A 57671-nucleotide genomic window follows, 5' to 3' on the forward strand; every position below is an offset into this window, starting at 1 on the left:
CGAACAGGAAGCGGATATGAGGCGACGCGTCGGGGTGAGGTAGCCCAAATTGCCAAAGCCCGGTACTTGCACGGACGGCGCGGCGTAAATCCGACAGGCATAAGCGGGAAGGCAGGTGCGTCATACCCGGGGAGATCTCGCTTTATGGGTGAAAGCCCGACGGTGTGAACCGGAGCGAGAAGTCAGCCGAGGCCATAGTAGGTGCGGTACGACCGAAGGGCCGAACACGAGAGACCGCGATTAGGACGGCTACACCTCGATGAGCGATAGCGATGCAGAAGCCCGGGCAACCGGGGCCGGTGATCCGGAGGCGGGACAGTATCCCGAAGGCGGATCGCGAGGTGCGGAGTCGATCACGGCGGAAGCCGGGCAAACGAAAGCGGAGATGCCACGGCTGATGGAAGCCGTGGTCGAGCGCGGTAACCTGTGGCTGGCGTATCAGAAAGTGGTCCGTAACGGTGGCGCACCGGGGGTCGATGGCCTGACGGTGGGATCGTTGAAGGACTGGCTGAAGATGCACTGGCCCAGCGTAAAGGCCGCCTTGCGGGAAGGACGGTATATGCCCTCGGCGGTGCGTGGTGTGGACATCCCCAAGCCTTCGGGCGGGATGCGAACGCTAGGTATCCCCACGGTACTGGACCGACTGATCCAGCAGGCGCTGCTGCAAGTCCTTCAACCGATCGTCGAACCGACGTTCTCCGCATCGAGCTACGGCTTCCGACCGGGGCGAAGCGCTCATCAAGCGGTCCGTGCTGCCAGGAAGTACGTGCAGGACGGTCGCCGATGGGTGGTGGACATCGATCTGGAAGCGTTCTTCGATCAGGTCAACCACGACATCCTGATGTCGCGGATGGCCCGACATATCGAGGATGAGCGCGTGCTCAAGCTGATTCGTCGCTATCTGGAAGCGGGCCTGATGCGTGAGGGGGTGGAAACGGCACGGGAAAGGGGTACGCCGCAAGGCGGACCGCTGTCGCCGTTGCTGTCGAACCTCCTGCTCACCGATTGGGACCGGGAACTGGAAAAGCGCGGGCATGCGTTCTGCCGTTACGCCGACGACTGCAACATTTATGTCCGCAGCGAAGCGGCAGGGCGGCGTGTGATGGCGCGCATGAAGGCGTTCCTTCAAGAGCGTCTTCAACTGCGCGTCAACGAAGCGAAGAGCGCCTGTGCCCGGCCCTGGAAGCGAACGTTCCTGGGTTACACGCTGACTCGCGTGGGCGGCCGGATCAGACTCAAGGTGGCGCCAAAAAGCGTGGCCCGTCTGACTGGCCGAGTGCGTGCGTTACTGCGTCAGGGCCGCGGACGTAGCCTGGTCCGCACCATCGAGACACTCAATCCGGTGCTTCGGGGGTGGATGGGTTACTTCCAGCTCAGCGAGAGCAAAACGGTATGGAAGGAACTTGACGGATGGCTGCGGCGTCGGCTGCGCTGCCTGATATGGCGGCAAGCCAGGACGCGTCAGCGGCGTACTGTGTTACTGCGCCGAAGTGGTTTGGCGGAGGCAAGGGCCTGGCACTCGGCCCGCAACGGGCAGGGCCCGTGGTGGAACAGCGGTGCCAGCCACATGAACCATGCCTTCCCGAAACGCTTCTTCGACCGGCAGCGGCTGGTCTCATTGGTGGACAGCAGCCGGCATCTCTAGCGTCACTCGTGAACCGCCGTATGCGGAACCGCACGTACGGTGGTGTAGGAGGGGGCCGGAATATTCCGGCTCCCTACCCGATTCTTCACGCACTACCGAGGGGCTTCTGCGGCTCGGCTTCGCCATCGCATCGGCGCTTGTGCGTGGCGGGTGGGCCAGCAGCCGTCGCCCTCGCCGCGAAGGCTTACGTCGTTCCTTGGAAAAGGAGGCCGCTGCGCGGCAGTGTCTGATGGCTGGCGCCCCGGCGGACCCGGGCGTCCGGGCGGGGGTCTTCGACTCGCCATCCATGGCTCGACGAAGACGGCCGGCCATCCAGGCCGGCCCCCTGACGGGCCTTGTCCGCCCGAACGCCCTCGACTCCAGACATCGCGGCGAGGGCGACGGCTGCTGGCCCCGACCGGTGAGGCGTCGTGCAAGATGAGCTTGGACGTATCGCACGCCGATGCGTTGCGTGCTTTGTGTGGAAGCCGCCTCAGCGGCGAAAACCCTCGCGACAGCCACGCCTTCGCTCGGTAGGAGCCGACCCTGTCGGCGACGCCTTTCGCGATCCCCGCTTCGGCCCTGGGCTCAGTCATTTTGATCCCTGCGAGCGCCAGCGCTCCGGCCACATCCAGCCAGGCAAACCAGTTTCCCCAGCGCGCATAGATCGTTCGCGTCTCGCGCAGCGGAACGTTCCCGACCAGTTCCGCGGCTGTGCAGCCAGCCGTCCTCTAGGAAGTCCCATGCGGGGACAAGCAGCAGTTGGACAGCGTGCCCGTCCCGGTTCAGTAAAGGACGCGTGCCTTGAGCGTGCCGTCGATGGCCGCGAGTTCGTTGCGCAGGGCCACGGCGTGCTCCTCGGTGGTGGTCACGTCGATCACTACGTAGCCGACCTGCGGCGAGGTTTGCAGGTACTGGCCGTCGATGTTCACCGCTTCGCGGGAGAACACCTCGTTCACGCGTGACAGCACGCCGGGGATGTTGCGGTGGATATGCAGCAGACGGCGGCTGGTGGGGTGGCCGGGCAGGGACACCTCGGGAAAGTTCACCGCCGACAGCGTGCCGCCGTTGTCGCTGTAGCGCACCAGTTTCGACGCTACCTCGATGCCGATATTTTCCTGTGCTTCGGCGGTGCTGCCGCCCACGTGCGGGGTGAGGATGACATTGTCCATGCCCACCAGCGGCGAGACGAAGGGATCGTCATTGCCCTTGGGCTCTACCGGAAACACGTCGATCGCTGCGCCCGCAAGGTGTTTCGTATGCAGTGCGGCGGCGAGTGCGTCGATGTCGACCACGGTACCCCGGGAAGCGTTCACCAACATCGAGCCAGGTCGCATCCGCGCGATTTCGGTCGCACCGATGAGGTTCTTCGTCTGCACCGTTTCAGGTACGTGGAGGGTCACCACGTCGGCGCGCTCGAGCAGGTCGTCGAGGCTGGCGGCCGCGCGCGCATTACCCAGCGACAGCTTCGGCTCGATGTCATGGAAGATGACGCGCATGCCGAGCGATTCGGCCAGCACGCCCACCTGGGTGCCGATGTGCCCGTAGCCGACGATGCCCAGCACCTTGTCGCGAACCTCGAAACTGCCCGCGGCGGACTTCGACCAGCCGCCGCGATGGCATTGCGCGTTCTTCTCCGGGATGCGCCGAACCAGCAGGATGGTTTCAGCGATCACCAGCTCGGCCACGCTGCGGGTGTTCGAGTAGGGTGCATTGAAGACGGGGACGCCCAGCCGTTCTGCCTCGGCGGTATCGACCTGGTTCGTACCGATGCAGAAGCAACCCACGGCGATGAGCCGGCGGGCCTCGGTTAGCACCTCGGCCGTGAGCTGGGTGCGCGAACGGATGCCGACGATGTGCGCATCCGCGATCCGCTCCAGCAGGTCGTCGCCCGACAGCGACTTCTCGTGGAACTCGATCTGCGAGTAGCCGGCCTGGCTGAAGATGTCGAGCGCGCTGCGGCTGACGCCCTCGAGCAGGAGCACCTTGATGTCTTCCTTCGGGTACGAGGTACGCTTCATGGCCGGCGCTTCTGTTCCGAGTTGGGGGGCCTCACTATGCCAGATCGTGACGGTCATGTTGCAGTGCACCCAAGGGACTGGCACCCTCGACGGAACACAGAGCGAGACTCCCATGACCGACCCGCGCCTGGCCGAGCTGACCCGCCTGCTACCTGCCCTGAAACTGTCGGTGGACCCGGGCGACATGGAGCATCACGGTCGCGACTGGACCCGGCGCTGGACGCCGGCGCCGCTGGCCATCGCATGGCCAGCCTCCGTCGAGGAAGTACAGGCCATCGTCCGCTGGGCGAACGGGCATGGGGTGGCGATCGTCCCGTCGGGCGGGCGCACCGGTCTCTCCGGCGGTGCCGTGGCGGCACAAGGCGAACTGGTGGTCAGCCTGGACCGGATGAACCGCGTGCTCGGCTTCGATCCCATCGACCGCACGCTTACCGTCGAACCGGGCATGGCCCTCGAGGCGGTGCAGAACGCGGCGCGCGAGCGCGGGTTGCTGTATCCGGTGAACTTCGCCGCGCGCGGCTCCTGCCAGATCGGTGGGAACATCGCGACCAACGCGGGAGGCATCCGGGTCATCCGCTTCGGCAATACACGACAGTGGGTTGCCGGCCTGAAAGTGGTGACGGGCACGAGCGAAGTGCTCGACCTCAACCGCGGCCTGGTGAAGAACGCGTCGGGCTACGATCTGCGCCACCTGGTGATCGGCTCCGAAGGCACCCTCGGCATCGTCGTCGAGGCCACGCTGTCGCTTACTTCGCTGCCACCCCCGTCGCAGGTGATGTTGCTGGCCGTGCCGGCGATGGATGCCTTGATGAAGGTATTCACCGAGGCGCGGCACCGCCTGAGACTGGAAGCGTTCGAATTTTTCACTGATGAGGCCTTGCGGCACGTCCTCGCGCATGGCGCACAGAAGCCGTTCGAGGAAGAACATCCCTTCTACGTCGTCACCGAGTTCGACGCCGTGGATGGGCAAGCCGAAGCCGATGCGCTGGCGTTCTTCGAGTTCTGTACCGGCGAGGGTTGGGTCGTGGACGGTGTGATCGCCTCGAGCGACGCGCAGGCCGCTTCCTTGTGGCGATTGCGGGAAGGCATCACCGAGAGTCTCGCGCCGCACAAGCCGTACAAGAACGATGTCTCGGTACGGATTTCCGCGGTACCGGCATTCATGGAAGAGATGCAGGCCTTGCTCGCCGCGGAGTATCCGCACTTCGACGTGGTCTGGTTCGGCCACATCGGCGACGGCAACCTGCACATCAACGTGCTGAAGCCCACAGAACTCGACAACGCCGTGTTCGTCGAACAGTGCGAACACGTGACCACGCTGCTGGTGGAAACCCTGATTCGTCACGGCGGCAGCATCTCGGCCGAGCACGGCATCGGCCTGGTCAAGAAACCCTGGCTGAGCAGCGTGCGCAGCGAAGCGGAAATCGCGCTGATGCGCGGCATCAAGGCGGCCTGGGACCCGAACAACATCATGAATCCCGGCAAGCTGTTGTAGCCTAGGCCTTTTCTCCACGCCAGAGGAACGTCTGCATGCCCCAGGAATCCCCCGACCTCTACCCCGCGATCGAACCCTACAACAGAGGCATGCTGCAGGTTTCGTCGCTGCATACGCTGTATTTCGAGGAAAGCGGGAATCCGGACGGCAAACCCGTCGTTTTCCTCCATGGCGGACCCGGCGCGGGCACGAATCCGCGCTGCCGGCGCTTCTTCGACCCGAAGAAGTACCGCATCGTCCTGTTCGACCAGCGCGGCTGCGGCAAGTCCACGCCCCACGCGGAGTTGACCGACAACACCACCTGGGATCTCGTGGCCGACATCGAGCGCGTGCGCGAGCACCTCGGCATCGACCGCTGGCAGGTCTTCGGCGGTTCCTGGGGTTCGACCCTGGCGCTGGCGTATGCCGAAACCCATCCGGACCGGGTCACGGAACTGGTGCTGCGCGGCATCTTCACGCTACGTCGCTCGGAACTGGAGTGGTTCTACCAGGCAGGCTGCGACGCGCTGTACCCGGACGCCTGGGAACACTACCTTGCCGCGATCCCGCAGGCCGAGCATGGCGACCTCATCAGCGCCTACCACCGCCGCCTGACCAGCACCGATCCGGCGGTACGTGTCGCCGCGGCGCGTGCATGGTCGGTATGGGAGGCGGCGACGAGTTATCTCTACCAGGATGAAGGCCATATGGCGTCCAGCGGCGAGGACGAGTTCGCGCTGGCCTTCGCGCGCATCGAATGCCACTACTTCGTCAACGCCGGCTTCTTCGTGGTCGACGGCCAACTGCTTCGCGATGTGCACAAGATCCGACACATCCCGACCGTGATCGTGCAGGGCCGTTACGACGTGGTGTGTCCGGCACGTAGCGCGTGGGACCTTCACCGCGCCTTCCCGGAAGCGGACCTGCGCATCGTGCAGGATGCCGGGCATTCGGCGTTCGAGCCGGGCATCACGCGCGAACTGGTGAAAGCGACGAATCGCTTCGCCGGCTAAAAACTATTTGCCGAGGCCATAGCAGTCGAGATCGTGGGCGACGACCAACACACCCTTGTAATGGGTGCGGATGGCGGCGATGCCCTCGTCGAGCCTGTCCAGCGAACGCTTCATGTTGTGCGCGAGCACGAGCCGGTGGGGCGCCACCCCGCCGGCGAGTTCGCCCAGCGACGTGGGCGAGCGATGCAACCCGATGGGCTGGCCAGGACCTTCGGGGATCACGTGGTGCACGATCATGAGATCGGGCTTCCTTCCCGCGAGGCGTGATGCGAAAGCTTCGCTCTCGTCGTTCTGGTCGCCGGCGAACAGGGCCGTCTTGCCCTTCGCCTCCACGAGGAAGCCCAGGGCAGGGACGTCTCCGTGGTGGACCGGCATCGCGGTGAGGAACATGTCGGGGCCGATGGCGAAACGCTTTGGCGGATCGTCCTGCTGGTCCGCCTTTACCTCGCGGATGTCCAGTTGCGGGCTTCCTTCGGCGCCATCGAGGTAACCGCCCAGGTAGCGCCACGCGCCGTTGTCGCGGGATATGAGGCTGCGCACGAAATCGATCGTGCCCGGAAAGCGTCCTGCACCGTTGGGGCCAATCAGGAGCAGGCGTGGACCGAGCTCTTCGAAGGCACCCATGTTGAGAATGCCTGGAAGGTCCACCGTATGGTCGGCATGCAGGTGACTGAGCGCGATGCCCTGCAGCGTGGCGACGGTGGCGCCGGCTTCGCCAAAGCGCAGGAAGGAGCCCGGACCGGCGTCGATCAGCAGGCGCGGAACGCCATCGATGCGAACGAGATAGCTGGCGGCGGCACCGATGCCTTCGGCGATGGGGCCGCTGGAGCCCAATACCTGCACGGTGACAGTATCGGCGGGACAACGGAGCGGCGTCGCCGGTTTCTGCGCGGCGAGCGCGAGGATAGGCAGGGTGGAAAAAAGGGCCAGGCCCAGAGATTGCTTCCAGCGCGACGGCATCGCGGTGCCTCCTTGTTCCGATGGTTCAGGAAGCGAGGTGCCCGGGGTACCGGGCACCTCGCTTGTATCAGAACAAGCTTAGCGGAAGCGTCACCATGTCCACCACGAAGCCGTCGTGGTCGGAGGAGCCGATCGCCTTCTGCACGCCGGTGGCCGACGCCGAATCGTCGATCGTCTGCACCGGCGCGTCGAGGTTGCCGCGACCGTACTGCATCTTCAGGAACAGGCCGCGCGCGACGGTGTTCAGCAGCGCGTTGTCCAGTACCTGGTGCGTGGGTACCTGGCGCGGGGCCTGGCCCTGGATGTTGCCGAAGTTCTCGGTGAACAGGAACGAGTAGCGATCCTGTTCGGGCACCGAATCCACGGCATTCCAGAGCGTCGGCTTCACCAGGTTCTTGCCCAGCTTCAGAAGATTCTGGCTATCGTCGTACTTTCCGGCGATGAGGCCGACCACGTCCGTGAAGCCATCGCTGAACTGGTACGAGTTGAAGTCGCCCACCACCAGCAGCGGAGCCAGCAGGTTTTTCCGGTCCGTCTGGATCGCCTGTACCTGCACCGCCAGCGACTTAGCCTGCAGGAAGCGCTTCTCGCGGTCGCGATCGGCGGTGGTGCCGGTCTTGTCCACGTTCTGGCGTGCCTTCGGATGCACCGAGATCACGTTGATGCGCATGCGACCGACGATCGACGGGACTTCGGCGGTCAGCAGCAGCGGCGGGTGGTCGTGCACGAAGGCCGTTTCGCCACCGTCCTGCCAGGTCTCGTCGGCGCCGAGCTGGCGCACGTCGAGCACGCGCACGCGGTCGGTACGGACCAGGAAACCCACGTTGATACCGCTCGGGTCATGGCCCGGCTGCAGGATCGCCTCGTACTGCGCCGGGTAATCGTCACCCAGTTGCCTGGCCAGGCCCTGGAGCACCTGCAGGCTCTTCACTTCCTCCACGGAGAGGATGTCCGGCAGCTTCAGCACGCTGCCGATATAGGCGGACAGGCGCTGCGTCTTCAGCTTCACCTCGTCGGCCGTGGGTTCCTTGTCGCCGCCACTGCAGGTGAAGACGGTGTTGAAGTCCGTATCGCAGAAGCGCTCGGTGTTCAGCGCGCCTACGCGCACAGCGTAGAACGGACGCGAATCCACCGCCCGCGGCAGCGTGGCCGCCTTCTTGATGTCGATCGTCGTCGGGATGAACGTGTACATGCCGAACGCATAGGACATGACGCCTTCCGCGCGGAAGGTGGTGCCTGCGTTGAACGGCGTGTTCGCGGCGACCGCGCCGAAGTCGGCCGTGTTCATCTTGAACACCTGCGGATTGCCCGACCAGTTCGGCAGGTTCACGCCATCCGGCACCGGCACGGTGTAACGCACGCCCGGCTCGCGCAGCGAACGCTTGCCGTTGGCGGCGATGTACACCTCGGCAAAGGACTCGTTGCTGAAGCGCAGGTTGCCGGTGGTGATCATGCCGTTGTCGATCGAAACACGCATGCCCACGTAGCACTGGAAGTTCGTGTCGCCGCACGACAGCGCGTTCGGATCCGACGACGGAGCCTTGTCACCGAACATCACGGCCTTCGGCAGGCGCACGCCATGCTTCGTGCTGGTGATGTCGGCGTTCTTCAGTTCCGGCAGGTTGAAGTAGTTGTCGACCGTGGCTTCCACGTCCACCATGTCGCCGATCTTTACCGTCGGCGACGTGCTGATGAACACGTAGATGCCGTTGGAGGTGAGGCGATCGTCGTCGGCGCGGTCGTCCGGCGTCTGCATCGTGAAGCCCGCGGGGCCCACGGCGGTAACGATGTTGCCGTGCGTCGAGACGCGCTTGCCGAGCAGCGGCGAGACCTGGCCGCGGCCGGTGACCTGCCAGATTTCGGCGGCGACCGGAATTTCGTTGAGGATGGCGCCGACCGCCGAACCCTTGGCGATCGTGACGTCGCCGCCCGCGGCATCGGTGAGGTTGACGCGGAAGACCTTGTCGGGACCCGCGGCCTTCCCGCCGTGCACGGTCACGTTAAGCTTCGTGCTCGTGGTGCCGGCCGGAATGCTCAGCGAGGTATCGACGGCGTTGTAATCGCCCGCGGCCATGGTGGCGGTGTCGTCGGCCGTGGCGGCGTGGACGGTGACGTCGGCCGAAGCGGGCTCGCTCAGCGTGATCGTGAACGGCATCTGCTGGTCGTCGCCGTTGCGCACGCTGACGGTCGCATCGGCGATCGACATGCTCAGGCCTTGTACGGTGCAGGGCGAGGTGCTGGCGCGCGGTACGGTCGGGGCGACCTTGACCCAGTCGGCCGAGTTGTCGCCGCTGTTCTGCGGCAGGCCGGCGCCATTCACCTTGCGGCCGTAGCCCTGGTCGCTGTTCGCGCTGCCGAGGCTGGCGAGGGGGGTACCCTGCTTATAAGCGGAGTCGGTGCTCAGGCCCACCTGGTCGACGATGGTGCCCGAGGTGTTCATCAGCGCGAGGCCGCCGTCGTCCGTGACGCCGGTGGTGTACTTCAGGTCAGGCGTGACGCTGCCGGAGTAACCGGAGGCGCCGGTATTCGCCAGCAGCAGGAAGCAGCCCGGTGCCACCGAGGTGCCGGCCGGAAAGGTGAGGCGCGTGCTGGTCGTACCGCTTGCGTTGGAGCCGTTCAACTTGTAACCGGAGACGTCCAGGACGGCCGTGCCGGTGTTCTGTACTTCCACGAATTCGTCATTGCCGCCGCTGGGGCCGCGAACGCGGAACTGCGTGATGGAGAGATCCGCCGCTTGCAGCGACGATACGGCCATGAGGCCTGCCAGCGCCGCCCATGAGGCGCGCCGTGACGTGGTCAAACGCATTCGAAGTCCCTCGAGTCGTTAGGGTTGTGTGCGACCCGAAGCACCGCGCATCCCCTGCGTGGCGTTTCCCCCTGTCGAGCCCACCGCGCGAGTGTGCCCCCGTTGTGTGACAGCGGGATGTGACGGAATCACCGACTTGTAGGAGCGCGCCCTGCGCGCGACAGGTTTTCGCGAGGAGCAGCAGGCCCTGTGGCTCGCGGCCCCAAAAGCTGTCGCGCGCATGGCGCGCTCCTACGTCAGCTTGTCTTTTGCTTGGTCCCGAAAATCTTGTCGCCCGCATCGCCAAGCCCCGGCAGGATGTAGCCCAGCTCGTTCAACCGTTCGTCGATCGACGCCACGTAAATCTCGATATCCGGATGCGCCGCCTCGATGCGCTTCAGCCCCTCCGGCGCCGCCACGAGGAACAGGCCCTTGATCCGCTTCGCACCCGCGGCCTTGAGCATGTCGACGGTGGCGACAAGCGTGCCGGCGGTGGCAAGCATCGGGTCGACGATGAGCGCCGTGCGCTCGGCCATCCCGCCGCTGAGCTTCTCGTAATACGCCACCGGTTCCAGCGTTTCCTCATCACGCTGGATTCCCACCACGCTGACCTTCGCCGAAGGGATCAGCTCCAGCACGCCGCCGAGCATGCCCAGGCCGGCGCGCAGGATCGGTACGATGGTTACCTTCTTGCCCTTGATATGGGTGACCTCGACCGGACCGGCCCAACCGTCGATCGTCTTGCACTCCGTTTCCATATCCGCCGTGGCCTCATAGGTCAGCAGGGCGGCAACCTCGGAAGCCAGCTCGCGGAATTCCTTCGTGCTGATGCCGGCCCGGCGCATGAGGCCGAGCTTGTGCTGGATGAGGGGATGACGGACTTCGACGATCTTCATGGGCGCAGGCTTTCGGTTGGGGGTCAGTTCTTCAGGCAACTGCTCATGAAGCTCTTCCGCTCGTCGCCCTTCAGGCTCTTCGCGGAAGCGTCCTTGTTACAGGACTTCATCTTGTCCTGCTGCGAGGTCTTGGCCGGCTGCTCGCCCTTGAGGCAGCTGCTCATGAAGGCCTTCCGCTCGTCGCCGGCCTTGCCGGAGGCCTGCGAATTGCAGGTGCTCATCCGCTGTTGCTGCGGAGTGAGGTCTTTCTTGGCGGGCATCTGCTGCGCGGCGACAGTGCCGGCGGCGAACAGGAACAGGGAAACGACGGCAAGGACACGAAGCTGCGTACGCATGGCGAACCCCACGTGAGGCCGGGCGAATCCGGCTGGAGGAGCTTACCGCCGATGTTGTAGGAGCGCACCCTGTGCGCGACAGCCTTTCGCGCCAGCCTTCAAGGCTTCCGCGAAAAGCTGTCGCGCACAGGGTGCGCTCCTACCGTCAGGCAGCCTTGGTCGAAGCGCTGCGGCGCGGGCCTTCCTTCAACGCATGGCGGATCTCTTCCACGATCAGGTCCACCTCTGCGCTGGTAACACGGAAGTGCGGCGTGAAACGCAGCGAGTTCGCGCCGCCGTGGATCACGCCGATGCCGCGCTCGCGCATGTACTCCTCGGTGGAGCCTTCGCCGTAGCATTTGAATTCGGCTGCCAACTCGCAGGAGAACAGCAGGCCGGTGCCCTGTACCTTGGTGATGAGGCCGCCGAGCTCGCTCTTCAGCGCCTCCATCTTCTTCAGGAATTCCTGGCCCTTCTCGCGGATGTTGGCGCGGACGTCATCGGTCAGTTCGTCCAGCGTGGCGACGGCCACATCGAGCGCGCGCGGGTTCGCGGTCATCGTGTTGCCGTAGATGCCCTTGCGGTACAGCCCGGCCACGCGATCGGTCACCGCCAGCACGGACAGCGGATACTGGCCGGCGTTGAGCGCCTTGGAGAAGGTTTCCATGTCCGGCGCTTCCATCGACTCGAAGCCCGGGTAGTCCACGATCGACAGCACGCCATGCGCACGCAGGCCGGCCTGGATCGAATCGACGAGCAACAGCGTGCCGTGCTCGCGGGTGAGCGCGCGTGCGGCGGCGTAGAACTCCGGCGTGAGTGCACGGCCCGGATCGCCTTCGCCCATCACCGGCTCGAGGAACATCGCCTCGATGAACCAGCCCTGGCGGTCGGCTTCCGCGAACGCGGCCTTCAATTGGGCCACGTTGTAGGGTTCCACCGTGATCAGGCTGTCCTCGTTGCGGAAGCTGGCGAGGTGCTGCTGATAGTTGCGGCGCGACGAATCGGAATAGATGGCGGGACGCTCGGTGCGGCCGTGGAAAGCCCCCTTCACTGCGAGACGCTTGATGGTGCGGCCGGCGTGGCGTGCGCCCGGATCGGTCATCAGGCGCGCGTTGACGTCGGCGATACGGCCGGCCAGCGTCACCGATTCCGAGCCGGAATTCAGGCACAGGAAGTGGGAGTAGGGGCTGCCACCACGGTTGCGGCCAAGCTCCCTGCGCAGCGCATCCGACAGGCGCAGCTGCGACACGTTGGCCGTCATGACGTTGGCCATCACCTGAGGCCGGGACATCGCCTCGAGCACGCGGTCCGGATTGTGACCGAAGCCGAGCATGCCGTAGCCGCCGTCGTCGTGCAGCACGGCACCCTTGAGCGTGACGATCCACGGGCCGCGCGCAGCAGCCGGCATGTACGGATTCACGCAGTCATCGGGGTAGAAGTTGACCAGGCCGGACTGCGCGCTATGGATCTGCCCGGCTTCGTCCAAGCGCAGGAAATCGGCCATGTCGTCGCGCAGGGCGCGGTGATAGGCCACGGCATCCTCGATGGCCTTGACCAGGGTGGCATCCGTCGCCGCGAAGCGGGCAATGGTGGCGTCCGGAAGGCCGCGAGTACGCGGCGCACCGCCAAAGTCGCGCAGTTCGCGCAGAAGACCGATGACGTCCATAAACCACTCCTCGTGCCGCTAAGTATCTATATGTAAAGGGATTATCAATTCAGCATATCACGCGTATTTAGACGGCGTAACCCCCGGGTGACGCTTGTCACATACGCACAATGACGCAAGCGACTGCCGCCAATGGCTTGCGCAGGAATATGTTGCGCTGCAAGGAGGGGACCATGAACGACACTCGCATCGCCGGCCTCGTAAAGGCCCGTAAAAAATACGGCGCGATCACCGCGCTCGACGACATCGACCTGGATATCCACCGCGGTGAAATCCTTGCGCTGCTCGGCCCGAACGGTGCCGGCAAGAGCACCAGCATCGCCCTGCTGCTGGGCCTGCACCGCCCCGACAGTGGCGGTGCCACGCTGTTCGACAGGGATCCCCAGGACATCGAAGCGCGTCGGCGCATCGGCGTGATGCTGCAGTCGGCGAGCCTGCCTCCCACGCTGAAAGTGGGAGAACTTCTCCGGCTGACGGCAAGCTATTACCCGGAACCCCGACCTGTCGCGGAATGCGCCGACCTGGCCGGCATCACCGATCTGCTCGGTCGCCGCTACGGCGCCTTGTCCGGCGGCCAGCAGCGCCGCGTGCAGTTCGCCCTGGCCATGGCGGGGCGTCCCGACATCCTGTTCCTCGACGAGCCTACGGTCGGCATGGATATCGACGCCCGACAGTCACTCTGGGCGGCCATTCGGCGGCTTGTGTCCGAAGGCTGCGCGGTGGTGCTTACCACGCATTACCTGGAAGAAGCCGAAGCGCTGGCCGACCGCGTCTGCGTGATCGCGAAGGGGCGCGTCGTGTCCGAAGGCAGTGTGGACGCACTCCGGGCACACGTGTCGTTGCGCCGGATCCGCTGTATCACTTCCGTAACGATCGATACCTTGCTGGGCTGGCCCGAGGTCGCTTCGGCCGAGATGAAGCAGGAACGCACGGTCATCGCCACCGCAGAGGCGGAAGCCGTTGTCAGGCGCCTGCTCGACGCCGACCCGTCGCTGTCCGAACTGGAAGTCCAGCGCGCCGGTCTTGCCGAGGCGTTCCAGGAAATCACCCGCGAGACCGATGCCGTCCGGGAGGCCGCATGAGCACCATCGAAAGCACCGCCACGCCCATCATGACGACGGGGGGTGTGATCCATGCGTACCTGGAGGAAGCGCGGGCGGAGTGTCTGCGCTACCTGCGCAATCCCGGCTTCCTCTTGCCGACGCTGCTGTTCCCGTCGGTGTTCTACCTGATGTTCGGCATCCTCCTCGGCCATGCCAACAGTGCGGACGCGCCGCGTTACCTGCTGGCCTCGTACGGCACCTTCGGCGTCATGGCACCGGGCCTGTTCGGCTTCGGCGTATCGCTGGCGCTCGAGCGCGACACGGGGTTGCTCACGTTGAAGCGTGCGTCGCCAATGCCGCCCGGCGCGTACCTCCTCGGCAAGATGTGCATGGCCTTGCTGGTGGCGGCGATCATCTCGGTCATCATGCTTTGCCTGGCCATCTTCCTTGCCGGGGTGAGCCTGCCGCCGTCGCGCATTGCTGCCTTCTTCGCCCTCGAAGTGCTGGGCGTGCTCCCGTTCGCGGCGCTTGGACTCCTGATTGGCACGCTGGTGAAGGGGCAGGGGGCGCCGGGCGTCGTCAACCTCATCTACCTGCCGATGGCCTTCCTGTCGGGATTGTGGTTTCCGCTCTCGATCATGCCGGCCTTCCTGCAATCGATCGCGCCGCTGTGGCCGGCGTACCACCTCAACCGGCTGGCGCTTTCGGCGGTGGGCCTGGGGCAGGGCGGCGAAGCCCTCCATGCCACGGTGCTCGCCGGCTTCACCGTGGCCTTCGTACTGGTCGCCGCGCGTCGCCTGCGCCGTCACGGTTGAAGTAGCATGATCCAGGCCCTCTCCAGAGACACGCACATGCCTCGCTCGTGGTTCCAGCCGACCCCGGATTCGCTCTGGAACCGCTATCGCGAGCGACCGAGGCTCCGCGTGGCGAGTCTGTTCAATCTCGTATGGGCGGTGTACGTCTTTGGCGACCTCATCTTCGCGGACCGTCTCGGACCGCATTGGGGCATGGTTACCGCCATCACGTTCCCGGTCTTCCTGCTCCTTTACGCGGCGGCGTACACACGTCCCTTGCGCCACGTTCCATGGTTTGCCGGCGCGGTCGCGCTGTTGTCCTATGCCACACTGAATTTCAACGCCAGCGGCGGCGCGACGTACCTCATCTATGCCTGCGCGATGATGGGCTTCGAGGGGGCGCCGAAGAAGTGCATCGCCGGCATGGCGATCATGATCGGCGGGTTCCTGGGCGTGGCGTACTTCGCGGCGGGCTGGCCCATTCCCATCATGGCCACGATCTCGTTCATCGCGTTGTCGGTGGGTGGGATCAACGTGGTCTACCGGTTCAACGCGCAGCGCGATGTCGAACTGAAGCTTTCCCATGACGAGATCCGCCGCCTCGCCGCCACGGCCGAACGCGAGCGCATCGGCCGCGACCTGCATGACTTGTTAGGGCACACCCTGTCCTTGATCACGTTGAAGCTGGAACTGTCACGCCGCTTGCTCGATCGCGACGGCGCCGCCGCGCGTCGGGAGATCGAGGAAGCCGAGCAGGTTGCGCGGCACGCGCTGGCGGAAGTGCGCTCGGCCGTGACCGGTATCCGCGCCTCCGGCGTGGTGGCCGAGCTTGCCGCTGCACGGCTGCTGCTGAACACCTCGATGATCAATTTCATCTATGCCGTCGACGTGCCGGAACTGCCGCCGCGCCTGGACAACGAACTCGCGCTGGTCCTCCGCGAAGCGGTGACCAATATCCACCGCCATGCCGGCGCCACCTTCGCCGAGGTGACGGTGTCGATGGACGACCGCGCCTGCACGATGACCGTCATGGACAACGGTCATGGTCTTGCCGGCGGCGAAGGCAATGGCATCTGCGGCATGCGCGAGCGCGTACGTGCGCTCGGTGGGACGCTGGTCTTCGAATCGACTGCGCAGAAAGGGACGATCGTGCGCATCGCCGTGCCCGCACTGAATAGCCGCCTGGAGCGTTTCGCATGATCAGGGTATTGCTCGCCGAGGATCAGGCCATGGTGCGCGGCGCATTGACGGCGCTGCTGAGTCTGGAGTCGGACATCGAGGTGCTGGGCTCTGCCGCCGACGGCGAGAGCGCCTGGCGCGAACTCCAGCGCCTCAAGCCGGATGTACTGGTGACCGACATCGAGATGCCCGGTCTCACCGGTCTGGAAATAGCGCAGCGCGTCCGCCGGCACGAGCTGCCGGTGAAGGTCATCATCGTGACCACGTTCGCTCGCCCGGGCTTCCTGCGTCGCGCGCTCGACGCCGGCGTGGGCGGCTACTTGCTGAAGGATGCGCCGGCCGAGAACCTTGCCGAAGCGTTGCGCACCGTCCACCGCGGTGGACGCGCCATCGACCCTCAGCTGGCCCTCGAAGCCTGGTCGGACGCCGATCCGCTGAACGACCGCGAACGCCAGGTGCTTCGATTGGCCGGCGAAGGCCATTCCGCCAGCGACATCGGTACCCAGCTGAACCTCTCGCACGGCACGGTCCGCAATTACCTGTCCGAGGCGATAGGCAAGCTGGGCGCGACGAACCGGATCGAGGCCTACCGCCTGGCACGCCAGAAAGGCTGGCTGTAGGAGCGCGCCCTGCGCGCGACATCTTTTGAGGCCGAGCCCCGGAGCTGGCGCGCAAGTTTCAGGGCTGAAGCGAAAACCTGTCGCGCGCAAGGCGCGCTCCTACATTCTCCAAGGGTATCCGGGCTCGCGAACTCCAGATCGGCGATAATCACACCATCGCTCCGCCCCCGGCCGTACCCGTGAAGAAATCCGACTTCGACTTCGAACTCCCGCCCGACCTCATCGCGCAGGCGCCGCTCGCTCGCCGCTCGGGCAGCCGTCTGCTCGTCGTCGACGTCGCGTTGCACAGCAAGAAAGACCGCAAATTCCACGAACTGCCGGAAATGCTCCGCCCCGGCGACCTGCTGGTCTTCAATGACACCCGGGTACTCCCGGCGCGCCTCTACGGCCGCAAGGAATCGGGAGGCGCGGTCGAGATCCTGATCGAACGCGTCACCGGCGCCCACGAGGCCCGTGCACAACTTGGCGTCAGCAAGAAGCCGAAGGAAGGCGGCCGCATCGAACTGGCCGACGGCAGCATGATTACCGTGCTCGGCCGCGAAGGCGAGTTCTTCCTGCTCCGCTTCGATACCGAAGAACCGCTGGAGCGCCTGTTGTCCCGTCTGGGCGAGATGCCCCTGCCGCCGTACATCGAACGCGGCGCCGATGCGTCCGACCTGGAACGCTATCAGACGGTGTTCGCCCGCGAGCCCGGCGCCGTCGCGGCACCTACGGCAGGCCTGCACTTCGACGAGGAACTGCTCGATCGTTTGCGCGAGCACGGCGTGGAAACGGGCTATGTCACGTTGCACGTCGGTGCAGGCACGTTCCAGCCGATGCGCGCCGACGACGTCCGCGACCACGTGATGCATCGCGAATGGCTGAACGTGGGTGCGGGACTGGTCGAAAAAATCCGTGCAACGCGTGCCGCCGGCGGACGCGTCGTGGCCGTGGGCACCACGGTAGTTCGCGCGCTGGAAAGCGCGACAGTCGATGGCGTCCTGCGTCCCTTCGCCGGCGAAACGCAGATCTTCATCTTCCCCGGGTACAAGATCACCAGCGTCGACGCCCTCATCACCAACTTCCATCTCCCGCAGTCGACGCTGCTGATGCTGGTTTCCGCACTGGCCGGTAAGGAAGCGATCCTGGATGCGTATCGCTATGCGGTGCTGCAGCGCTATCGCTTCTTCTCTTATGGTGATGCGATGCTGATCGTGCCGTCAAAGCACGCCTAAACCATTGCCGCCCCAGGCGCCCCGTGCGACAGCTCCCGCGAAACATCCGCGGCCGCCGCCACCAACACCCGCGCCGTCCCCTTCATATCGATCTTCGCCCCGCGCCGCTCGATGAAGGGCACGGTCAATGCGCAGACGGCGTGGTTCCCTTCGATGATCGGCGCCGATAGATCGGTCACGCCGTCCACGACTTCGCTCGGAATCGTCGCCAGCCCGGCGTCGCGAATCTCCTTGATCGTCATTTCGATCCGCGCGCGCTTCAGCGTCGGCTCGTGTTCCAGCATCGTGCGGAACCAGCGTTCGCGCGTTTCGTCCGTCTGCCATGCCAGCAGCACATAACCCGACGCCGAATGCGAGATCGGCCGGCGGTGACCAACACGGACGACGAGACCGGTTTCGCCCGGCGGATCGACGCGTGCGATCACCACGATCTGCTCCTGCGATGGCACCACGAGGTGGCAGGACTGGTCGATTTCCTCGGCCAGCCGGTGCATCACCGGCATCGCCGTTTCCACGAGGTTCCGCACCGGCGGCTGCTCCATGCCGAGACGGAACAGGCGCGGCGTGATGGAATAGGCGCCGTCGCCCTCGGCGCGGGCGATGTAGTCGCGTTCTTCCAGCACCTGGAGCATTCGGAAGATCTCGCCGCGCGAACGGCCGACGCCGTCGGAAATCTCGGCAATGGACAGGGGCTGGGTCGCCTTGGCGAGCAGTTCCAGGATGTCGAGGCCCTTGTCGAGGGCGGGGGCGCGATACTTCGGCGAATCGGAGGGCATGGCATTCCGTGGCGGTGATGGATGTCGCGGAAGGAGTCTAGCCTGCGCTAGGCCCGCTTCATGTTGCACCGCAGCTTGTTATGCTGGTGAATATTGAGTTCATATTTGTACACGACGGGGCGAGCCGTGTCACGATCTGGAGGGGCAAGCATGCAGCAACACAGGCCGATCGCGGCGCCGTCCACGCGCGCCCTGGCGCGTACGCCATGGGTTCCGCTGGTGTTGATCGTCAGCCTGTTCTTCCTGTGGGGCGTGGCGAACAACCTCAACGACGTGTTGGTCGCGCAGTTCAAAAAAGCCTTCACGCTTTCCGACCTCCAGGCGGGACTGGTGCAGAGCGCCTTCTACCTGGGCTATTTCCTGCTCGCCATCCCCGCCGGCATCTTCATGCGTCGCTTCGGCTACAAGGCCGCGGTAGTGCTGGGCCTGCTGCTTTACGGCGCGGGCGCGTTGCTGTTCTGGCCGGCGGCGGCCACGGCGACGTATGCCACCTTTCTCGTCGGGCTCTTCGTCATCGCGGCGGGGCTGGCCTTCCTCGAAACGTCCGCGAATCCCTGGGTGACCTTGCTCGGCCCGCGGGATTCGGCGGCCTCGCGCCTGAACCTCGCGCAGGCCTTCAACCCGCTCGGCTCGATCACGGGTGTGTTGATCGGCCAGCACTTCATCTTTACCGGCGTGGAGCGTACACCGGCCGAACTGGCGACGATGGATGCCGTGGCGCGCACCGCTTACGTGAAGAGTGAAGCAGCGGCGGTACAGATGCCTTACCTCGTCATCGGCCTGGGCGTGATCGCCTGGGCTGTCATCATCCTCGCGACGCGCTTCCCTCGTACCGCGACGGAGGAGGACGGCAGCGATGCGGCGGAACACGGTGTACTCGTTCGCCTGCTGCGAGACGGCCGGTTCATGTCGGCCGTCCTGGCACAGTTCTTTTACGTGGGCGCGCAGGTCGCCATCTTCAGCTACATGATCCGCTACGCGCAGGCGACGATGCCGGGTACGGCGGACAAGGTTGCCGCGAACTTCATCACCGCCGGCCTGCTCTGCTTCATGGCGGGGCGTTTCGCCGGTGCCGCGATCATGAAGTACCTGCGTCCGGCGCGGGTGCTCGGCACGTTCGCCTTGGTGAACGTCGTGCTGGCGGGGGCCGCGGCCTTCATGCCGGGCGGTGTCGGCATCTATGCGCTGGTGGCTTCGAGCTTCTTCATGTCGATCATGTATCCGACCATCTTCGCCTTGGGTGTCGAAGGGCGGAGCGATGCGGAGCGCAAGCTTGGCGCGTCGCTGCTGGTGATGTCTATCGTTGGTGGTGCGGTGCTTACCGCGGCGATGGGTGCGACATCGGATCGCTTCGGCATCGCACATGCGATGTTCGTGCCGATGTTGTGCTTCGTGGCGATCTTCGTCTTCGCGTGGCGACGCTCGAAGGGCGGGGAGACCGCCGCATGAGTTGTCAGTGCCTGGCGCTGGACCTGCGCGACGATCCCGCCGCCATCGCGGAATACGAGCGCTGGCATCGTAGCGAGTTCATCTGGCCGGCCGTGGTCCGCTCGATCCGCGCGGCGGGCATCCTCGACATGCGGATCTTCCGTACGGGTAACCGACTGGTGATGCTGATTCGCGTGGCCCCGGAATTCGACGCCGGCGCCAAGGCGAAAGCGGACGCGGCCAATGAACGCGTGCAGGCGTGGGAAGCGCTGATGGCCACGTTCCAGCAGCCCCTTCCGTGGGCACAAGCCGGCCAGAAATGGACCCCCATGCACCAGATCTTCGACCTGGCCGCCTGTCCACCGTAGGAGCGCGCCCTGCGCGCGACATCTTTTCGCGAAGAGCATCAGGTCCTGTAAGAGAAAAGGTCCTGTAAGAGCAAAAGATCCTGCCGTTCACGGCCTCAAAAGATGTCGCGCGCAAGGCGCGCTCCTACCGGTGTTGAGGAGTGTGGGTAGCGCGCTGGCGCGCGGAGGGATTACGGCGAGGCCGTACACGCGCCAGCGCGCTCCCCACAGCAAACGGTCATCCCTTCCATAGGATGTCGGGCGACACGCGGGTGGCGTCGAGCGTGCCGGTGAGGGCCATCGATACGCTGAGCTCCCGGCGGATGAGTTCGATGGCCAGGGTGACGCCGGCTTCGCCGCCGGCGCCGAGGCCGTAGAGGAAGGCCTTGCCGATGAGGCCGGCGCGGGCGCCGAGGGCGAGTGCCTTGAGCAGGTCCTGGCCGCTGGTGATGCCGCTGTCGAACAGCACCTCCGTGCCACCGGCGACCGCGTCGACGACGGAGCGCAGCACGTCGATGCTGGCCGGGGCGCCGTCGAGCTGGCGGCCGCCGTGGTTGGAGACGACAATGGCATCGACGCCGTGCGCGACGGCCAGCTTCGCGTCTTCGGGATCGAGGATGCCCTTGACGATGAGTTTCCCGGGCCAAAGCTCGCGAATCCATGCGAGATCGTTCCAGGTGATGGTGGGATCGAACTGGGCGGCGATCCATTGCGCGAGCGTGCTCAGGCTGTCTGCACCCTTGATGTGGCCGTCGAGATTGCCGAACGACCGGCTCGGCGCGCGCAGCACGTTCCACACCCAGCGTGGCTTGCTGGCGATGTCGAACAGGTTGTGCAGCGTGAGCTTCGGGGGAACGGTCAGGCCGTTCTTGATCTCGCGATGGCGCTGGCCCTGCACGGTGAGGTCGGCCGTGACCATCAGCGCGGAACATTCGGCCGCACGCGCCCGCTGGATGAGTTCGCGGGTGAACCCGCGATCGCGCATCACGTACACCTGGAACCAGAACGGCACCTGCGTGGCCGCGCGTACCTGCTCGATGGAGCAGATCGATACCGTGCTGAGGCAGAACGGAATGCCGGCTTTCGCCGCGGCCCGCGCGCCGTGGATTTCGCCGCTGCCATATTGAAGCCCTGCCATGCCGGTAGGGGCGATCGCCAACGGCATGCTCAGCGGTTGCCCGAGCACGGTCGTGGCGAGGGAGCGGTGATCGACATTCTGCATCACGCGCTGGCGGAAGCGCAGGCGATCGAAAGCGCGGCGATTCTCGCGCAGCGTCACTTCATCGTACGAGCCACGGTCGGCGTATTCGAAGAACGCGCGTGGCACGCGCCGGCGCGCAAGCTCGCGCAGGTCGGCAATGTTCGTGACCGGCGCGGCCATGCCGTCAACCGCCCGCCGCCAGGGCGACACCCTGCCAGACGATGCCGTCCGGGTAGAGGTGGTCGCGGATCGATGCGGGGTGCATCTGGGCCGAGAAGCCCGGTGCGGTCGGCACCATGTACCGGCCCTTGACGATGCGCACGGGGTCGACGAAGTGTTCGTGCAGGTGATCCACGAACTCGATGGCTCGGTCTTCTTTCTTGCCCGTGATCGCGACGAAGTCGGCCATGGCGAGGTGCTGCACGAGCTCGCACAGGCCCACGCCGCCGGCATGCGGGAACACGCGCACACCGAAGTGCGCCGCGAGCAACAGGATGGCAAGGTTCTCGTTCACGCCGCCGACGCGCGCGGCGTCGATCTGGATGAGGTCCACCGCACTGGCTTGAAGCAGTTGCTTGAAGATCACGCGGTTCTGGCCATGCTCGCCGGTGGAAATGGGCGTGGGTGCGATGGCACGGCGGATGGCCGCGTGGCCGAGTATGTCGTCCGGGCTCGTCGGTTCTTCCACCCACGCAAGACCGACGCTCTCCAAAGGCTTCAGCCATTCGATGGCACTGCCCACGTCCCAGCGCTGGTTGGCGTCCACGGCAATGGCGATGTCCGGACCCACGGTGGCGCGGGCAAGCCGGCAACGGCGGATGTCGTCTTCCAGGCGCAGGCCCACCTTGAGCTTGATGGTGCGGAAGCCGTCGTCCACGGCCTGGCGCGCAAGGCGCTGCATCTTCTCGTCGGTGTAACCGAGCCACCCGGGGGATGTCGTATAGGCGGGGTAGCCTTCCGCTTCCAGTTGCGCGATGCGCAGCTTCTTGTGCGGCTCCGCCGCGCGAAGGATCTCCAGCGCGCGGTGCGGCGTGAGCGCGTCCGTGAGGTAGCGGAAATCCACCTGGTCGACGATCTGCTCCGGCGTCATCTCCGCGATGAATCGCCACAACGGCTTTCCGGCACGACGTGCGGCAAGGTCCCAGGCGGCGTTGATCACCGCACCGATGGCCATATGCATCACACCCTTCTCGGGACCCAGCCAGCGCAGTTGAGAATCGCCGTTGAGTTCGCGGGCGAAGTCGCCGAGGTGCTCGACGATATCCTCGACGCGCCGGCCGATCACCATCGGTTCCAACGCGGCGAGCGCAGCGGTCTGCACGTCGTTGCCGCGTCCGATGGTGAACACGAGCCCGTAGCCGGCGAGGCCATCGGGGCTGTCCGTGCGTACCACCACATAGGCCGCGGAATAGTCCGGGTCCGGATTCATCGCATCGGAACCGTCATGGTCCAGCGACGTGGGGAAGCGGACGTCGAACGTGTCCAGCGCGGTGATCGTCACCATGCGTTGCGATCTCCATGGGCCACCACGTCCTGGCGCTGCCGCCCCAGTCCTTCGATACCGAGTTCGATCACGTCGCCGGGCTTGAGGTAGGTGGGCGGCTTCAGGCCAAGACCGACACCGGCGGGCGTGCCCGTGCTGATGACGTCGCCGGGCATCAGCGTCATGTAGCGGCTGATATAGCTCACCAGCTGCGCCACGCCGAACACCATCGTCCTCGTATTGCCGTTCTGATAGCGGTGGCCGTTCACCTCGAGCCACAGGGAAAGGTCCTGCGGATCGGCCACCTCGTCGCGCGTGACGAGCCACGGACCGATGGGGCCGAAGGTGTCGCAGCTCTTGCCCTTCACCCACTGGCCGCCGTGCTCGAGCTGGAAGGCGCGCTCGGACAGATCGTTGATGACGGCGTAGCCGGCTACGTGCGTCATGGCCTGTTCCACCGATACATGGCGCGCCACCTCGCCGATGATGACACCGAGTTCCACTTCCCAGTCGGTCTGCACCGAATCGCGCGGAATCACGACGGTGTCGTTCGGTCCGCCGATGGCGGTGGTGGCCTTCATGAAGAGGACGGGTTGCTCGGGCACGGGTGCCCCGGTTTCCGCGGCGTGGTCTGCGTAATTCATGCCGATGCAAAGCATCTTGCCGATGCCGGCCACGGGGGCGCCGAAGCGCGGATTTCCCTCGACGAGGGGAAGCGCGGTGGGATCGATGGCAGCGAGTCGGCGGAGACCCTCGTTACCGATGACGTCGCCGGCGAGGTCGGGCACCACGCCGGAGAGATCGCGCAGCCGGCCTTCGCCGTCGATGAGACCGGGCTTCTCCTGACCTGGTGCACCATAGCGGGCGAGTTTCATCGGAGTGCTCCCTTAGTTCGACCAGCCGCCGTCCACGACGTGGACGGTGCCGGTGGTAAACGACGATTCGTCGGAGGCCAGGTACACGGCCAGCGCGGCGATTTCGCGCGGCTCGCCCAGACGGCCCATCGGCTGGCGTTCGGTAAAGCCGCGCCATACGGCATCCTCGTCGCCGCCCAGCGCGCGCACGCGGTCACCGAGCGAAGGTGTCTTCACCGTGCCGGGGCAGATGGCGTTACAGCGTACGCCGCGTGCCACGTAGTCGGCGGCGATGGAGCGGGTGAGGCCGATCACCGCGGCCTTGGTGGTTCCATAAGCGAAGCGGTTCGGCACGCCCTTGATGCTGGACGCCACCGAGGACATGTTCACGATGCTGCCGGTGCCGCGTTCGAGCATGCCGGGAAGCACGGCGCGACAGGTATGGAACATGCTGTCCACGTTGATCGTGAAGGAACGGCGCCAGGTGGCCTCGTCCGTGTCGAGGATGGTGCCGGCATGCACATAGCCCGCGCAGTTGAAAAGGACGTCGACGGCGCCCGCTTCGGCGACAAGCGCGGCGATCGCTTCCGGGTCGGTCACGTCCAGCGTGCGCGCGGTAATCGACGGCTGTTCCGCGCCGAGCGAAGCGAGGCTGGCGGCATCGATGTCGGTCGCCAGCACGGTGGCGCCTTCGGCGGCGAAGGCCAGCGCCGTGGCGCGGCCGATACCGGCACCGGCCGCGGTGATCAGGGCGCGCTTGCCTGCGAGGCGGCCGTTTGTGCGCGTTCCGGGCTGTGTCGTCATGACGAAATCCTCGAGAGGGAATAAACGGTGAGGGCGTTGCCACCGAACACGGCGGCTTCCGCCATGGGTGCATGACGCCGGACGAACTCGCGCGCGCATGTCTTCCACGCGTCGTAGCTGGCACGCGTGGTGAGCACGGGCCAGTCGCTTCCCCAGATAAGGCGTTTCGCACCGAAGGTTTCGAACAGGTGCGCGACGTAAGGCTCGAGCGTACGGGGATCCGAACCGGCGCCGGTGAGGGTGAGCAGGCCAGACAATTTGCAGTACACATCCGGCATCTGCGCAAGGCGGGCCATCGACGTGGCCCATTCGGCGAAACCACCACCGGCGATATCCGGCTTCGCGGCGTGGTCGATCACCGTGTGCAGCCCGGGATGACGCGCGAGGCGATCGGAGAGCGCGCGCAGGTGGCGTCCATCGACAAGCGCGTCGAACACCAGCCCGCGATCGCGCACGTGCTCGAAGGCGATATCGAGTGCCGGGGAGGCCAGCCACTGTGTATCCGGGATGTCCTGCACCATCGGGCGGATGCCGCACAGCAGGCCGCCGCCATCGGCGACGAGCCAGTCGAGACGGGAAGCGACGTCGAGCGCTTCCATGTCCACCCAGCCGACGACGCCGAGCACGCCAGGATGCTTGCGTGCCAGTTCGAAGAGGAAGCGCGTCTCGCGCTCGTCCGGTGCGGCCTGCACGAGGATGCACGGGTCTGTCTCGCCCGCCAGATCGCCGGGCAGGAAGGCGCGGCGCAGTGTTTCGGGTGCACCGGCAAGCCAGCCGTAGTCCCGTCGCGACGGATCCCAGTAGTGGCGGTGGGCGTCGACGATCATGGCGTGGGCACCGTCGGATCGATCAGGCCTTCCTCGCGCAGTGCCGTCCAGGTGGCGGCAGGCACGGTCGCGCGCTGGCGATGCAGCGCCGCGTCGACTTCGGCCGGAGAGCGCAGTCCGCAAACCACGGCGGAGACGGCGGGATGCGCCAAGGGGAACTGCAATGCGGCCGCGCCGACCTCCGCACCGGTGCGGCGACAGATGTCGTAGTAGCGCCGTGCACGGGCGAGGACTTCAGCGGAGGCCGGCGCATAGTTGTACGTAGCGCCGGGAGCATCCGCGGCACCGAGCAGCCCGGAGTTGTAGGGGCCGGCGATCAGCACCGACACGCCGGTCGCGACGGCTCGCTCCATCACGGCCTTGCTCGCATCCTGCTCGAACAGCGTATAGCGCCCCGCGAGCATGATGATGTCCAGCGGAAAGCGCGGCATCACATCGAGGCAGATCGCTTCCTCGTTCACGCCGATGCCGATGGCGCCGACGAGGCCTTCGTCGCGCATCCGCGCCATCTCGGGCAATGCCTCGTCCAACGCCTGGGCCAGCACCTGTGGATGCCGGCCGCCATGGGTGAGCGCGCCGATGTCGTGCAGGAAGAGGATGTCGATGTGTTCGATGCGCAGGCGGCGAAGGCTGGCCTCGAGGCTGCGACGCACACCGGCGCGGCTGTAATCGAAGCGCGCGGCACGGCCGTCTACGGCGAAACCGTCATTCTGGCCGCGATGGCCTGCGGCATCTTCGATGACCCGGCCGACCTTCGTCGAGAGTGTATAGCTCTCGCGCGGCAGACCCGCGAGCGCCTCGCCGATGCGGGTCTCGCTGAGGCCGAAGCCGTAGTAGGGCGCCGTGTCGTAATGGCGGATACCGCCTTCCCATGCCTGGTGGATGGCGTGTTCGGCTTCGGTTGCGTCCACCGCGCTATAGAGGTTGCCCACCGGCGCGCCACCGAACGCCAATGGCGAAAGCGGCCGGGACTTTCGCCCCTGCGCTGTGGCTGGCAACTGGCCGGTGTTCGGCAACGACATCGGGACTCCCCACTGAACAGATATGGATATTACGTTTATAGGTGAACTTGTCCAGCGTCAAGATCAGGGTTTTCATCATGTTGCACCGCAACTTGAACTGATTCAAACATATCTGAATACTCAGTTCGCCAGTGAACGGGTGCCGGAGACGCGCACCCAAACGGGGCGAACCGGTCGGCGAGGGGGTCGATCACCGTCCCTGCATGGATTGCCAAGCACCAAAGTGCCCGCGCCGCCGCCAACGGCGCGGTTTTCATACGTGCCAAGCATGCGCCGCTCTGCCGGGGCCGTGCGTGCATCCGGAACCAAGGTTTGGGGAGACCATCCATGACGATCAGCAAGACCTTGCTGTGCGCGAGCATCCTGTATGCGCTCGCCGCGGTGGCACAGGCGCAGGACGCGGCACCCGCCCAGGCGGAGAAACCGAAGACGGCGCAGCAGAAGGCCGCCGAGAAGCAGGCTCAGCAGCTGCAGGAGGTAACCGTTACCGGTTACCGCGGCAGCCTTGAGAAGGCTATCGACATCAAACGCAATGCCAATGCCGTCGTGGACGCGATCAGCGCCACCGACATCGGCAAGTTCCCCGATACCAATGCAGCCGAATCGCTCTCCCACCTCCCGGGCATCACCGTGGATCGCCAGTTCGGCGAAGGCGAGAAGATCAGCGTCAACGGCACCGACGCCGCGCTCAACCGCGTGCTGCTCAACGGCCAGACCATCGCCTCCGGTGACTGGGGCGGCAATCCCACCGATACCAGCGGCCGCACCTTCAACTACTCGCTGCTTTCGCCCGAGATCATCGGCCGCATGGAGGTCTACAAGTCGCCGGAGGCTCGTATCGACGAGGGCAGCATCGGCGGCACCGTGATCATCCACACGCGCAAGCCGCTGGACCTCCCGGCGAACACCTTGCGCGGTTCGCTCGGCTACAACTACAACGACCGGTCGAAGGAAGGCAATCCGCGCGGTTCGGCGTTGTGGAGCTGGAAGAACGCGGACAGCACGTTCGGCTTCCTGACCAGCGTCACCCACGACAAGGAAGACCTGTCGCGCGCCGGCATCGAGTTCTTCGGCTACACCACGGGCGCGAATATCACCGGCAATCCCAACGTCACCGGCGATCCGAACTACGCCAACGCGAAGATTCCCGTCGGTATCAACAGCGCGTACTTCCAGCAGGAGCGCGAGCGCAACGGCATCCAGTCGGCGCTGCAGTGGCGCCCCGACGAGAAGAACGAGTTCAACCTGACCGGCCTGTACGTCAAGGGCAAGTACAACAACTTCAGCGAGTCGCGCTATGTCTGTCCGGGCTGCGGCGACCTCAACAAGCTGACCGACATCAACGTCAACAACGGCTACATCACCTCGGGCACGGTCTCGTCCACCACCGGCAACGGCCAGCCCTACGCCGAGCTGGACGCGAACTACCGCAAGACCGAGGTATCCACCAAGAGCATCAACCTGCGCCACGACTTCAACGGTGACGCGTGGATGTTCACCAGCCAGGTGGGTTACACCAGTGCCAGCGGCGGCAAGGATCCCGAGTACCTCATGAAGTACCTGCTGCGGAACGGCGGGTATGACTTCGGCTACGACGGCCGCAACACCAGCGTGAACTACCAGAACGGTTCAGCCGCCAACTGGGGCCTGCCGGGTTCGCCGGCCGGTTCACCGCCGGGCGACACCTCCCTGCCGGGCCAGAACCAGGCGGGCGGCATCTATTACGAAACCACCAAGGATCGCGAGCGCTACGCGCAGTTCGACGCCTCGCGCGACCTGGACTGGGGTCCCATCAAGCAGATCCAGATGGGCGTGAAGTACACCAGCCACTTCAACGGCACGAACTCGCGCGGCAACCGCATCAACACCACCGATGCGGTGTCGCTGCCGGACTTCGATCCGGGCAGCACCCCGGGCGGTCTGTTCGACGGCCTGCACGCCAGCGGCGACCTCACCGACTGGCCGACGGCCGGCAAGGGCGCCGTCGTTTCCTACCTGAACGCGCAGCCGCAGGGGCCGTACACGCTCAACTACCCGGCGATGTTCGGCGTGGCGGAAGTCACCAGGGACGCCTACCTCCAGGTGAACTACGAATCCGGCAAGTGGCGCGGCAATGTCGGCGTACGCTACGTGGATACGAAGGACACGTCTAGCTACTACGTGAGCAGCGACGTTATTCCCGGCACGTATAACCGCGTGACGACCACCACGCACTATTACAAGCCACTACCGACGCTAAACCTGGCCTACGACCTCGACGAGGACAAGGTGCTGCGCGTGTCCGTGGCCAAGGTGATCGCGCGGCCGCGCTACGGCGACCTGGCCGGCGCGACCTCGCTCAGCGGCGCGAGCACCGGCAACTTCACGGCCAGCGCGGGCAACCCGAACCTGAAGCCCTACCAGTCCACCAACTTCGACGCCTCGGCGGAGTGGTATTTCGCCCCGGCCAGCCTGTTGTCGCTGGAGGGCTTCGTTCGCAGGATCGACAGCTACATCGTCACCACGACGTCCGAGCGTTCGATCACCGACCCGACCACCGGCCAGACCAACACGTACTCGGTGACCTCGCCGGTGAACGCGTCGAACGCCAAGGTATCCGGCCTCTCGCTGATCTACCAGCAGGATATCGGTCTGGGTTTCGGCATCCAGACGAACTACACGTACAGCAAGGCGACGACCCAGACCAACGCGGCAGGCGACAAGCTCAACCTGCCGTACCTGTCCAAGAACACCATCAACATCATTCCGTACTACGAGCACGGTCCGTGGTCGGCCCGCATCAACTACAGCCGGCGCTCGCCATACTTCACGCAGGTGGGACGCCTGAACTCGAACGTGTTCGCCGATGCTTACAAGGAACTGGATCTCAGCGCCTCGTACCAGATCACGGAGTGGGCCGGCATCACGCTTAGCGCCACCAATCTGCTGGATTCCACGTATTACCAGTACGCGGATATCAAATATGCGCCTATCGGCGAGTACAAGAGCGGCCGCACGTACTCGATGACGTTGAACTTCAAGCTGTAAGCTTTGCGCGCGACCGGCGGTGTGTCCCTCCCTGTGGCACCGCCGGTCCTTTTTTTTAGAAAGGAGTGATCCATGCTGCGACGACTGGGCTTCCTCGCGATCGCACTGCTTCTCGCTGGCGGTGCCCATGCCGGGGAGGCGACGGCGCCTACCGCGGGCAAGATGACGCCAGAGGCGCAGGACATGGCCTGGCAGGAGGCCGCGGCGAAGTTCGCGCCCGCGCGCAAGGCGATCCTCGATCATGTGCGCGGAAGCGCGGCGGACGGACCGTTCCGGGCCGACTGGGCCTCCCTGAAGGGTTACCGGTCGCCTGCGTGGTACGACGATGCGAAATTCGGCATCTTCATCCACTGGGGCGTCTATTCGGTACCGGCCTTCGGCAGCGAGTGGTACTCGCGCAACATGTACAAGCAGGGCACGAAGGAATTCGACCACCACGTCGCAACCTATGGGCCGCAGTCGCGCTTCGGCTACAAGGATTTCGTGCCGATGTTCAAGGCCGGGCACTTCGATCCCGACGCCTGGGCCGCGCTGTTCCGTGAGGCAGGAGCGCGCTACGTCGTGCCTGTGGCCGAGCACCATGACGGCTTCGCCATGTACGACTCGAAGCTGTCGGACTGGACGGCGGTGAAGAAGGGCCCGAAACGCGATGTCATCGGCCTGCTGGCGAAGGCGATTCGCGGGCAAGGGATGCATTTCGGCGTTTCGTCGCATCGTGCGGAGCACGACTGGTTCTTCGACGGCGGGCGGCACTTCGATTCCGACGTGAACGATCCCGCCAACGCGGAGCTCTACGGACCGGCGGTGGATCACCTCAGCGTGCACGACGAAAATCTGGCCGACGACTGGACCTACGTCTCGCAGGCCTGGCTGGACGACTGGCTGGCGCGCACGACCGAGCTGATCGACGATTATCACCCCGACCTCATCTATTTCGACTGGTGGATCGGGCATCCCACGTTCCGCAATACCTTGCCCACCCTGTTGTCGTACTACTACAACGACGGCGCGAAGCGCGACGGCGTCGTGGTGAACTACAAACTCGGCGACATCCCCGAGGGCGCGGGCACGCTCGATATCGAACGGGGTCAGCTTACGGGCATCCATGCCACCCACTGGCAGACCGACACCTCCATCAGTAACGACTCCTGGGGTTACGTCGAAAACGATACGTACAAGTCGCCCACTTTTATCATTCACCTGCTGGCCGACGTGGTCAGCAAGAACGGTAACCTGATGCTCAACATAGGGCCGCGAGCCGACGGCACGATTCCTCAAGGCGCGCAGGAAACGCTGCTCAGCATCGGCCGCTGGCTGAAGACCAATGGCGAGGCGATCTACGGCAGCAAACCTTGGCGCGTGTACGGCGAAGGGCCCACCGAGGTGGTCGGTGGCACGTTCCAGGACACCAAGACCAAGCCGTATACGGCCCACGACTTCCGCTTCACCACGGGCAACGGAAAGCTCTATGCCATCGAACTGGGCTGGCCTGCAAAGGGCGCGGCAACAGTGAAGTCGATCAAGCCCGCCGACAAGGTGACGCGCGTGGAGCTGCTAGCCGACGGAAGCAACGTGCCGTTCACCCAGGATGCCGGCGGTCTGCACCTGCACCTTTCTCCCCAACCCGTCGGCAGCGATGCGTACGTATTCCGCATCACGCTCGCCGGCCCGATCGAGGCTACCCCATGAAGCGTTGGTTGTTCGTGCTCGCCGCCTGCATCCTCTGGATGCCGGCGGCTTTCGCCAAGGCGCCCGTCGCGCTGTTCTACATGATGAACACGCAGAAATCGATCGCCTCGCTGGAGGCCCATGTCGACAAGATCGACCTGCTCGTGCCCACCTGGTACGGCGTGGACGAGCACGGCCTGGTGTCGGGCGGGCCCAACGATTACGTGCTGGACCTGGCGAAGAAGCACCGCCTTCCCGTGATGCCGATCATCTCGGCAGGGGGTGACCGGGCTCGGTTCCATGCGCTGCTCGGCGACGAGGCGGCGAAGAAGCAGATGATCGAATCGATGATCGACGAGGCGAAGGAGCACGGCTATACGGGCTTCCAGTTCGACTTCGAGAACATCGCCTGGACGGATCGCGATGCGCTCACCCTGCTGACGAAGCAGACCTATGAGGCCCTGCACAAGCATGAGCTTCAGCTCACCATGGCGGTGGTGCCCAATGCGCCGGGGCACGCCGGGCAGGGCGCCTTCGGCAAGTGGATGTGGGAATATTGGCGTGGCGCGTACGACCTGAAGGAGCTGGCCAAGGCGCTCGACCTGGTTTGCCTGATGACCTACGACGAGCACACGCGCTGGACCACGCCAGGTCCGGTCGCGGGCATGCCCTGGGTGATGGAGCATCTCAAGTACGCGTTGAAAGTGGTGCCGAAGGAGAAGCTGTCGCTGGGCATCGGCCTTTACGGTTACCACTGGTTCGCCGGTAACCCCGTGGGCGCGGACGGCAAGGAGAATTCGAACATCTCGGCGAAGTACATCGACGCCGACGAGTCCTTTCCCCTGGCAAAGCAGTTCAACGTCACGATGCAGTGGGACCCGGTGGAGCACGAATCCTGGTTTTATTTCTACCGCGACCAGATGCGCGAATGGGTATTTCTTCCGGACGCCCGAGCCTTCCACGACCGTTACGATGTGGTCAGGAAGTACGACCTGCAGGGGTTCTGCGCGTGGGTGCTTGGTGCAGAAGATCCGAAGGTGTGGGACGAGTTGCCGGACGCCGTGCACTGATTTCCGGACGCCGTTCCTCGATTTCCGAACGTTCGTGGATTTGTAGGAGCGCGCCCTGCGCGCGACATGTTTTTGGGCCGACCCTTGGAGCTCGCGCGTGATCCTGTCGGCTGGCGCGAAAACCTGTCGCGCGCAGGGCGCGCTCCTACATGGCCGGCTGGCCTCTAACGACCTACGTCGAAGAGTTTGAACTCGCGGATACGCGCCGTACCGACAGACGACAGGATGTTCAACCGCACCTTGCGTGCGGTAACCGGCGCAAAGCGATCGATCTTCATGTGCCCGATCGCTTCCGCCTGGGCCACGGTCTTCCAGCCCTGGCCATCCCACACCTGTACCGCATAACCCCGCACCTTCTGCCCGTCGTCCAGCCGCTCCATGCTCATCGCACGGTCGAAGGTCACGTCGCGGCCCAGGTCGACCTCCAGCGTGGCGTTTGCCGAACCGGCAGGTGCCGACCAGAATGTCGATGGATCGTTGTCCAGGGCCGCAGACAGGTTCTCATCCGCCGTCGCGTGCTTCGCGGCGAGGTTCGCGTCGTTCCCGTAGCGGGTCTTCAACGCCTTGCCGAACTCCGCCAGGCGCTTCACATCGGCATCGGGCAGCAACCCGTGCCGATCCGGTGCGATGCCGAGCATCAGCTGGCCACCCTTGCCGACGCTGCTCTCCCAGTTGTCCATGATCTCATCCACGCTCTTCAGCGAGGTGGCGAAGTCGGGCTTCGAACTGTAGAACCAGTGCAGCTTGTGCAGCGGCGTATCCACCTCGAGCGGACGCCAGCGCAACTGGCCATGGCGGTCGATGACGTTCCAGTTCTCACCCAACACCTCGCCTTTCTCGTTGCCTACCCAGCGGATGTCGCCGTAGTCGAACAGGGCGACGTCGGCAAAGACCATGGTGTTGGGCTGGTAGGTGCGCAGCGTCTCGATGTATTTCGCGAAATCATAGACATGTCCCGCACTGCCGGCACCGTCCAGCCACCATTCCGTGAGCGGCCCATAATTCTGCACCAGCTCCTCCATCATCTTCAGGTAGTACGTGTCGTACGCCGCGCTGTCCTTGTAGCGCTGATCGTGGCGGTCCCATGGCGAGAGGTACACGCCGAAGCCCAGTCCGTTCTTCTTCGCCGCCTCTGAGGTCATGCGCACGAGATCACCCTTGCCACCCTTCCACGGGCTCGCCTTCACCGAGTAATCGGTCTGCCCGGTGGGCCACAGCGCGAAGCCGTCGTGATGTTTCGCCACCAGCACCATGTAGCGCACACCGGCCGCCTTCACCGCGCGGGCCCACTGATCCGGGTCGACCTTGTCGGGATTGAACACGGACGGCGCGGCGGTGCCGTCGCCCCATTCGCGATCCAGGAAGGTGTTGGTGCCGAAGTGCACGATCACACCGAACTCGAGATCCTGCCACGCCACCTGCTGCGGCGAAGGCTTCACGTCGGCGAACGACTCAGCCTGTGTGACGGCGGGCAGCGCCGCCAGAAGGGCAACGGCCAGAAGGGTCTTCACGCGGCACAAGGCAGGTTTCGACATGAACGTGTTCCTGAAGAAAAGGGTCAGAGTCATTTTTGCGGGTCGGACCATAGCCGCTGATCCACGCCGCGCATCGTCGGCGCATCGCGTGTCTCGACGTCGAATGCCACCACGGTGTTATCGCCACGGTGGAACCACGGCGCAGGCGCATAGAGATCGTGTTGCGGACCGACCGACCAGGTCCGGCCGAGGTTCACGCCGTTGAGCCAGACGGCGCCCTTGCCGAAGGCGCGTGTGTCCAGGAAGGTATCCGCGGGCGTATCGACGACGATCTTGCCGCGATGGAAGGCAGGGCCTTCGACCCGGGATGTGGTCCAGCCACGCAGCGACGTCGGCGAAGTCATCGGCAGGGGGAATGCCTGCCAGCCGTGCAGCACCTTGTCGCCCAGGATCACGGGATCGACGATGCCGGCGCGACCATCTTCCATATGCGGGCCGTAGTTCACGCGGCCGGTGTTTTCCACGAGCACGTCCAGCGTGTGCTCGCCGGGACCGAACCCCACCTGGGTGGACACTTGCTTGAGGCGGCGGTCGATTGTGCCGCTGGCCCTGCGATCGACGTACACGGCGGCATAGTCGCGCACGTCGCCCACATAGAGCGTGCCGCGGAACGGGCCCTGCACCGTCGTGCGATAGAGGATGTAACCGTATGCCTGGCCATAGGCCTCCATCGGCTGCGGCTGGTCGGACGCGCGTGGCGCCGGCAGGTTGTCCCACAACGATGCCGATTCCTTCAGCGTGAAGGACGGCAGGGTGCGCACGGGCGCCGACGCGGGTACGGGGAGCGGCGTCTGCCCTGTAGCCTTCGCGATCGTGTCGCGGAACAGCATGTACTTGGCCGTGGGCCTGCCTGCCTCGTCCAGCGCCGCGTCATAGTCGTAGCTGGTGGTCTGCGGGGCGTAGTGGTCGGAAGGATTGCCCTGGTAGTTCGCACCGTTCATGAAGCCGAAGCTGGTACCGCCGTGAACGAGGTATACGTTTACCGAATACCCTTGCTTCAGCATCCAGGCGATCTCGTCGGCTTCGCGTTTCGCATCGGTCTTCGCATGCTTACCACCCCACTGGTCGAACCAGCCGGCCCAATACTCGCCGGCCATGCGCGGCGAACCGTGACGGAAGCGTTCGAGCAGGTCGAAGCTCTTCTTCGCCTCGCCAGGCGCGAAGTCGATCACGGCGGTCACGCCGGGCAAGCTGCCGTTGGCGAGGAGGTCGGGGCCATCGTAGGTCAGCAGCAGGTCGTCGGTCAGCCCCGCATGCTGCAATTGCTCGCGAATGGCTTCGAGATAGTCCTTGTCATTGTTGTACGAGCCGTACTCGTTCTCGAGCTCTGTCGCGACGATCGGACCGCCATGGCTTGCCATCAACGGCGCGAGTTCCTTGCCGAGGCGCTGGAGGTAGCGATCCGATGCCGCGAGGAAGCGTGGATCGCGCGAACGCACGCGCATGCCCGGTTCGGCGAACAGCCAGGCGGGATAGCCGCCGGCATCCCATTCGCCGCAGATATAGGGGCCGGGACGCAGGATCACGTTCAGCCCCTCCACCTGCGCCGCCTTCACGAAGGCGGCCACGTCATTGTTCCCGCTGAAATCGAACTGCCCCGGCGTCGGCTCCAGGAGATTCCAGAACACATACGTGGTGATGGTATTCAGTCCCATCGCCCGCGCCTTGCGCAACCGGTCGGTCCAGTACGCGCGGGGGACGCGCTGGAAGTGCATGTCGCCGGAGATGATCTGGTACGGCTTGCCCTCGCGCATGAACTGCGCGCCCGATACGGTCACCGGCAGATTGGCGAATGCCGGGGACGCCGCACCTGTCACGGCGAAAGCCAGGGCGAGGGAAGCAAGGATGGAGCGGTTCATGCGGTCTCCTGACCGACGCCCGGTACGAAGGACGGTGGACGATCGGCGCGGTCGGCACCGTAGCGAAGGTTGGGCGTGGCGCCCATGCGGAAGACGAGGCGACCACCGGCGGCGAGGTCGGCATGGCGCAACCAGGTGCGCGTATAGGGCTTGCCGTTCCAGGTGACGGACTGGATATAGGGACGATCCGGACCGTTTCCCTCGGCCTCGATGACCAGCTTTCGGCCCCCTCCAACGTCGAGTTCCGCGCGGTCGAACAGCGGGCTGCCGATGACGTAGTTCGCGCTGACCGGGTCGACGGCATAGAAGCCGAGTGCGCTGAGCACGAACCAGGCGCTCATCTGCCCGCAATCCTCATTGCCGATCAGGCCGTCCGGCTTGTCGCTGTACATCGTGGTTAGCAGCGAGCGCACACGCGCCTGTGTCTTGTGATGCTGGCCCGCGTACGCATAGAGATAGGCGACATGGTGGCTCGGCTCGTTGCCATGCGCATACTGGCCCACGAGGCCGGCGATGTCCGGTGGTGCACCGGGCAACTGCTCGGACGAGGCGGCGAACAACGCGTCTAGCTTCTTCGCGAAACCCTCCTCACCCCCGAACAGAGCCATATAGCCGTAAAGGTCGTGCTGATTGAGGAAGGTGGCCTGCCAGGCATTGGATTCGGTGAAGTCGTGCCAGGCCGCGCCATGGCCGAGGGCGCGTGGGTCGAAGGGCGTGGCCCAGGAACCGTTCGCGAGCTTCGGTCGCACGAAGGCGAGGTCGCGGTCGAACACGTTGCCGTAGTTGCGCGAGCGCTCCAGCAGCAGGCGGTAGTCGTCGTGGGCACCGGCGCCTTTGGCGAGATGGGCGACGGCCCAGTCGTCATAGGCATACTCGAGCGTCTTGCTCGTGGCTTCCCATTCCTTGTCGCAGGGCACGAAACCGAGACGACGGTAGTCGGGCAGGCCACGGTAGTCGTCGTTCATGGCCCGCTTGCGGAACAGCGGCCACGCCTTCGCGTAATCGATCCCGGTGAAACCCTTGGCCTGGGCCTCGGCGAGCACCACCGCCGAGTGGTAGCCGATCATGCAGCCGGTCTCGATGCCTTGCAGCGGCCACACGGGCGCACCTTCGGGACTCTCCGCGGCCATGCGCACGAGGCTGTCCACGAGGCCGGGAACACGCTGCGGCTGCACGAGCGTCAGCAACGGATGCAGGGCGCGATACGTATCCCATAGCGAGTAGGTGGTGAAAGTTTGCTTGCGGGCGGGCAGCCGGTGCACTTCCCCATCCATGCCGCGATAGCCGCCATCGACGTCGCTGGCCAGCGTGGGTGCGAGCAGGCTGTGGTAGAGCGCGGTGTAAAAAATCCGCTTATCGCGCTCGGACGACGTCTGCACGCGGATACGCGAAAGTTCCCGTTCCCACAGCGCTTCAGCGCTGGCGCGCACATGGTCGAAATCGAAACCAGGCAACTCGGTATCGAGATTGCGCAGCGCGGCCTCGGCGCCCACCGTGGACAGGCCCACCTTCACCAACAGGGGGGCGGTCCCGGCATCGGGGTAGTGCAGCACGGCCTTCACGTGCGTACCCGTCGCATCCTTCGCACCGGACAGCTCGGTGTCCTCGCTGTAGAGCACAGCCTTCGCGAACGGACGCGAGAGGCGCAAGGCGAAATAGGTGTGCCGCCCCTTCGCCCATTGATAGACCCGGCGGCCACCGACAACGGTGCTGTCGTCGATCACGTGCAGGCTGGCATCGCTCACGCGCGTGGGCGTATGCGGGTTGTCCTGCATGCCGTGGCAGAGGTCGAGTACGAGATGGCCCGGTGTACCGCCAGGGAAGGTATGGCGATGCAAGCCGCAGCGCGCCGTGGCCGTGAGTTCCGTGCGGATGCCGTGGTCCTTCAGGAGCACACCGTAGAAACCGGGTGTGGCGACTTCGCTGGCGCGATCGAAGCGCGAACGATAGCCGGTGTCTGGCGCATCGGGCGGACCCGGTACGAGGTGTACGTCGCCGGTGGCCGGCATCAGCAGCACATCCATCAGGTCGCCGATGCCCGTGCCCGATAGATGGGTATGCGAGAAACCCATGATCGAGTCGTAGCCCTGGTGGTATCCCGAGCACACGTCCCAGTCGGCGTTATAGGTATCCGGACTCAGTTGCACCATGCCGAAAGGCAGGGTGGCGCCCGGGTAAGTGTGGCCGTGTCCACCGGTACCGATGAACGGATCGACATACGAGCACGCCGAAGTCTTCGTCCCAGTGCCCAACTCGCGCGCCAGCGCGCTTCCCACCTCGCCCGCGCCCGCCAGCAATGCCATGCCGGCGGCTCCGCGAAGAAAATCGCGCCGGGTGATGTTCATCGCGGCAGCGCCTGTTGGCCCCGGATCCTGAAATCGATCTGCTGCCCGGGCGCATCGCCGGGCTGACCGCCTCCGATGAAGAGCCCGTAGTAGCCGGCAACCACGCTACGCTTGCCGGCGGCATCCACCGAGCTGAGGCGCCGCGGATCGAGCGGAAAGCTCACCACGCGCGATTCGCCCGGGGCAAGATGGACACGCTGGATGCCGACGAGGCTGCGTACAGGCGCCAGCTTGTCCGCTGCCGGATAGCTCACGTAAGCCTGCACTACTTCATCGCCGGCGCGTTCGCCGGTGTTGCGCACGGTCACGCTCGCCGTGAGCGTCTGTCCCGCATCGAGCGTGGCGGCCGAAGCATGCGCACCGCCATAGGCAAAGCTCGTATAGCTCAGACCATGGCCAAACGGGTAAAGCGGCGGGCCCTTGAAGTAGCGGTAGGTACGGCCCTTCATCTGGTAGCTGGCGAACGGCGGCAGGTCGCGTACCGAGTGATAGAACGTCACGGGCAGGCGGGCGCCCGGGTTGTAATCTCCCGACAGCACCTGCGCGATGGCGGTACCGCCGTCCTCGCCCGGATACCACGCGGCGACGATGGCGGAAGCATTCGCCTGCGCCCAGTTCAGCGCCACGGCACTCCCGGACATCAACACCACGACCAGCGGCTTGCCACTCGTGGCTGCGCGTTCGAGCAGGGCCTGTTGTGCGGCAGGCAAACCGATGTCGGTGCGGTCGCCACCGTCGAAACCGGGAACGTCCACGTGCAGCTCTTCGCCCTCCACATCGGGTGACAGGCCAACGAAAGCCACGGTCACATCCGCCGACGCGACAGCACGTTCCGCCTCGGCCAGTTGCGCCTCGGCGGGCGGCAGCCACTGCAGGCGGACGCCCTGGTCTTCACCGCTGTGCACATATTCCAGGCGCACATCGTGGGGACGCGCATCGTCGAAATGCAGGGTGGCCTGGACGTGTTTGTCGTCGCCCTGGTCATCGATCACTCGCTTGCCGTCGACGAACAGGCGCACCGGGTCGTGGCCCGCGCAGTCGAAGCAGCGCTCGACATGCACGGCGAGCGTGTAATCGCCGGAGCCGGGCGGCAGCATCGAGCCGGTCCAGCGCACCGCGTAGCGTCCATTGGGGAGTCCGGCCGGTGTCACGTGGTCCCAGTCGAAATCGACGGTGCGGTCCACGCGGATAGTGCGCGGTTTTCCGTCGAAGGTCGTACCGGCAAAGTAGCTCCCCGTGAGGCCCGCGGCGGCATCGGTGCCGCTGCCCGCACGCAAGGCCGTTTCCGGCACCGGTACAGGCACGCCCGCTGCCACCGGCGAGCCTTGCGCATAGCTCACGCGATCGGGGCCGAAACGCGCGCGAAGGCCGAGCAGCGGAGTGACGGGCGCGCGCGGCGTGGCGTGGTAGTTGGCTTCCAGCGTTTCCACCGTATCGGCATTCGGCCCGATGACGGCGATACGTGGCTTGCCTTGCAGCGGCAGCGTGCCGTTGTCGTTCTTCAACAGCACCATCGATTCGAGCGCGGCCTGCAGTGACAGCGCGGCGTTAGCCTTCGTGTCGAGGGGCTTTGGCTTCATGGCGGTGGCGCCGAGTTCACCGAGCCGATAACGCGCAGCGAAGAGGCGAACGAGCGAGGTGTCGAGCACGGATTCCGTGACGTCGCCCCGGTGCACGGCCTCGACAAGATCCGCATAGGCGAAGCCGCAGTCCAGGTCGGTGCCGGCGCGAATCGCGGCGGCCGACGAACCGGCATTGTCCGGCCGGTAATAGTGGAACTTCGTCATGTCGTCGATGGCGTCGCAATCGGACACGACATACCCGGTGAAACCCCATCCCTTGCGCAGGATATCGCCGAGCAGGCCCGTGTCGGCACACACAGGCGTGCCATGCAGCGCGTTGTATGCACACATCGCCGAGCCTGCATGGCCTTCGGTCACTGCCGCGCGGAAGGCCGGCAGGAAGGTGGCTTCCAGATCGTGCGGCGATACGTCGATGTCGAAGCCATGGCGTCCCGCCTCCGGTCCGCTGTGCACGGCGAAATGCTTAGGCGTGGCGATGGCGCGTGGATGCGCGGAGTCGGGGCCCTGGATACCCTCGACGAATCCGACGGCGAGCCGGCCGGTGAGGTACGGATCTTCGCCATAGGTTTCCTGGCCGCGGCCCCAACGTGGATCGCGGAAGATGTTCACGTTGGGCGACCAGATGGTCAGGCCTTCGTAGCGGCCGTGATCGCGACCCGCGCCGATGGCGTCGAAGCGCGCACGCGCTTCCTTCGACACCGCATCGCCGACCTTGTACAGCAGATCGGGATCCCACGTGGCAGCCAGGCCGATGGCCTGCGGGAACACGGTGGCGTAACCGGCTCGTGCCGCACCGTGCAGGCCTTCGTTCCACCACTCGTAGGCAGGGATGCCGAGGCGCGGGAGTGCCGGCGCGGCGCTCTGCAACTGGGCTGCTTTCTCCTCCAGCGTCATGCGCGCGACGAGGTTCGTCGCCTTCTGCTCCTGCGTGGCAGGCGTGGTGGCCTGGGCGGCGCCCGCCAGTGCGATGGCGAAAGGAAGGAGGAGCCGCCGGTACGTCATCGTGTCTTCTTTGCGGTGGAATCGAGGAGCTGCACTTTACCCAGTCCGTAGAGCGGGCCGTCGATCGGTGCGGTCACGCGGAGGCAGAGATCGTGCTCCCCGCTGGCACGTGGTAGCGCGCCGTCGAGGGCGAATCGTTCGCCCAACGCCGTGCCCGGCGGGAGCGGCAGGCTGGCGAGCAGGGGGCCGGCACAGGTGTCCTGATGAACTTCCAGTTCGCCGTGCGCCGTCTTCGCCGGATAGGACACGACCTTGGACTGGTCGTGGGCCAGGCCGTAGTTGCGTGCCAGCCGCGCCATGTCCACATGGATGCCTGCGATCCCGTCGAGCGGCGCCTTGGCGTAGAGCCAGCAGGAATGGAACAGGTCCACGTCGTAAACCGGCGTATCCATCGCGCCCAGGTCGGGGAGCAGGGGCATGCGCAGGCCGAGGCCGCCATCCGGGCACTTGGTGAATTCGCCATTGTGGTGGGTGAGCAGGCTGGCACGGTCGATGACGCGCGAGCGCACCCCGGCAAGCGGCGTGCCGTCAGGCGCGAACGTGATGGCGCGCACCGTCGTGGGCAGCGTCACCTTGAACGCCCCCGTATACGCCGCGGCACCCTTCCCGGGTGTGGTGCCGTCGGTGGTGTAGCGAAGCGTGCCCAAGTTCGTCTGGCTATCGATCCGCACCGTAGCCCTGCCCGACGCCAGTATGGCCGGTACTGTTTCATCAACATGGATAGCTGGCGCGAAGGCGGTATCCGATGCGGCGATACCCAGGGCCTTGTAGCGACGGAACTGTGCAGGCAGGCGCTGGAGGAAACCGTTCCAGTTGCGCGCTTCTTTCGGCGACCACGCGATCTCCGACATCGCGTCCACGCGCGGGAACAAGGCGTGCTGGATATGTCCGCGCGAGGGAATGAACTCGGCCCATAGTGTCGCCTCGGTGCCAAGCACGTGACGCGCCTGCCCGGTCGTGAGCGAGGCATCGACAGGTTCGAAGCCGTAGACGCGCTCCAGTCCCAGCACGGACAGCCGGCCGTTGGGTTCGTCGTCGCGATCGCTCTGCAGGTTGTCGAAGTACATCCATCCGGCGGGAGCGAGCACCACGTCGTGGTCTTTCTTCGCTGCATCGATGGCGCCCTGCACGCCGCGCCAGGACATGACGGACGCCGTTCGCGGAATGCCGCCCTCGAGGATCTCGTCCCAGCCGATGAGGCGGCGGCCATGCTTGCCAAGATAATCGCCGAGGCGATCGGTGAACCAGCTTTGCAGGGCATTCTCGTCGACGATGCCCAGCGACTTCATCTTTGCCTGCACGGCGGGCGAATTCTTCCACTGGTCCTTCACCGCCTCGTCGCCGCCGAGGTGGATGTACGTGGACGGGAACAGGGCCAGCACCTCGTCGAGCACGTTCTCGATGAAGGTGAAGCTCTTGTCGTCCACATTGTAGAGATAGGGGTTTACGCCCCAGTCCACGGAAACCTTAGGATGGTCGTCCGTTACGCCGATCAGCTCGGGGTAGGCAGCCACGGCGGCCTGGGCATGGCCCGGCATGTCGAGTTCGGGCACCACCGTGATATGTCGCGCGGCGGCATACGCCACCACGTCGCGGATCTGCGCCTGCGTGTAGAAGCCACCGTAGCGCGCCGGCTCGCCGTGCGTGCCCGCACCGGGCGGCGTACGCCAGCCGCCCACGCTGGTGAGCTTCGGGTAGCGCTTGATCTCGATGCGCCAGCCCTGGTCGTCGGTGAGGTGCCAATGGAACACATTGAGTTTGTGCTCGGCCATTGTGTCGAGCACGTGCTTCACCGTCGCCACGTCTTGGAAGTGGCGGGCCACGTCGAGCATCATGCCGCGCCAGGCAAAGCGCGGCCAGTCGCGGATCGCCACGTCGGGAATGCTCGTGGCGCCTTGCTGTCCGTCCGCGGTCGCCAGCTGCCATAGCGTGACCGCACCATAGAACAGGCCCGCATCGCTCCGCGCCGAGACGCGCACGCCGCCGTTGTCGACATCCAGTGCGTAACCTTCGGGTTTATCCACCGACGATCCGGCATCGGTCCGGAACAGGATCGCACCCGCCGCTGGTTTCGCGGAAGGTGTCACGGCGAGGGTGAGACCGCGGCTGCGCTGGAGTTTCTTCGCAAGATATCCCGCCGCGGACTTCGCCGCCTTGTCGCCCGGCGCATAGGCGATGACGGTATGCGCGTCGATGGCCAGCGACCCCGCGGCCGGTTTCACCTCGGCTGGCATGGGAATCAACGGCAAGGTCGTTGCACCCGCGAGACAGGAGATCCCTTGCAGGATCATGCCTGCGACCAGCCAACGCTTCATCGGAATTCCCTTCACTGGAACGTGTACCGCAGCACCATGCTCGTCGTACGCGGGATCTGCCATGTCGCGGCGTGGTAATTCACGCTCTCCACGGTGCCGCCATCTACGAGCGAACCGGTATCGTAGGCCTGGTTGATGTCGATCGTGCCCTGGCGATTGGTGACATTCTGCATCCTCAGCTGCAGGCTGAGATCGTTGGCCGCATTGATCGACCAATGGTACGTGGCCGACAGGTCGAGCTGCCAGAAGAACGGCAGCCGGCTATCGGTGCCCTGCTTGTCGACGACGCCGTTGCAATAATGCGTGGCCGCACCCAGCGGATAGGCAGGATCGTTACTGTCGGGCACCGTGCCGATACAGCTGGTCGGCGCGCCGCTGTGCGCCGTGAACACGCCGCCGAGCGACAGGCCGTTGGCGAAGTCGTAAGTACCCGTGGCGGTGAGGCTGTGGCGGATGTCGCCGGCAAGGTCGCCGTTGCTGCCGACCATCACGGCGGGATAGTTGAACGCGGTGGTCTGGCCGATCCAGCCGGCGTTGCGCCGCTCTTCGTCGATCAGGCCGTTCGTGTTGCCGTACTCGCGGGCATACGTGTAGCTGAGGTTGAGGAAGTACGGTTCGGCGGGCGAAGACGCATGGGTCAGGCCGAGCTTGAGGTTGTAGTACTTGTGCCTGGGCCGCGGTATGCCGATCGCGGCACCCGGAATATCGAGCGCTTCGAGCTGGCCGTCGCCATCGTAGTCGCGCTTCAGCGTAAACTTCTCACCGGGGTTCACGAGCCAGCAGGTGGTGTTGTTCTGCTCGTAACCGGGGTAGCCATGCGACTGGGCGTAGGCCTGCACGCCTCCGCCATAGCAGGTGTCCTCGACCACGCGGCGCAGGTCCGTCCAGCCTAGCTGCACCAGTCCCGACCATTCGGGCGTGAGCTGCTTCTGCGCATAGAGCTGCGCCTCGTACTGGTAGGGCGCCTTGACGTTCGTGGCCGCGATCTGTGCCGGCGTCGGCACCCCCTGGTTGTAGTAGTACGTGCTGCCGATCTGGCTGAGTCCCGTCGGTGCCTGCGTATTCGGATCGATGCCCGCGTAGGTGTAATAGTTCGTATACGTGGTGCGCGGTTCGGCGACGCCGAAGCTGAAAGAGGACGGAAGCGGGATCGAGTACTTGCCGAGGCTGCCGCCCACCTTGAGCGAGCTGTCGCCGTTCACGTCCCACGAGAAGCCGAGGCGCGGCGACGTGGTCGGCAGGCGCATGAACTGGTTGCCCACGCCATCCTTGTAGATGTAGTTGTCCCAGCGCAGTGCGCCGTAGAGCAGCATGCGATCCGTGGCCTGCCAGTAATCCTCGACGTAAGCGCCCTTGTTGATCGTCTGGAACGAGCCGCCTTCGAGGTCGACGTACTGGCTTACGTAGTGGCCTTCCGCCGGCGACTGCGAGCCGTTGAGCAGGGCCACGTTGGCCTGGTTGTAATAGGTGAACCAGCCGGCTGGCACCGAATTGGTCGTGCTGGCGAGGGAGTGCTTGTAGTACTCGCCGCCGAACACGAGCTTGTGATCGCCGAGCTGCCAGGTGAGGTCGCCCTTCCAGCCGCGGCGCCAGTAATCGGACGGCGAATAGACATAGGCGGCGTTGTTGCGGCCGATATTGGTCTGGACCTCCGTGGCCGTGTCGTACGAGGTGACATAGGGGAACTCGGTGTCCTGTTCGCCCGAGCTGGGCGAGTAGACGATGGAGCCGAGGTAGCCGCCCATCAGGCGCAGCGCGAGATCGTCGTTGATCTGCCAGTGGTAGTTGCCGATGAGGAAGCGGCTGTCCGTGCGCGTCTGGCTCCAGGCGCGATAGGCACCCACGGATTTCGGATCGTAGTCTTCGTTCAGGTCGTAATAGTTGTTGAAACTCTGTGTGTAATCGCGATGCGCCAGCACGTTCAGCGACTGGTTGTTCGTGATGTTCCAGGTGAGGTTGAGCAGGTAGTTCTTGTCTCGGGAACTCGTGTCCTGCTTCTGCGTCTGGTTGTAGGCGTGGCTCTGGCTCGCCGGTTCGTTGCCGAGCAGGGCGAAGAAGAACAGCTTGTCCTTCACCAGCGCACCCGAGGCCCAGAGGTATTGCTGAGCGACGCCGTCGTGGTTGTTTGCCGAGGTATAGCTGTAGTAGTCGCCGATCGAGTTCAGCGTGTTGTGACCGCGTGGATTCAGCCAGCGCGAGGTGGGCGGCGTGAAGTACAGCGAATAACCTGCGCGGAACTGGTTGCTGCCCTGCTTGATGGTCGAGGAGAGCACACCGCCGGTCGCGTTCGTCCACGAGGCGCTGGCGCCACCGGTGATGAGCTGGGTATCGCTGATAGCCTCGGCGGGCAGGGTGGTCGAACCCAGCGAGGTCTTGTCGTTGGTGACGTCGAATTCGTTGTAGTAGTAGCGATTCTCGGCCGGGCTGGCGCCGCCGATGGAGACGAAGCCCGTGTTGTGCTGGTCGAAGCGCACGCTGGAATCGAGCCGCGCCACGCTTTCAGGGCTGCGATCGACAGGCAGGGCGTCGATGAGCTTGTAGTTGTAGCTGGTGCTGAGCTCCGGGGTGCTGACATCGATCGGCGTGATGTTCGTGGTCATCGCCGTGGCGGACACCTGCACGCCGGCGAGGTTGCTCGCGTTCGCTTCTGCGGCAGCGGGTGCCGCGCCCAGTTCGGGCACGGACGAATTCCGGTTCGGGTTGACCAGCACGTCGTAGCTGCCCTGCGGCTGACCGTCGCGGACCAGGCTCACCTGGTATGGCCCGGGGTTGAGGCCGCTGACCGCATAACGGCCGTCGGCATCCGGCGTCACGTCCCTGCTGAATCCGGTCGCGGCGCTGGCCACGCGCACCGTCACGCCCGAGCCCGCCGATTCATGGCCGTAGAGGCCGCCGGTGAGCGACTGGGCCATGGCGAACTGGGCGAGGGCGAGCATGACCGAGCCGGCCAGTACGCGACGGACTTGCTTGATGCTGTTCATTACTTATTGGCTCCCCGTAAAAGACCCGCTGGCGCGTCGTGGCGCCTGGGGCCCCGATTCGATTCAACGTAGGGCGGCCACCTCCCAGGGTGCCGCTATGGAACGAAGCGGTCCAAGTTTTTCGCCTGCATGACAGTGTGTCAATATGAATACGCTGTTTACCAATGAAATGAACAAAAAATCATAATCGAGACCACGTGTTTCATAAGAGGCGAGGTTCCTAAAGCTTTCCCCCGCCAAGCCGATAAGCCCATCGAACGACCCCCGGGCGATGCGCGCCAAGGGTCCCAACGGTACGGACGATGGCGAAGAAATCCTCCAAAGACGCCCCCCGCGCCCCGCTGGCGCTGGATGCCGACCTGCGTATCGGCGCGGCGCCCGCGCTCCGCGATACGCTGCTGGGTGTCCTGGCTGCCGGTGAGCCCGTCGAACTCGACGGTGCGGCCGTGGGCCATGTCGATACGGCGGCCCTGCAGGTTCTCGCGGCGTTTTCCCGCGATGCCCGTGCGGCGGGCCTCCCGGTCGCCTGGACCGGTGTCAGCGACCCTCTCCGGCGCGGCGTGTCCGTGCTGGGTCTCCATGCTTTGATCGAACTGCCGGCCGAAGCCGGCGTGAACTGAAGGTGCTCCGATGGCGAAGATTCTTGCGGTAGACGACTCGGCCTCCATGCGCAGCATGGTGGCCTTCACCCTGCGTGGCGCGGGCCATGACGTGGACGAGGCCGACAACGGCCAGGTCGCGCTGGATACGGCGCGCGGCACGAAGTTCGACCTGGTCCTGGCCGACGTGAACATGCCCGTGATGGACGGCATTTCCATGGTCCGCGAGATGCGCACGATGGCCGGTTACAGCGGCGTGCCCATCCTCATGCTCACCACCGAGTCGAACCCGGAAAAGAAGATGGAAGGCAAGGCTGCCGGCGCCACCGGTTGGCTGGTGAAGCCATTCGACCCCGACCAGCTGCTGGCCACCGTGGCCCGCGTGCTCGGTTAATCCGCTCCAAGACGTTCCGGCAATCCAGGATCCACCTCCATGTCCAAAGTCGATCTGGCGCAATTCCACAAGGCGTTCCACGAGGAGAGCCTCGACGGCCTCGACGCCATGGAGCAGGCGCTCCTCGCCCTGGACGAGGGTGCCGACGATCCGGAACTGATCAACGTCGTGTTCCGTGCCGCCCACTCGATCAAGGGCGGCGCGGCCACGTTCGGGTTCACCGACGTGGCGGCCTTCACCCATGTGGCCGAGAACCTGATGGATGAGGTCCGTAGCGGCCGCCGTCCCATGGAAAAGGCCGTGGTGGAGCTGCTGCTCCGCTCGGGCGACACCGTACGCGACATGCTTTCCCTGTCGATGGCGGGGAAGCCGGCGGCCACGGCCGCGAGCCAGACCCTGCTGGCCGAGCTTTCGGCGATGGTGTCCGGCGGCGCGGCTGTCGCCCCGGTGGCGTCGAAAGAGGCCGCACCGGCCGAAGCGATCGAAGGCTGGGACATCGCCTTCCGTCCGTTCGATTACCTCCTGAAGACCGGTAACGATCCGGCGCGCATGTTCCGCGAGCTCGGCACCATGGGTGCGCTGCGCGTCGAGTGCGATGCCGGCAAGCTTCCCGCGCTGGCCGGCATGGACGCCACCTCGTCCTATCTTGGCTGGACGCTCCACCTCGATGCCGGCGCCAAACGTGCCGCCGTCGAAGGCGTGTTCGATTGGGTCGACGGCGACTGCGACCTCAGCCTGACGCCGCGCATCGCGGCCCCGGCCTCGTCCACCGCCGCACCGGCGGCGCCGTCCGCGCCGCGCGCCGTACGCGACGTGGCGATGAACAGTGAATCCAGCTCCGTCCGCGTCGGCATCGAGAAGATCGACATGCTGATCAACCTCGTAGGCGAACTGGTCATCACGCAGTCGATGCTCAGCCAGTTCCACGACGGCGTCGATGCGTCGCAGCTGGAAATGCTCCGCCAGGGCCTCGCCCAGCTGGGACGCCATACGCGCGAACTGCAGGAAAGCGTGATGAGCATCCGCATGCTGCCCATCAGCACGGTGTTCAACCGCTTCCCGCGCCTGGTCCGCGACCTGGCGCAGAAGCTGGACAAGAAGGTGGTGCTCGACCTGCGCGGCGAGACCACCGAACTCGACAAGACCGTGCTCGAGAAGATCGGCGATCCGCTGGTCCATCTGGTGCGCAACGCCATCGACCATGGCCTGGAAGTCCCGGCAAAGCGCCTTGCCTCGGGCAAGTCCGACACCGGCACGCTGCGCATGGAGGCCTTCCATCGCGGCGGCTCCATCGTGGTGGAAGTGGCCGACGACGGCGCGGGCCTGAACCGTGACGCCATCGTGGCGAAGGCCGTGCAGCGCGGCATCATCGCCTCGGGCGACGGCATGTCCGACGACGCCGTGGCCGAGTTGATCTTCGAGGCCGGTTTCTCCACGGCTGCCGCCACTACCGATCTTTCAGGCCGCGGCGTGGGTATGGACGTGGTCCGGCGCAACGTCATGGATCTCGGCGGGACCGTCGCGATCCGCAGCACGCAGGGCAGCGGAACCACCTTCACGATCACGCTGCCGCTTACGCTCGCCATCATCGACGGCCTCACCGCCGCGGTGGGCGATGAGACCTATATCGTGCCGCTGGTTTCCATCGTGGAATCAGTGCAGGTGAATCCCGAGGCACTGCGCAGCGTGGCCGGCGGCGGCGAGCTGTTCCGTTTCCGCGACCATTGGCTGCCGATCGTGCGCCTGTTCGACGTGTTCGGCTGCGATGGCCGCCGCCGGGCGATCGACGAGGGCATCGTGATCGTGGTGGAAGGCGAGGGCGCGCGTATCGGCCTGTTCGTGGACGAGTTGATCGGCCAGCAGCAGGCGGTAGTGAAGTCGCTGGAGGCGAATTACCGGCGTGTGACTGGCATCTCGGGTGCGACCATCCTGGCCGATGGCTCGGTGGCCCTGATTGCCGATGTGGCTGGGCTGGTCAGGATGCAAGGGCGAAAGAAAGCAGCCTGAGGCCGCTCGAAGCCGCCCCCCGTGGCGTAGGAGCGCGCCCTGCGCGCGACATGTTTTGAGGCCGTGAGAAGCAGAACCTGCTGCTCCTCGCGAAAACCTGTCGCGCGCAGGGCACGCTCCTACAGCCCTCCCGCTTTCGGCCTTCGACCTCCTGCAATCCCCCCTCAAGTCCCAGCGGGCGCGGCCGATACCCCTTGGGAAGGGGTCCCGAACCGCCGATCCGATCCGCCGTGGGAACGATATGAACGAGCAAGCCAACACCGCCACCGCTGCGTCCGACGAGGCCGCGCAGTACCTCACCGTCAATCTCGGGAACGAGGAATACGGCGTCGATATCCTCGCCGTCCGGGAAATCCGTGGTTGGACACCGGTCACGCGCATTCCGCAGGCGCCGTCCTACGTGCTCGGCGTGCTGAACCTTCGCGGCGCCATCGTTCCCGTGCTGGACCTGCGCCTGCGTTTCGGCCTGCCCCGCGAGGAATACACCGCCACCACCGTCTGCGTGATCGTGATGGTCGCCGGCCGTCAATTCGGCGTGGTGGTGGATGCGGTGTCGGACGTGGTCGATGTTGCTCCGGGTGCCGTACGCCCGGTGCCGGACATGGGTACCACCGTCGATACCGAATACCTGAAGGGCCTGACTTCCGTCGGTGAGCGCATGGTGCTGCTCCTCGACGTGGACCGCCTGCTCCAGCCGCAGGATGCCCAGATGCTCGAGGCCGCCCTTGCCTCGTCGGATGTGAAAGCCGTCGCCTGAGCGTACTAACACCGGGAGGCCATCCAGGCTTGCCCGCCGTGATGCCTGGTTTGCCCTTGCCGCACCTTGCCGATTGGAAACACGATGAAGAAGTTCAAGTTCAAAATGCCGGCCCTGACGATCCGCGGACGCCTCTACGGCGTGCTCGGCCTGCTCTCGGCGATGCTCCTGGGTGGTGCGGCCGTCGGCCTTGGCGCCATGCATTTCCAGAATGAGGGCATGCGTCAGATTTACGAAGAGGAGCTCGTGCCGGCGGGATTGCTTTCCGACATCAACACGAATTCGCTCATGTCCTTCGTCGTGCTCGGCGAGGGCGCGGCCAAGGTGAAGAATCCGGACCAGGTGAAGCAGAAGATCGCCGAGTTCCAGAAGTTGCAGGCTGATACGGAGGTCATCAAAACGAAGTTTCAGAGCACGCCGATGTCACCTTCGGTGAAGAAGCTCTATGACGATTGGCAGTCCAATGCCAAGGATTATACCGACGCGAAGCATGACATGATCGACGCCCTGAGCCAGGGCGACGAGGGAGCCACCGACCTGCTGGAACTGCAGCTGCGTCCGTTGATGATGGATCGCCAGGATAAACTGGCCAAGCTCATCGATGGCACGCGCGCCGACGCGGAGGGGATCTATAAGAAAGAAACGGCCCAGTACAAGACGATCCGCACGCTCAGCGTCTTCGCGCTGGCCCTGGGCCTCGGCATCAGCCTGCTGATCGCCGTGCTGGTCATCCGCTCGATCATCCGCACCTTGTCGCAGACGGTTTCCGTCGCCCATCTCATCGCCCAGGGCAAGCTCGGCCATGACGTGAAGGTTACGCGTAACGATGAACTGGGCCAGCTCCAGGCTGCCTTCCGCGAAATGGACGAGCGCCTGAGCGCCATCGTGTCCGAAGTGCGCCATGGCGCCGGTTCCGTCAGTACCGCCGCGCAGCAGATCTCGCGCGGCAACGACGATCTTTCGCAGCGTACGCAGGAGCAGGCTTCCAGCCTCGAAGAGACTGCCTCGTCGATGGAAGAGATGACCTCCACGGTGAAGCAGAACGCCGAGAATGCCAGCCACGCCAACCAGCTGGCCCGCGGCGCCCGCGAGCAGGCCGAGCGCGGCGGCGAAGTGGTCGCGCAGACCGTCGTCGCCATGCGCGAGATCAACTCGTCCAGCAAGAAGATTTCCGACATCGTCAGCCTCATCGACGAAATCGCTTTCCAGACCAACCTGCTGGCGCTCAACGCGGCGGTCGAAGCCGCGCGTGCCGGCGAGCAGGGCCGCGGCTTTGCGGTGGTGGCAACGGAAGTGCGCAACCTGGCCGGACGCTCCGCCAATGCGGCCAAGGAGATCAAGGGCCTCATCAACGACAGCGCCGACAAAGTACGCACCGGTTCGGGGCTGGTCGACCAGTCGGGCAAGGCGCTCGCCGAAATTGTCGACAGCGTGAAGAAGGTGACCGACATCGTGGCCGAGATTGCGGCTGCCAGCTCCGAGCAGTCCGCCGGCATCGACCAGGTGAACCATGCCGTGCTGCAGATGGACGAGATGACCCAGCAGAACGCCGCGCTGGTCGAGGAGTCCGCCGCCGCCGCGCGTGCCATGCACGAGCAGGCCACCGAGCTCAGCCGCCAGGTGTCGTTCTTCCAGATCGCAGGTAGTGCTTCCGCCACGCCGGCTTCCAGGGGAAAGAAGAAGGACGCCGCGAAGGAAGAGATGGAAACCGTATTCGCCGCCGTGCGCAGCACCCCGGCCCCGCGTGCCCAGCGATCGGCGGAAACCGCCGACGCCGGAGTGTGGAAGGAGTTTTGACCGATGAACGCGCTCGTCGACAGCGGTGATGCCGTCGGCCCGGCGGGCGCGACGGGGCCGAGCCTCGGGGAAGCCGATTTCGCTTTCCTTCGTGAGTTCGTGCTGCAGCACTGTGGCATCTCACTGGGCGACCACAAGCGCCAGCTGGTGCAGGGGCGCCTCCTGCGCCGCCTGCGCGCGCTGGGGCTTTCCGGCTTCGCCGGTTACTGCGATCTGCTTCGCCGCGATCCGGAGTCGGAGCTCGGCGAGCTGGCCAGCTGCATCAGCACGAACGTCACCTCGTTCTTCCGCGAGATGCATCACTACGACATGCTCGTGGACGAACTCCTCCCTCGCTGGCTGGAAGAGAAGCGCGGTGGCGGCCGCCTGCGGATCTGGTCCGCCGGTTGTTCCACCGGCGAAGAGCCGTATGCCATCGCCATGGTGCTTGCGGAGGCGCTGGAGCGCACGCGTGCCGACGTGGACGTGAAGATCCTCGCCACCGACCTGTCACCGCAGGCGCTCGCCGCGGCGCGCAAGGGAGTCTATCCGGTGGATCGCCTGGGCGGCGTCGACGACGCGCGGCGCAAGCGCTGGTTCCTGCGCGGCGAGGGCAGTTACGACGGCTTCGTGCAGGTGCACCCGCGCCTGCGCGAACTGGTGGCGATCCAACCGCTGAACCTGCTGCACGAATGGCCCATGCAGGGGAAGTTCGACGCCATCTTCTGCCGTAACGTCGTCATCTACTTCGACAAGCCGACGAAGCAGCGCCTGTTCGCCCGTTACGCCGGCATGCTGGAAAGCCGCGGCTACCTCTTCCTCGGTCACTCTGAGTCCATGTACGGACTTTCCGAGGACTTCGACCTGATCGGCCGCACGGTCTACCGGAAGCGTTCATGAGCGACACGTTCGTCCTGCAGCCGCGGACCTTCGCCGGCTTCGATCCGAAAGGCGTGTTGCCGGGGTTCGAGCACGTACGCCGCTTCTGGGATCCGGCACAGGAGGTGGTCACGGTGAAGATCCTGCCCGGCGAGTATTACGTCAGCATGCAGGAGGAAATGATTTCCACGGTGCTGGGTTCGTGCGTGTCGGCCTGCGTGCGCGATGTGCGGCGGCGCATCGGCGGCATGAACCATTTCATGCTGCCCGAGCCCGCGGGGGAGCGCGACGGCTGGAGCTCCACCGTGGGCCGTGCCGCGCGTTACGGCAACGACGCCATGGAGCAGCTGATCAACGCCATCCTCAAGGCTGGCGGCAGGCGCGACGACCTGGAGGTGAAGATTTTCGGGGGCGGCCGCGTGCTCGCCACCATGACCGACATCGGCCAGCGCAACATCGCCTTCGTGCAGCGTTACATCGCCACGGAGAAGCTGAAGCTCTGCGCGGCCGACGTGGGGGACATTTACCCCCGCCAGGTCCAGTTTTTTCCGGTGAGCGGCAAGGTGCGCGTGCGCCAGATGCGCTCGATGCACGACCACAGCCTGGCCGATCGCGAGAAGCGATACCTCAAGCGATTGGCAGATGATCCGATAAAGGGAGAGGTCGAGCTGTTCTGACGTACCCCGTCAGGCGGCCTGCCTCGTCACCGTCTCCGCCACCGAGCTGCCAGAGCCCATGCAGAAAGTACGCGTTCTTATCGTCGACGACTCGGCCCTGGTGCGTAAGGTGCTGACCGCCATGCTCGAGTCCGATCCGGGCATCGAGGTGGTGGGCACCGCAGGGGACCCGCTGATCGCTCGCGACAAGATCAAGCAGCTCGATCCCGACGTGCTCACGCTCGACGTCGAGATGCCGCGGATGGACGGCCTGACCTTCCTGGACAACCTGATGCGCCTGCGCCCGATGCCGGTGGTGATGGTGTCCACCCTCACCGAGAAGGGCGCGGACGTCACGCTGCGTGCCCTGGAACTCGGCGCGGTGGATTTCTTCACCAAGCCGACGGCGGACCTCGCCACCACGTTCATGGAGCACGCGCCGGAAATCTGCGCGAAGGTTCGCCTCGCCGCAGGCGCCAAGCCGCGCGAGCGCGCCACGGTGACGAAGCTGGACGTAGCCCCGCGCCTCAGCGCCGACGCCGTGCTGCCGCGCGCGCAGACGGCGGGCAGCCGGGGCGGCACGCGCATCATCGCCATCGGCGCGTCCACCGGCGGCACCGAAGCCATTCGCGTGGTGCTGGAAGCGATGCCGCCCACCGCGCCGCCCATCGTCATCACCCAGCACATCCCGGCCGCCTTCAGCGGTCCCTTCGCCACTCGCATGGATTCCTGCTCGGCCATGCGCGTGTGCGAAGCGCGCGACGGCCAGCCCATCCAGCCGGGCCATGCGTATATCGCCCCGGGCAGCCAGCACCTGCTGGTGATGTGGGACGGCGCACGCCACGTCTGCCGCCTCCACGACGGCCCGCCGGTGAACCGCCACAAGCCTGCGGTGGACGTGCTGTTCCGCTCCATGGCCGCCAGCGTCGGCGCCGCTACCATCGGCTGCCTGCTTACCGGCATGGGCGACGACGGAGCGCGTGGACTCGGTGAACTGAAGGAAATCGGGGCTCATACCCTCGTGCAGGACGAAGCCAGCTCTGTGGTCTGGGGCATGCCCGGTGCCGCCTGGAAAGCGGGTGCCGCCGGCGAAATGCTTCCGCTCGACGCCATCGCCGCGCGCCTGCTCGCGCTTGCCAATACCCCCGTGCCCGCCGCCACGCGCGTCGGCACCTGATTAACGAGACGTCATCATGCTGATTCCCAAAAACGAACGCAGTATCGGCTTCGGCGCCAGCGCCATTGCGCTGGTGCTGGTCCTGGTGTTCCACGCGGCCTGGGTCGCACCGGTCGTGGTTGCTTTGCTGACGGCGACCTGGATCGCGGTCGGCCTGCGCTCCTCGATGTTGCCGGAGGTGGAAGTGGTGCTCAGCTCCGCGACCAGCGACGAGGCTTCCGTGCGCGAGGCCATGGAAGATGTGCGCAGCGCCATCGTCGACGAGCTCGGCCACGCCAGCCGCGAGCTGAACCAGGCACTTGAACTGCTGCGTGACGCCGTGGCCGAGCTCGGCGGCGGCTTCAACGGCCTGTCGCACAAGACGGGCAAGCAGCAGAAGCTGCTCGGCGAAATCATCGAGGCCGGTGGCAAGGGCATCTCGGTACAGGACTTCGCCGATCGTACCGCCAGCCTGCTCGAGCACTTCGTCGGCCTGATCGTGCAGCTTTCCCGCGAAAGCCTGCGCATCGTCTACCGCATCGACGGCATGGCGAAGGAGATGGACGCCGTGTTCGCGCTGCTGAAGAACGTGAACACCATCGCCGAGGAAACCAACCTGCTGGCGCTCAACGCGGCTATCGAAGCGGCGCGCGCCGGCGAATCCGGCCGCGGCTTCGCTGTGGTGGCGGGTGAAATCCGCAACCTCGCCCAGCACAGCAACCAGTTCAACGAGAAGATCGGCAGCCATGTGGAGCGGTCGCGCACGGCTATGGAAAGCTTGCGCGAACTGGTTGGCCACATGGCCTCGCAGGACATGAACGTGGCGCTGTCCACCAAGGGCGGCATCGACGAGATGATGTCGACGATCACCGAGTCCAACGCGCGCACCAGCGCAGCGGCCGATGAAGCGGCCTCCCTCAACCGCGGCCTGGGCAACGACGTGTCCACCACGATCCGCTCGCTGCAGTTCGAGGACATCCTCAGCCAGTTGCTGCACCAGACCCGTTCGCGCCTGGTGGAATTGCAGGAGATCACCGCCGACTGCACCCGCGATATCGAGGAGCTGGCCTGCGTGCCGGCCGAAGCTTCCGAGCTTGGGGCACGCGCCCAGCGCGTCCGCTCCCGACTGGCCGAGCAGCGTGAGCGTGCCCGCCTGCGCTCGCGTGGCCCCGCCCTCCAGCAGTCGATGGCTGCCGGCGACATCGACCTGTTCTGAGGAGAACTCATATGGCCATCAACGTCCACCACGATTCCGAACAGGGCTGCCTCACCCTCCACCTGGGCGAGCGCTTCGATTTCTCGATCCATCGCGCCTTTCACGATGCCTGCCTCGGCGACGTGCCAGCGGCGCGCAGCTACGTGCTCGACCTCGAGCAGGTGGCTGGCATGGACAGCTCCGCGCTGGGCATGCTGATGCTGCTGCGCGAACACGCCGGTGGCGACCGTGCGGAAATCCGCATCGTCAATGCCAGCGCCGACCTGCGTAACACACTGCGCATCGCGGGCTTCGACAAACTTTTCACCGTGCACTGAAACGGCGCTCGACCGATACGGTTTCACGGAACGCCCCGGCTTGCCGGGGCGTTTTTTTCTAACCGTTTCGTTCTGACTCCTCGTTCACAGCCCGGTGGGCAAGATCTTGCGACCGCCAGCCCCGAGCTTCGCCATGCCCTTGTCCCTGCACCCGCCGCCGATCCGCTTCGACGAGTCGCTGGAACACATCGAGCCGGACGAGGCGGAGACCGTGGAACAGCTGATCGAGACCCTGACCCGCATCAACCAGATCACGCTGGAACACGAAAAGCATGCGCATCGCTCCGTGCATGCCAAGAGCCATGCGCTGCTGACCGGGGAACTGATCGTTCCCGCCGACCTGCCGAGGGAACACAGTGCAGTGGCCGGAGGAGAAGAGTCCCTACATCGACGTGGCGCGTATCGTCGTGCCGCCCCAACCCGCATGGAACGCCGCGCGTCGCGCCGCCATCGACGACGGCATGTCGTTCAGTCCATGGCATGGTCTGGCCGCCCATCGGCCGCTGGGTTCGGTGATGCGCGCCCGGCGCGTGGTGTACAAGGTGATGGCCAAGTTCCGCGCGCACCATAACGCCGTCGTGTTGCGCGAACCGCGCGCGATAGAGGATCTGGAGCTCGGGTAGGAGCGCGCCCTGCGCGCGACAGCTGTTGAGGCCGAACCTGGGAGCTGGCGCGCCAGCCCGGGGACAGGCGCGAAAAGCTGTCGCGCGCAGGGCGCGCTCCTACCAGCCCATGTAGTGGCCGCCGTTGATCGCCAGGTTGGACCCCGTGATCCAGCTGGAATCCTCGGAGGTGAGGAAGGCGACGGCGTGTGCAATTTCCTCGGGGCGGCCGAGCCGGCCGATAGGGATCTGCGCGATGATCTTGGCGCGGATGTCCTCAGGCACGGCCATGACCAGGTCGGTGCCGACGTAGCCGGGCGACACCGTATTCACGGTGATGCCGAAGCGCGCGTTTTCCTGCGCGAGGGAGATGGTGAAACCGTGCACGCCTGCCTTGGCGGCCGCGTAGTTGGCCTGGCCGTACTGGCCTTTCTGTCCGTTGATCGAGCTTATCTGGACGATGCGGCCCCACTGGCGGGAACGCATGCCCTCGATCACGGGGCGGGTGACGTTGAAGCAGGCGTTGAGGTTGGTATTCACCACCTCGGTCCACTGCTGGTAGTCCATCTTGTGGAACGTGGTGTCGCGCGTGATACCGGCGTTGTTGACCAGGATTTCCACGGGCCCCGCCAACGCCTCCACCGCACGGACCATCGCTTCCGCCGACACGGGGTCGGACACATCGCCCGGTACCATCACCACGTCGATGCCGTCGCGGATCATGTCCTCGCGCCACGCGGCGGCACGGGCCTCGTCGCGGAAGTTGGTGGCGACCCGGTGTCCCTGGTGGGCGAGGTAGCGCACGATCGCCGTACCGATGCCGCCCGTGCCGCCGGTCACCAGTGCCGTTCGCTGCGCCATGCCTTGCTTCATTCCCGCCTGATTCCTGTGATGGCCCGTTCGTCGGGCAAACGATTCTTATAGCGTCGCCGTGGCGCCAAGACTACTGCGGCGAAGCGACGCAGGCCCGAAACCGTGCAGCGCGTCGCGCAGCACGGTTTCGGGCGTGGCCGCGGTAGACGGGGCCAAGACACCTAGCCAGTCCAATGCGGCGCGCAGGGCGGGCAGGGGATCGGCGGCGTCCACCGGCAGGGCGGCAGTGGACTTGGATAGCTTCCTGCCTTCCGCATCAAGCACCAGGGGAAGGTGCAGGTAGCCGGGCGTGGGCAACGCCAGGAGGCGCTGGAGGTGGATCTGGCGGGCGGTGGAATCGAGCAGGTCGGCGCCCCGGACCACATGGGTGATGCCTTGATCGGCGTCGTCCACCACGCAGGCAAGCTGGTAGGACCAGAGGCCTTCCACGCGGCGGATGACGAAATCGCCCGCGACCTCGCGCAGGTTTTCAGACTGGCTACCTAAAAGGTCGTCGTGCCAGTGGATGAGGAGATCGGGTGTGAGCAGGCGCCATGCGGGCAGGCGCGAAGGGTCTGGCGTGGCGATGCACCGGCCATCGCGATGAACGCCACCCTGGGATGCCAGGTCCGTGCGGCTGCACCAGCAAGGGAAAAGCTGGCCGTTTTCGCGCAGCCGGTCGAAGGCCACGGCGTACCCTTCCTGTCGTTGGGATTGATAGACCGGCGGC

At 65.3% G+C, this 57671-nt stretch carries 45 protein-coding genes and 1 pseudogene (1 of these 46 running past the window's edge); 24 read left to right on the forward strand and 22 right to left on the reverse strand.

The features are described from left to right. Positions 1–259: 259 nt before the first annotated feature. Positions 260–1645 carry a group II intron reverse transcriptase/maturase gene (gene ltrA, locus VGM71_RS10535; protein WP_331544825.1) on the forward strand — a complete coding sequence of 462 codons (1386 nt, stop codon included), beginning with the start codon at positions 260–262 and terminating at the stop codon, positions 1643–1645. Positions 1646–2409: 764 nt separating this feature from the next. Here the strand turns inward: ltrA and serA are convergent. Continuing rightward, complete coding sequence (gene serA, locus VGM71_RS10540) at positions 2410–3645, reverse strand: phosphoglycerate dehydrogenase (RefSeq protein WP_331544827.1); 1236 nt, start codon at positions 3643–3645, stop codon at positions 2410–2412. A 112-nt stretch (positions 3646–3757) separates the two neighbouring features. On the opposite strand from serA, the gene VGM71_RS10545 reads away from it, so the two are divergent. Beyond that, positions 3758–5140: an FAD-binding oxidoreductase gene (locus tag VGM71_RS10545; RefSeq protein ID WP_331544829.1), complete on the forward strand. Its 1383-nt coding sequence runs from the start codon at positions 3758–3760 to the stop codon at positions 5138–5140. 35 nt (positions 5141–5175) lie between these two features. After that, complete coding sequence (gene pip, locus VGM71_RS10550) at positions 5176–6132, forward strand: prolyl aminopeptidase (RefSeq protein ID WP_331544831.1); 957 nt, start codon at positions 5176–5178, stop codon at positions 6130–6132. Between the two features lie 3 nt (positions 6133–6135). On the opposite strand, the gene VGM71_RS10555 is transcribed toward pip, so the two are convergent. The 5 genes from VGM71_RS10555 to VGM71_RS10575 form a co-directional block, all read right to left on the reverse strand. Then, positions 6136–7092 (reverse strand): MBL fold metallo-hydrolase, encoded by a 957-nt coding sequence (locus VGM71_RS10555; RefSeq protein WP_331544833.1) that lies wholly within the window; start codon positions 7090–7092, stop codon positions 6136–6138. 67 nt (positions 7093–7159) lie between these two features. Further along, the gene (locus tag VGM71_RS10560) at positions 7160–9898 is read right to left on the reverse strand and encodes a lamin tail domain-containing protein (RefSeq protein WP_331544835.1); all 2739 of its coding nucleotides are present in this window, start codon (positions 9896–9898) and stop codon (positions 7160–7162) included. A gap of 236 nt (positions 9899–10134) precedes the next feature. Continuing rightward, positions 10135–10773, reverse strand: coding sequence for a uracil phosphoribosyltransferase (upp, locus tag VGM71_RS10565; RefSeq protein ID WP_331544837.1), 639 nt, complete (start codon positions 10771–10773; stop codon positions 10135–10137). A 23-nt stretch (positions 10774–10796) separates the two neighbouring features. Next, complete coding sequence (locus VGM71_RS10570) at positions 10797–11108, reverse strand: PsiF family protein (RefSeq protein ID WP_345786174.1); 312 nt, start codon at positions 11106–11108, stop codon at positions 10797–10799. A gap of 145 nt (positions 11109–11253) precedes the next feature. Next, positions 11254–12753 carry an aminotransferase class III-fold pyridoxal phosphate-dependent enzyme gene (locus VGM71_RS10575; RefSeq protein ID WP_331544839.1) on the reverse strand — a complete coding sequence of 500 codons (1500 nt, stop codon included), beginning with the start codon at positions 12751–12753 and terminating at the stop codon, positions 11254–11256. A gap of 173 nt (positions 12754–12926) precedes the next feature. Here VGM71_RS10575 and VGM71_RS10580 point away from each other — a divergent pair, with 173 nt between their 5' ends. The 5 genes from VGM71_RS10580 (at position 12927) to queA (ending at position 17603) form a co-directional block, all read left to right on the forward strand. Further along, positions 12927–13835: an ABC transporter ATP-binding protein gene (locus tag VGM71_RS10580; RefSeq protein ID WP_331544841.1), complete on the forward strand. Its 909-nt coding sequence runs from the start codon at positions 12927–12929 to the stop codon at positions 13833–13835. Next, positions 13832–14611, forward strand: coding sequence for an ABC transporter permease (locus tag VGM71_RS10585; protein ID WP_331544843.1), 780 nt, complete (start codon positions 13832–13834; stop codon positions 14609–14611). The genes VGM71_RS10580 and VGM71_RS10585 overlap by 4 nt, the downstream gene beginning before the upstream one ends. A 6-nt stretch (positions 14612–14617) precedes the next feature. After that, positions 14618–15790: a sensor histidine kinase gene (locus VGM71_RS10590; RefSeq protein ID WP_331544845.1), complete on the forward strand. Its 1173-nt coding sequence runs from the start codon at positions 14618–14620 to the stop codon at positions 15788–15790. Beyond that, positions 15787–16389, forward strand: a complete 603-nt coding sequence (locus VGM71_RS10595; RefSeq protein WP_331544847.1) for a response regulator transcription factor — start codon at positions 15787–15789, stop codon at positions 16387–16389. Before VGM71_RS10590 ends, VGM71_RS10595 begins: the two co-directional genes overlap by 4 nt. A 179-nt stretch (positions 16390–16568) precedes the next feature. Further along, entirely contained in the window at positions 16569–17603 is a 1035-nt protein-coding gene (queA, locus tag VGM71_RS10600; protein WP_331544849.1) for a tRNA preQ1(34) S-adenosylmethionine ribosyltransferase-isomerase QueA, read from the forward strand. Here the strand turns inward: queA and VGM71_RS10605 are convergent. Next, positions 17600–18379 carry an IclR family transcriptional regulator gene (locus VGM71_RS10605; protein WP_331544851.1) on the reverse strand — a complete coding sequence of 260 codons (780 nt, stop codon included), beginning with the start codon at positions 18377–18379 and terminating at the stop codon, positions 17600–17602. The genes queA and VGM71_RS10605 overlap by 4 nt on opposite strands. Before the next feature lie 150 nt (positions 18380–18529). On the opposite strand from VGM71_RS10605, the gene fucP reads away from it, so the two are divergent. Together fucP and VGM71_RS10615 are read left to right on the forward strand one after the other, a co-directional pair. Continuing rightward, on the forward strand, positions 18530–19828 hold the full coding sequence (gene fucP / locus VGM71_RS10610; RefSeq protein ID WP_331544853.1) for an L-fucose:H+ symporter permease: 1299 nt from the start codon (positions 18530–18532) through the stop codon (positions 19826–19828). Further along, complete coding sequence (locus VGM71_RS10615; protein WP_331544855.1) at positions 19825–20175, forward strand: L-rhamnose mutarotase; 351 nt, start codon at positions 19825–19827, stop codon at positions 20173–20175. Before fucP ends, VGM71_RS10615 begins: the two co-directional genes overlap by 4 nt. Before the next feature lie 217 nt (positions 20176–20392). On the opposite strand, the gene VGM71_RS10620 is transcribed toward VGM71_RS10615, so the two are convergent. Genes VGM71_RS10620 through VGM71_RS10645 form a run of 6 tightly spaced genes read right to left on the reverse strand, consistent with a single transcriptional unit; the run spans position 20393 to position 26345 of the window. Beyond that, complete coding sequence (locus VGM71_RS10620) at positions 20393–21535, reverse strand: alpha-hydroxy acid oxidase (RefSeq protein WP_331544857.1); 1143 nt, start codon at positions 21533–21535, stop codon at positions 20393–20395. Between the two features lie 4 nt (positions 21536–21539). Then, a complete protein-coding gene (locus tag VGM71_RS10625; RefSeq protein WP_331544859.1) occupies positions 21540–22859 on the reverse strand; it encodes an enolase C-terminal domain-like protein in 1320 nt (439 codons plus the stop codon). After that, positions 22853–23713, reverse strand: coding sequence for a fumarylacetoacetate hydrolase family protein (locus tag VGM71_RS10630; RefSeq protein ID WP_331544861.1), 861 nt, complete (start codon positions 23711–23713; stop codon positions 22853–22855). The genes VGM71_RS10625 and VGM71_RS10630 overlap by 7 nt, the downstream gene beginning before the upstream one ends. A gap of 12 nt (positions 23714–23725) precedes the next feature. Then, complete coding sequence (locus tag VGM71_RS10635) at positions 23726–24496, reverse strand: SDR family oxidoreductase (RefSeq protein ID WP_331544863.1); 771 nt, start codon at positions 24494–24496, stop codon at positions 23726–23728. After that, positions 24493–25323 (reverse strand): amidohydrolase family protein, encoded by an 831-nt coding sequence (locus VGM71_RS10640; RefSeq protein WP_331544865.1) that lies wholly within the window; start codon positions 25321–25323, stop codon positions 24493–24495. Before VGM71_RS10640 ends, VGM71_RS10635 begins: the two co-directional genes overlap by 4 nt. Next, positions 25320–26345, reverse strand: a complete 1026-nt coding sequence (locus VGM71_RS10645) for an aldo/keto reductase (protein WP_331544867.1) — start codon at positions 26343–26345, stop codon at positions 25320–25322. Before VGM71_RS10645 ends, VGM71_RS10640 begins: the two co-directional genes overlap by 4 nt. A gap of 327 nt (positions 26346–26672) precedes the next feature. Between VGM71_RS10645 and VGM71_RS10650 the strand changes: the two genes are divergently transcribed. From VGM71_RS10650 to VGM71_RS10660, 3 genes are all read left to right on the forward strand, one after another. After that, entirely contained in the window at positions 26673–29372 is a 2700-nt protein-coding gene (locus VGM71_RS10650) for a TonB-dependent receptor (protein WP_331544869.1), read from the forward strand. A 72-nt stretch (positions 29373–29444) separates the two neighbouring features. Next, the gene (locus VGM71_RS10655; RefSeq protein WP_331544871.1) at positions 29445–31061 is read left to right on the forward strand and encodes an alpha-L-fucosidase; all 1617 of its coding nucleotides are present in this window, start codon (positions 29445–29447) and stop codon (positions 31059–31061) included. Then, positions 31058–32110 carry a glycosyl hydrolase family 18 protein gene (locus tag VGM71_RS10660; RefSeq protein WP_331544873.1) on the forward strand — a complete coding sequence of 351 codons (1053 nt, stop codon included), beginning with the start codon at positions 31058–31060 and terminating at the stop codon, positions 32108–32110. Before VGM71_RS10655 ends, VGM71_RS10660 begins: the two co-directional genes overlap by 4 nt. A gap of 164 nt (positions 32111–32274) precedes the next feature. On the opposite strand, the gene VGM71_RS10665 is transcribed toward VGM71_RS10660, so the two are convergent. The 6 genes and pseudogenes from VGM71_RS10665 to VGM71_RS10690 form a co-directional block, all read right to left on the reverse strand. Beyond that, positions 32275–33645, reverse strand: coding sequence for an alpha-L-fucosidase (locus VGM71_RS10665; RefSeq protein ID WP_331544875.1), 1371 nt, complete (start codon positions 33643–33645; stop codon positions 32275–32277). 29 nt (positions 33646–33674) lie between these two features. Continuing rightward, positions 33675–35504: a beta-galactosidase family protein gene (locus VGM71_RS10670; RefSeq protein ID WP_331544877.1), complete on the reverse strand. Its 1830-nt coding sequence runs from the start codon at positions 35502–35504 to the stop codon at positions 33675–33677. Further along, positions 35501–37849 (reverse strand): GH92 family glycosyl hydrolase, encoded by a 2349-nt coding sequence (locus tag VGM71_RS10675; RefSeq protein ID WP_331544879.1) that lies wholly within the window; start codon positions 37847–37849, stop codon positions 35501–35503. Before VGM71_RS10675 ends, VGM71_RS10670 begins: the two co-directional genes overlap by 4 nt. Beyond that, positions 37846–40434 carry a glycoside hydrolase family 3 protein gene (locus VGM71_RS10680; RefSeq protein ID WP_331544881.1) on the reverse strand — a complete coding sequence of 863 codons (2589 nt, stop codon included), beginning with the start codon at positions 40432–40434 and terminating at the stop codon, positions 37846–37848. The genes VGM71_RS10675 and VGM71_RS10680 overlap by 4 nt, the downstream gene beginning before the upstream one ends. Then, positions 40431–42692 (reverse strand): annotated as a pseudogene (locus tag VGM71_RS10685) (beta-N-acetylhexosaminidase); the annotation flags it as partial. The pseudogene VGM71_RS10685 and the gene VGM71_RS10680, both read right to left, overlap by 4 nt. Positions 42693–42760: 68 nt before the next feature. Continuing rightward, complete coding sequence (locus VGM71_RS10690) at positions 42761–45730, reverse strand: TonB-dependent receptor (protein ID WP_331544883.1); 2970 nt, start codon at positions 45728–45730, stop codon at positions 42761–42763. 302 nt (positions 45731–46032) lie between these two features. Between VGM71_RS10690 and VGM71_RS10695 the strand changes: the two genes are divergently transcribed. The 10 genes from VGM71_RS10695 to VGM71_RS10740 all read left to right on the forward strand — a co-directional run bounded on the left by VGM71_RS10695 (position 46033) and on the right by VGM71_RS10740 (position 55487). Beyond that, complete coding sequence (locus VGM71_RS10695; protein ID WP_331544885.1) at positions 46033–46350, forward strand: STAS domain-containing protein; 318 nt, start codon at positions 46033–46035, stop codon at positions 46348–46350. Between the two features lie 10 nt (positions 46351–46360). Further along, positions 46361–46723 carry a response regulator gene (locus VGM71_RS10700; RefSeq protein ID WP_331544887.1) on the forward strand — a complete coding sequence of 121 codons (363 nt, stop codon included), beginning with the start codon at positions 46361–46363 and terminating at the stop codon, positions 46721–46723. A gap of 39 nt (positions 46724–46762) precedes the next feature. Next, a complete protein-coding gene (locus tag VGM71_RS10705; RefSeq protein WP_331544889.1) occupies positions 46763–48730 on the forward strand; it encodes a chemotaxis protein CheA in 1968 nt (655 codons plus the stop codon). A 241-nt stretch (positions 48731–48971) separates the two neighbouring features. After that, positions 48972–49487, forward strand: coding sequence for a chemotaxis protein CheW (locus VGM71_RS10710; RefSeq protein WP_331544891.1), 516 nt, complete (start codon positions 48972–48974; stop codon positions 49485–49487). Between the two features lie 84 nt (positions 49488–49571). Beyond that, entirely contained in the window at positions 49572–51284 is a 1713-nt protein-coding gene (locus tag VGM71_RS10715; RefSeq protein WP_331544893.1) for a methyl-accepting chemotaxis protein, read from the forward strand. 3 nt (positions 51285–51287) lie between these two features. Next, entirely contained in the window at positions 51288–52163 is an 876-nt protein-coding gene (locus VGM71_RS10720; protein ID WP_331544895.1) for a protein-glutamate O-methyltransferase CheR, read from the forward strand. Further along, entirely contained in the window at positions 52160–52819 is a 660-nt protein-coding gene (gene cheD / locus VGM71_RS10725) for a chemoreceptor glutamine deamidase CheD (protein ID WP_331544897.1), read from the forward strand. The genes VGM71_RS10720 and cheD overlap by 4 nt, the downstream gene beginning before the upstream one ends. Positions 52820–52877: 58 nt before the next feature. Continuing rightward, a complete protein-coding gene (locus tag VGM71_RS10730; RefSeq protein ID WP_331544899.1) occupies positions 52878–53975 on the forward strand; it encodes a chemotaxis response regulator protein-glutamate methylesterase in 1098 nt (365 codons plus the stop codon). 16 nt (positions 53976–53991) lie between these two features. Beyond that, positions 53992–55170, forward strand: a complete 1179-nt coding sequence (locus VGM71_RS10735; RefSeq protein WP_331544901.1) for a methyl-accepting chemotaxis protein — start codon at positions 53992–53994, stop codon at positions 55168–55170. 11 nt (positions 55171–55181) lie between these two features. Continuing rightward, complete coding sequence (locus tag VGM71_RS10740; RefSeq protein ID WP_331544903.1) at positions 55182–55487, forward strand: STAS domain-containing protein; 306 nt, start codon at positions 55182–55184, stop codon at positions 55485–55487. Between the two features lie 58 nt (positions 55488–55545). Here the strand turns inward: VGM71_RS10740 and VGM71_RS10745 are convergent, their stop codons facing one another. Further along, the gene (locus VGM71_RS10745) at positions 55546–55761 is read right to left on the reverse strand and encodes a hypothetical protein (RefSeq protein ID WP_331544905.1); all 216 of its coding nucleotides are present in this window, start codon (positions 55759–55761) and stop codon (positions 55546–55548) included. Between the two features lie 82 nt (positions 55762–55843). Between VGM71_RS10745 and VGM71_RS10750 the strand changes: the two genes are divergently transcribed. Then, entirely contained in the window at positions 55844–56110 is a 267-nt protein-coding gene (locus tag VGM71_RS10750; RefSeq protein WP_331544907.1) for a hypothetical protein, read from the forward strand. A gap of 99 nt (positions 56111–56209) precedes the next feature. Here VGM71_RS10750 and phbB read toward each other — a convergent pair whose 3' ends face one another. Both phbB and gluQRS read right to left on the reverse strand, forming a co-directional pair. Next, positions 56210–56950, reverse strand: coding sequence for an acetoacetyl-CoA reductase (gene phbB, locus VGM71_RS10755; protein ID WP_331544917.1), 741 nt, complete (start codon positions 56948–56950; stop codon positions 56210–56212). Between the two features lie 57 nt (positions 56951–57007). Further along, positions 57008–57671, reverse strand: the 3' portion of a protein-coding gene (gene gluQRS, locus VGM71_RS10760; RefSeq protein WP_331544909.1) for a tRNA glutamyl-Q(34) synthetase GluQRS. It continues 221 nt past the right edge of the window; the window shows 664 of its 885 coding nt (coding positions 222–885); its start codon lies off the right edge, out of view — the gene reads right to left on this strand; its stop codon occupies positions 57008–57010.

The organism is Luteibacter sp. (assembly GCF_036499525.1).
Taxonomy (GTDB): domain Bacteria; phylum Pseudomonadota; class Gammaproteobacteria; order Xanthomonadales; family Rhodanobacteraceae; genus Luteibacter.

Bases quoted from the DNA above. Each gene is read 5' to 3' on its own strand.
- ltrA (WP_331544825.1), top strand. From the start codon at position 260: ATGAGCGATAGCGATGCAGAAGCCCGGGCAACCGGGGCCGGTGATCCG.
- serA (WP_331544827.1), bottom strand. From the start codon at position 3,645: ATGAAGCGTACCTCGTACCCGAAGGAAGACATCAAGGTGCTCCTGCTC.
- VGM71_RS10545 (WP_331544829.1), top strand. From the start codon at position 3,758: ATGACCGACCCGCGCCTGGCCGAGCTGACCCGCCTGCTACCTGCCCTG.
- pip (WP_331544831.1), top strand. From the start codon at position 5,176: ATGCCCCAGGAATCCCCCGACCTCTACCCCGCGATCGAACCCTACAAC.
- VGM71_RS10555 (WP_331544833.1), bottom strand. From the start codon at position 7,092: ATGCCGTCGCGCTGGAAGCAATCTCTGGGCCTGGCCCTTTTTTCCACC.
- VGM71_RS10560 (WP_331544835.1), bottom strand. From the start codon at position 9,898: ATGCGTTTGACCACGTCACGGCGCGCCTCATGGGCGGCGCTGGCAGGC.
- upp (WP_331544837.1), bottom strand. From the start codon at position 10,773: ATGAAGATCGTCGAAGTCCGTCATCCCCTCATCCAGCACAAGCTCGGC.
- VGM71_RS10570 (WP_345786174.1), bottom strand. From the start codon at position 11,108: ATGCGTACGCAGCTTCGTGTCCTTGCCGTCGTTTCCCTGTTCCTGTTC.
- VGM71_RS10575 (WP_331544839.1), bottom strand. From the start codon at position 12,753: ATGGACGTCATCGGTCTTCTGCGCGAACTGCGCGACTTTGGCGGTGCG.
- VGM71_RS10580 (WP_331544841.1), top strand. From the start codon at position 12,927: ATGAACGACACTCGCATCGCCGGCCTCGTAAAGGCCCGTAAAAAATAC.
- VGM71_RS10585 (WP_331544843.1), top strand. From the start codon at position 13,832: ATGAGCACCATCGAAAGCACCGCCACGCCCATCATGACGACGGGGGGT.
- VGM71_RS10590 (WP_331544845.1), top strand. From the start codon at position 14,618: ATGATCCAGGCCCTCTCCAGAGACACGCACATGCCTCGCTCGTGGTTC.
- VGM71_RS10595 (WP_331544847.1), top strand. From the start codon at position 15,787: ATGATCAGGGTATTGCTCGCCGAGGATCAGGCCATGGTGCGCGGCGCA.
- VGM71_RS10605 (WP_331544851.1), bottom strand. From the start codon at position 18,379: ATGCCCTCCGATTCGCCGAAGTATCGCGCCCCCGCCCTCGACAAGGGC.
- fucP (WP_331544853.1), top strand. From the start codon at position 18,530: ATGCAGCAACACAGGCCGATCGCGGCGCCGTCCACGCGCGCCCTGGCG.
- VGM71_RS10615 (WP_331544855.1), top strand. From the start codon at position 19,825: ATGAGTTGTCAGTGCCTGGCGCTGGACCTGCGCGACGATCCCGCCGCC.
- VGM71_RS10620 (WP_331544857.1), bottom strand. From the start codon at position 21,535: ATGGCCGCGCCGGTCACGAACATTGCCGACCTGCGCGAGCTTGCGCGC.
- VGM71_RS10625 (WP_331544859.1), bottom strand. From the start codon at position 22,859: ATGGTGACGATCACCGCGCTGGACACGTTCGACGTCCGCTTCCCCACG.
- VGM71_RS10630 (WP_331544861.1), bottom strand. From the start codon at position 23,713: ATGAAACTCGCCCGCTATGGTGCACCAGGTCAGGAGAAGCCCGGTCTC.
- VGM71_RS10635 (WP_331544863.1), bottom strand. From the start codon at position 24,496: ATGACGACACAGCCCGGAACGCGCACAAACGGCCGCCTCGCAGGCAAG.
- VGM71_RS10640 (WP_331544865.1), bottom strand. From the start codon at position 25,323: ATGATCGTCGACGCCCACCGCCACTACTGGGATCCGTCGCGACGGGAC.
- VGM71_RS10645 (WP_331544867.1), bottom strand. From the start codon at position 26,345: ATGTCGTTGCCGAACACCGGCCAGTTGCCAGCCACAGCGCAGGGGCGA.
- VGM71_RS10650 (WP_331544869.1), top strand. From the start codon at position 26,673: ATGACGATCAGCAAGACCTTGCTGTGCGCGAGCATCCTGTATGCGCTC.
- VGM71_RS10655 (WP_331544871.1), top strand. From the start codon at position 29,445: ATGCTGCGACGACTGGGCTTCCTCGCGATCGCACTGCTTCTCGCTGGC.
- VGM71_RS10660 (WP_331544873.1), top strand. From the start codon at position 31,058: ATGAAGCGTTGGTTGTTCGTGCTCGCCGCCTGCATCCTCTGGATGCCG.
- VGM71_RS10665 (WP_331544875.1), bottom strand. From the start codon at position 33,645: ATGTCGAAACCTGCCTTGTGCCGCGTGAAGACCCTTCTGGCCGTTGCC.
- VGM71_RS10670 (WP_331544877.1), bottom strand. From the start codon at position 35,504: ATGAACCGCTCCATCCTTGCTTCCCTCGCCCTGGCTTTCGCCGTGACA.
- VGM71_RS10675 (WP_331544879.1), bottom strand. From the start codon at position 37,849: ATGAACATCACCCGGCGCGATTTTCTTCGCGGAGCCGCCGGCATGGCA.
- VGM71_RS10680 (WP_331544881.1), bottom strand. From the start codon at position 40,434: ATGACGTACCGGCGGCTCCTCCTTCCTTTCGCCATCGCACTGGCGGGC.
- VGM71_RS10690 (WP_331544883.1), bottom strand. From the start codon at position 45,730: ATGAACAGCATCAAGCAAGTCCGTCGCGTACTGGCCGGCTCGGTCATG.
- VGM71_RS10695 (WP_331544885.1), top strand. From the start codon at position 46,033: ATGGCGAAGAAATCCTCCAAAGACGCCCCCCGCGCCCCGCTGGCGCTG.
- VGM71_RS10700 (WP_331544887.1), top strand. From the start codon at position 46,361: ATGGCGAAGATTCTTGCGGTAGACGACTCGGCCTCCATGCGCAGCATG.
- VGM71_RS10705 (WP_331544889.1), top strand. From the start codon at position 46,763: ATGTCCAAAGTCGATCTGGCGCAATTCCACAAGGCGTTCCACGAGGAG.
- VGM71_RS10710 (WP_331544891.1), top strand. From the start codon at position 48,972: ATGAACGAGCAAGCCAACACCGCCACCGCTGCGTCCGACGAGGCCGCG.
- VGM71_RS10715 (WP_331544893.1), top strand. From the start codon at position 49,572: ATGAAGAAGTTCAAGTTCAAAATGCCGGCCCTGACGATCCGCGGACGC.
- VGM71_RS10720 (WP_331544895.1), top strand. From the start codon at position 51,288: ATGAACGCGCTCGTCGACAGCGGTGATGCCGTCGGCCCGGCGGGCGCG.
- cheD (WP_331544897.1), top strand. From the start codon at position 52,160: ATGAGCGACACGTTCGTCCTGCAGCCGCGGACCTTCGCCGGCTTCGAT.
- VGM71_RS10730 (WP_331544899.1), top strand. From the start codon at position 52,878: ATGCAGAAAGTACGCGTTCTTATCGTCGACGACTCGGCCCTGGTGCGT.
- VGM71_RS10735 (WP_331544901.1), top strand. From the start codon at position 53,992: ATGCTGATTCCCAAAAACGAACGCAGTATCGGCTTCGGCGCCAGCGCC.
- VGM71_RS10740 (WP_331544903.1), top strand. From the start codon at position 55,182: ATGGCCATCAACGTCCACCACGATTCCGAACAGGGCTGCCTCACCCTC.
- VGM71_RS10745 (WP_331544905.1), bottom strand. From the start codon at position 55,761: ATGCTTTTCGTGTTCCAGCGTGATCTGGTTGATGCGGGTCAGGGTCTC.
- phbB (WP_331544917.1), bottom strand. From the start codon at position 56,950: ATGGCGCAGCGAACGGCACTGGTGACCGGCGGCACGGGCGGCATCGGT.